Consider the following 54,554-nt stretch of genomic DNA (forward strand, 5'->3'; position numbering starts at 1 on the left):
AAAAAGCGACCTTAGGGTCGCTTTTTTCGTTTTGGCGTTTTCACCGCACGTTCAGTGGCGGCCACGCTCTTCATCGCGCAAGGTCAGCACTTCATAGCCTTCTTCGGTTACCGCCACGGTATGCTCCCACTGGGCCGAGAGGCTGTGGTCACGGGTGATCACCGTCCAGCCATCTTTCAACGTACGGGTACCGCGCCCACCCTGGTTGATCATCGGTTCGATGGTAAACACCATGCCAGGTTTCAGCTTGATGCCCATGCCGCGTTGGCCCACGTGTAGCACTTCGGGCGCCTCGTGCATCTGCTGGCCGATGCCATGGCCGCAGTACTCCCGAACCACACTGTAGCCTGCGCCCTCGGCGTGAGCCTGGATAGCGTGGCCGATATCACCCAGCGTGGCCCCCGGGCGGACCTGTGCGATGCCTTTCCACAGCGCATCGTAGGTGGTCGCTACCAGATGGCGGGCCTCTTCGCTTACCGGCCCCAGGCTGTACATCTTCGAGGAGTCCGCAATGTACCCACCCTGTTCCAGGGTGATATCGACATTGATGATGGACCCCGCCTGAAGCACCTCATCGGCCTTGGGCATACCGTGGCACACCACGTGATCCACCGAGGTGTTGAGCGCATAGGGGAAGCCATACTGCCCCTTGCTGGCGGGGCGTGCCCTGAGTGTGTCGAGGATGAACGCCTCGGCCCGGTCGTTGATCTGCAGGGTGGTGACACCCGGGCGGATAAAGCTGTCGAGATCGGCGAATACTTGCGCCAGAAGCTGGCCGGCGCGGCGCATCAGGTCGAGTTGGGCGGGGGTCTTGATGATGACCTTGGACATGGGGGAGGGCAGTTGCTCATGCGGAAATTTGCTCAAGCATAGCGCTTGCCGCACCCAGGTTGCCAATGCGGCGGGGCCACAGGGGGCACGGCCTTGCCGACAATGCGGTAAGCTGGCGTCATGAACCTCGACACCCGTATCAAGTACCGCCACCTACTGTGCTTTCTGGAGATTGCCCGACAGGGCAGCCTGGCCAGGGCGGCAGACGTGCTCGCCATCAGCCAGCCGGCGATCTCCAAGACCCTCAGGGAACTCGAAGACCTTCTGCAGGCCAGGCTGTTCGTGAGGGGCCGCCAGGGCGTTGAACTGACCCCCGCTGGCACACGCTTCATGCGTTATGCAGGGCCCAGTGTGCAGGCCCTGCGCGATGGCGTCAGCTGCCTGCGCGGCGAGGCGCAGGTGCCGTCCCAGGTGCGCATCGGTGTGTTGTCCACGGTCGAAAGCCTGTTGATGCCCGAGGTACTGTGCCGCCTGCATCAGCGCCACCAGGCCTTGGTCATCAACGTGGTGACCGGCGTGAGTGCGCAATTGCTTGGCCAGTTGCGCGTGGGTGAACTGGAGCTGGTGGTGGGGCGGATGACCGACAGCCCGCAGATACAGGGCCTTTCGTTCGAGCACCTGTACAGCGAGTCCATGACCCTGGTGGTGCGCGCCGGTCACCCGCTGCTGGCTGTTGCACCGCTCGAACGGGCGCGTGTAGGGCAGTACCCACTGGTAGTGCCGCCGGCCGGTACGACGATCCGTCAGCATGCCGACAGCCTGTTCGTGCAATGCGGCATCCAGATGCCCGCACAGCGCCTGGAAACCTTGTCGCTGGTCCTGAGCCGGCGTTACGTGCAGGGCAGCGACGCGGTTTGGGTAGCCCCGCGCGACGCTGTGCTGCTGGACCTGCGCCGTGGCGACCTGGTCGAACTCGACCTGGGCGTGCGCGAACCTGGCGGTTCGGTGGGCATCTGCCGCAATGCTGCACTGGCACAGAGCCTGCCGGGGCAGTGGGTGTGCGACGTGTTGCGTGAGGTGGCCGCGCAGTATCGGGAGCGGGTATACCCTTGAGCCTCGCTGCGAGGGAGCGCTTGAGGCTGGCCAGCGCCCCAATCAGCGATTGTTGGTTGATCAAGTGGGCCGCATGGATATGGCGATTACGCCTGGAACGTTGAAGCCAGGCGTTACCTCCATATTGCCGCTGATCAACAGGCGCTTATGCGCGGCGTCGTATACAGGCGGCGCACCAGATGAGTAAAAACCGTCGTCGCCTCGGGCACCGTATTGCCCATAGCCTCGGGGTGGAACAAAGGTGTCATCAAACGTGCCAGCCGCAGTCAGGCGAAAAGCGAGTGTGTAGGTATAGAACTGTCCATAGCCCACAAGCCCGTTTCCATCTTCCATGCCTGAGGTCCAGGCACCTGGGCGCTCGAACACAAGCATGTTGCCGTTGTTGAACTCTTTTGCCGGCTTACCGGCGTAGTCTATGCGGTAAATGGCCGGGAATTCCGGGCCATCCTCGTCGGGCATTATGCTGCCGTAGAAGGAAATGCGCTTGGCCTTGACGTCGACGGACAGGCCGTAAAGGATCACATTGTCATCGGACCAATACAGGCCGTCATCACCAAACGAGGTGTCGAATTTACCTTCGGTGGTCAGTGCCATTGCAACGCTGTAGATCACGTCATCGCGCAGAAGGTAGAGTGTGACGAGCAGGCGCTCGGTGCCTGCTTGCGGAGCGAAAGCGACAATGCCATCGATGATGTGCTGGCTGGTGTCAGGAATGAGTTGAGTGCCATCCAGTATCCCGTCAGTGCCGAAGTCTCTGCGCAGTCTGCCGTCGTTATCGAAGGCTACAATCACCGGCTCGAATTTTTCAGGCCCTCGGCGCAGGCCGGCGACGAAGATGCCTTGCCCAACCAGTGCCAGGCGCTCAAGCACCAGCGCCTCGTCGATCAGGCCGCGGGTATCCACATAGCCTTTCCCCTGACCGAAACTCAGGTCGGGCTCACCGCTCGCTGTCAGCCTCCATATGTGGCTGGCTGACTCGCCATCCAGGCTCAAGATGACCAGCAGGTTGCCCTGCCTGTCTTCGATGATGCTGTTGAGTGCTGCGTAACGGGTGTCGCCGATTGTGTTGAAATCAAAAATCCCGTCCGCATGGAAGCTTTTGTCCAGCTGGCCGTACTCCGTGAGGCAGGCTACGAATACCGTGGTGTGCGACGTTTCCAGGTTGGTGCTGCGGCCAATGCCATAGGTCCGCCCCGGCTGGGTATGGCTTTTGATAAATCCTGTGCTGGTACTGCGGCTGCCCCTTTCCTGGGGTAAGAAATAGCCCAGCCCTTCCACGCCATAGCGTGTATCGATGGGTGCGGCGGCCACTTCTCTGTCAGCGTTGTTTACGGACGGTGGCACGCGGGTCGAGCGGTTGGGCTTGCGTGAGATGTTCATAACCTATCCTTCGTAGTGGCAAACTCAGGTCAGGCTTTCTTGCGAATGCCTTGTCAGCCATTGGAAGGCAGGCGCTTGTGGTGCGCTACTGTCAGAATTATCAGTTTTGTCGCGGGCTTGGCCGGCTTTTTCGTGCGCGCCCACACCTTTTTGCTCGGTGCTTCAACGAAGAGAATGACCAATACTGGCGTCCGGCTTGGCAACAGGCGACGCCGCCCGTGGCCTGCTGAACTTATTGCGTGAAACCCGCTCCTATGCCGGTAGCCATTGGTGACGACCGCCTGCTAAGCTCGCGGCCTACACCCTGATTGCCCTTATGGCGCATGAACAAGGAAATAGCATGAAACAGCATCGTTTGGCGGCTGCGGTTGCCCTGGTAGGCCTGGTACTGGCTGGTTGCGACCAGCAGGCCAGCAGCCCCGAACTGAAGACCCCCGCGCAGAAAGCCTCCTACGGTATCGGCCTGAACATGGGCAAGAGCCTGGCTCAGGAAGGCATGGATGACCTTGATTCGAAAGCAGTCGCGCTGGGTATCGAAGACGCCGTTGGCAAGAAAGAGCAGCGCCTGAAGGACGAAGAGCTGGTAGAGGCCTTCACCGCGCTGCAGAAACGCGCCGAAGAACGCCTGGCCAAGGCCAGCGAAGAAGCGGCCTCTGCCGGCAAGAAGTTCCTGGAAGAAAACGCCAAGAAGCCGGGCGTGGTTACCACGGCGTCGGGCCTGCAGTATGAAGTGGTGAAGAAGGCCGACGGCCCGCAGCCCAAGCCTACCGATGTGGTGACCGTTCACTACGAAGGCAAGCTGATCGATGGCAAGGTATTCGACAGCTCGGTCGAGCGCGGCAGCCCGATCGATCTGCCGGTGAGCGGCGTGATCCCAGGTTGGGTCGAAGGCCTGCAACTGATGCACGTGGGCGAGAAGTACAAGCTGTTCATCCCGGCTGAGCTGGCCTACGGCGCACAGAGCCCAAGCCCGCTGATCCCGGCAAACTCGGTATTGGTGTTCGACCTTGAGCTGATCGCCATCAAGGACCCGGCTCAGCTGCAAGGCGCCGAACCTGAAGCAGACGCCCCAGCCGAAGCCCCGGCTGAAGCACCTGCCAAGTAAAAGCCGTTTGCTGCAACCTGAACGCCCCGTCCCGACGGGGCGTTCGTGTTTGTGCAGAGTGCTTGGTCGAACCGGCAAGTGCTGATAGTGTCCGAGGACATGCAGCGTGTAGAAGCAGGAAGCGTCTAACCTGAGCCGTTTGGCCCGTACGCGTATGCGGGGCTGTAACGGCTGTGTAAAAAACGCCCGATCTGACCTTGGCCCTTGTCTGATAGGCACCTGACGTCAGAAACACCGCCCTGTTCACAAGGTTATCCACAATAAATGTGGATAACCTCTTCCGTCCTGGAGGCTCCATGAATGCACCCTGGAATTTCGCTCGCTTTCTGCCGCTGGCCGAGCGCCTGCTCAGCCGCGGTCGGTTGCCTGCACTGCTGTTTGCTGTGGCTCGCAAAGGCCCGCGGCTGGGCAAGTTGCGTGAAGACGTGAAGCTGATGCAGTCACTGTGCCTGGCATGGTGGCGCGGCGAGTACCGTGCCATAAGCCCCAAAGCGCTGGTCACGATCGTGGCAGGTCTGCTGTATTTCGTAAGCCCCATCGATGCCATCCCCGATTGGTTGCTGGGGGTGGGCTTCCTGGATGACATTGCCGTGCTGGGCTGGGTAATGAAGACCGTGGCCGATGAGCTGGCGCGGTTCAAGGCGTGGCGCGACTGCCAGGCCCCCGAGCGCCTGCGCGTGGTGGAGCGGTTGCCAGCTACCCCCGAAGCCCTGCGCCTGGAGCGTCCTGCGCCCTGATACCGGCCCCTCAGCCTGGCCGCGAAGGTGCCTGGCTGCACAGATCGCGGACTTGGTCATATAATTGGCATAAGGATTATGCCAACGGATTACATGCGGTAATCCTCTTGAGGGGTTCGTAATGGGTATTCAGGTCATCAGCCGGGACGGTCAGCCAGAGTACGCCGTCGTTCCGTGGGAGCACTATCAGGCGTTGCTGAAGGCTGCAGGGCAGGCCCCGGCAACGCCACCTGTCACCGGCGACGAAAGCGGCGAGCAGCTGCCACCTGCACCGGCGCCCGCCTTCAGTGAGGTGGGGGATATCCGCAGAGCCAAAGGGATTGCTGCCGAACAGTTGGCCCGAAATGTAGGGGTAAGCCCCGCTTACCTGGCCATGATTGAAGCCGGCGAGCGCCAGCCTGATGCTGCCATCCGCCGCGCATTGGCGTGGCACCTGGGCGTGGCTGGCTGGAGCGAGGTGTCATGAGCCACGTCAGGATCAGCCGCCAGCATTGGGATAACCTGCTGGGCGAGCTTGATCTGGCCAGGCGTCAACGCCACCTGCTGACCTACCGTGCGCTGATCGAGCGCTTGCAATTGCCCAGCCCGGCCATGCAGACACTGACCGCAGCGCTGGAGTACCTGGCGGTGCTGGATGCCCGGGCCGAGCAGCCACTGCGAAGTTCACTGGTGATCAGCCAGGGTGCCAGCCGGCTGCCCCGTACCGGGTTTTTCGAATGCGTCGAAAAGCTGGGTCGCTTTTCGGGCCCGGTCGATGGCATGGAGGCAGCGTCCTGGCATGCTTCCGAAGTGGTTCGGGTATTTGAGTACAGCTACCCCGAGGCGCCTTAGCTGCAGTGGTATCGGGTGATCAGAAGCGGTCCAGGCGGTATGCCCGCGTTTCAGGGCCTCCAAGCGCCTCGGCCAGCCGACCCACCCATTGCGCTGTGACCGCTGCCTGGGTCAAGCCCAGGTGCTGATGCCCGAAAGCCAGCAGCACCCGACCTTCACACACCCGGTCGATCACCGGCAATGAGTCTGGCAACGACGGGCGCATCCCCATCCAGGGGCTCGCACCCTCGGTGCTCAAGTCTTCCCTGAACAACCCCTTGCTCAACCGATGCAGTTGCCACGCCCGCTGCATGCTCGGGGGAGCTTGCAGGCCGGCGAACTCGACCGTGCCGGCCAGGCGTAACCCCCCGGTCATGGGCGTCATGATGAACTTGCGCTCAAGGGATGTGACGGCGAACGGCAGGCGTTGGTGTTCGGCCGGCAGCATCAGGTGGTACCCCCGTTCGGTGTCCAGTGGCACCTGCTTGCCCGTGAGCGCAGCAGTGAGGTGCGCCGAATGCGCGCCACAGCTCAGCAACACCTGGCGGGCATGCAGCGCACCGCAGTTGCTGGCAAGGGTTACCCCGGCGCTGTGCAGCCGCCCACTGTCGACCTGAGCCTGCATGAAGCGCACGCCCTCGGCCTGGGCCGCCTCGAACAGCTCGCACAGCACCCGATAGGGGTCGATGAAGTGGCCAGTGGACGGGAAGAACAAACCGCCCAGCAGGCTTGGGTTCAGCTGGGGCGCAGCGGCCTGTACCTGCCGCGCAGACCACAGCTCCACCGGTACGGCCTGTTGCTGCATGCGGCTGCGCAACGCCGCCAGCGCCTCACTGGATTCTGGCCGCTCGAACACCAGCAGCGAGCCGTCCTGATGAAACAGGTCGCTGCGCCCGATCGACCCCAGCAGCTGCTGCCAGGCCGCCAGGCTGGCTTCGTTGAGCGCGCGAATACCCGCGACGCTGCGCTGGAACGGTGCCGGGCGCAGGTTGAGCAGCAGGCGGGTGAACCAGGGCATCGCCTTGGGCAGGTACTTCCAGTCCAGGCGCAGTGGCCCCATCGGGTCCAGCAGCATGCGCGGCAGGCGCTTGAGAATCGACAGGTCGGCGATGGGGAACACCTGCTCGGTAGCCAGGTGCCCCGCATTGCCCCAGGATGCCCCCTGGCCGGGGAGCTGGCGGTCAACCAGCAGTACCTGCCGGCCCTGGCGTGCCAGCTGCAGGGCGCAGGCCACACCGATGATGCCGGCACCCACTACCACGATATCGTTTGCGGGGGTGTGCTCCATGCTCAGCCTTCCCGCTTGCCGTCGAGCAGGCGCCGCAGTTGCAACGGGTTGGTGTGCTGCAACGCCTCAGGCAACAGCGCGTCAGGAAAGTCCTGGTAGCACACTGGTCGCAGGAAACGCTGGATGGCCGCGGTGCCCACCGACGTGCTGCGGGCATCGGACGTGGCCGGGAATGGCCCACCATGCACCATGGCGTCACACACCTCTACACCGGTCGGCCAGCCGTTGACCAGGATCCGCCCAGCCTTGCGTTCCAGGGTGGGCAGCAGGGCGCGGGCGCTGTCGATGTCAGCGTCGTCCAATTGCAGGGTAGCTGTGAGCTGGCCCTCGAGGTGATCGGCCACTTCACGCATCTGCTGGTCGCTGGCGCAGGCTACCACCAGCGATGTGGCACCAAATACTTCGGTCTGCAGTGTCGGGTCGGCGAGAAACGCCTCGGCCTCGGCCACGAACAGGTGCGCCTGGCCTTGGTTGACGCCCTCGGCCGCAAGGCCGCTGGCCACCTGCGAGGCACCTCCGTTTTCAGCCAGGGCACTGATGCCTGCCTGATAGGCGGCAAAAATCCCGGGGGTGAGCATGGTCCGCGCTGCGGCCTGGCTTACATGCTGGCTGGCAGCCTGGATGAAGCGTTGCAAATCAGGCCCCTGCTTGGCGATCACCAACCCTGGGTTGGTACAGAACTGCCCTGCACCTTGAGTGAGTGAGCCAATGAACCCTTGGGCCATGGCTTCAGCGCGTGCCTGCAAGGCCGCATCGAACAGGAACACCGGGTTGATCGAGCTCATCTCCGCATACACCGGAACAGGTTCGGGCCGAGCCTGGGCGGCTTGGCACAAGGCCAGGCCGCCGCTGCGTGAACCGGTAAAGCCCACGGCCTTGATGCGGGGGTCGCTGACCAGCGCGATGCCCACTTCACGGCCCGAACCGTACAGCAGCGAGAACACCCCTTCAGGCAGCCCGCACTGCTGGACGGCGTTTGCCACGGCCTGGCCTACCAGTTCGCTGGTGCCAGGGTGAGCGCCGTGCGCCTTGACCACTACCGGGCAGCCGGCCGCCAGCGCCGAGGCGGTGTCGCCACCGGCTACCGAGAACGCCAGTGGGAAGTTGCTGGCGCCGAATACCGCGACCGGCCCCAGGGCGATGTGCCGCTGGCGCAGGTCGGGGCGGGGCAGGGGTTGGCGCTCCGGCAGGCCCGGGTCGACCCTTACGTCCAGCCACTCACCGGCCCGCACCACGCGGGCGAAAGTGCGCAACTGGGTGCAGGTGCGGCCGCGCTCGCCCTGGATACGCGCCGTGGGCAGGCCCGTTTCGGCGACGGCGCGCTCGATCAGTGCATCGCCGAGGGCTTCGATGTGTACGGCGATTGCTTCCAGAAAGCTGGCACGCTGTTCCAGTGTGGTTTCGCGATAGACGTCGAACGCCGCCCAGGCCAGGGCGCAGGCCTGGGCCACGTGTTCGCCCGTGCCGCCCGGGTACGCCGGCTCCAGTGCCTGGCCGCTGGCCGGGTTGATGGCGCGCAGGGCTTGGCGTGTGCCGGCTACCGGGGTTTGGCCGATCAGCAGTTTACCTGTGAGGGGCATGGTGACTCCTTGTGAATGCAATGCAGGTGCAGGAGAGGGCGGCTGCGGTCAGGCCACGTTCTGCTCGGTCGACCAGTGCGCATACCAGCTACGGAACAGCGCGTACTGCTGCTCGGCGTAGTTGCGCTGGGCATCGGTCAGGGCATCGGTTTCGTTGAAGTGCAGGGTGTACTCCGTGTCGCCGTTGAGCACCATCAGGTGCTTGTAATACAGCACCAGGTCGCAACCTTCATCGAACGACGACAGCACCCCCAGTGCCGCTTCCAGCTCACGGGCCAGGCGGCGGGCTCGGGCGTCGCCCTTGGCAGCCTGCTTGCTCAGGCTCACCAGTTGCAGCACCTCCCGTGGCAAGGCGTTACCGATGCCGGTGATGGCGCCGGTGGCGTTGCAGTTGACGAAGCCATGCACCACCTGGGTATCCACGCCCACCATCAGCGTCACACCGTCATCCTGGGAGGTGATGTGCTCGGCCGCATAGCGCAGGTCCGCGCCGCCGCCGAACTCCTTGAAGCCGATCAGGTTGGGGAATTGCTGGCGCAGTTCGAAGAACAGGTCGGCGCGGGTGGCGAAGCCGTAGTACGGGCTGTTGTAGATCACTGCCGGCAGCGCAGGCGCGGCGGCCAGAATCGCCGCGAAGTGGTGCTTCTGGGCAATCAGCGATGCCCCCCGGCTGAGCACCCGTGGAATGACCATCAGGCCCGCGGCGCCCACCTTGGCCGCGTGGGCAGCGTGGGCGACGGCTTCGCGGGTGTTCACCGCGCCGGTACCGACGATTGTCGGGATGCCCGCTGCTACCAGCCGCGCCACACCCTCCTGGCGTTCGGCCTCGCTGAGCAGTGGCCAGTCACCCATCGAGCCGCAGTACACCACTGCGCTCATGCCAGCCTCGATCAGCTCACGGCCCTTGCGCACCAGTGCGTCGTAGTCAGGTTTGCGGTCGGCGGTGCAGGGGGTCATCAGGGCGGGCATGGTGCCGGTGAAGATGTTGTCAGTCATTGTTAGTGCTCCTGGCGGTGTCGGGTGGTAAAGGAAAACAGGGGTCAGATGCCCCAGGCGAAGGGGTCCTGTTCGTCGATCAGCAGCGTGCTGTCGGCGGTCATGTAGGCGCGGCCGGTAATGAACGGGCGAATCCGCTCACCGTCACGCTCGTAGCGGCCAGTGAACTGGCTGCCGGTGATGCTGGCCTGTACCCAGGCCTGGCCCTCGGCCAGCTTGCCGTCTGCCGCCAGGCAGGCCAGCTTGGCGCTGGTGCCGGTGCCGCAAGGCGAACGGTCGTAGGCTTTGCCCGGGCACATGACGAAGTTGCGGCTGTCGGCTGCGGCGTCTTCGGCAAACAGCTCGACATGGTCGATGGGGGCACCGTGCTTACCGGTAATGCCTTGGGCTTCGAGGGCCTTGAGCATGGCCCAGGTGTAGTCGGTGAGGGCTTCGCGGTTGCTCAGTTCAAGGCGCTGGTCATGCTCGCTGACCAGGAAGAACCAGTTGCCACCCCAGGCGATATCGCCGTGCACTACGCCATGGCCGGGCACATCCACCGCCACCTGCTGGCGGTAGCGGTAGGCGGGCACGTTGCCGACGGTGATGGCGCCGTCCTCATGCAGGGTGGCGCTGACCTGGCCGACCGGGGTGTCGATCTTGTGCACCCCGGGTGCGATCAGGCCCAGGTGTTGCAGCGAGGCGACCAGGCCGATGGTGCCGTGGCCACACATGTTCAGGTAACCGGCGTTGTTGAAGAAGATCACCCCGCAGGTGGCGTCAGCCGACACCGGCGGGCAGTACAGCGCCCCCACCAGCACGTCGTTGCCCCGCGGCTCCAGCAGGCAGGCCCGGCGCCACGCGTCGTGCCGCTCACGCAGTTCGTCGCGCTGCTCGGCCATGCTGCGACCGTGCAGGTGCGGGAAGCCTTTCATCACCAGGCGCGTGGGTTCGCCGCCGGTATGCGAGTCGATGATGTGGATCTGTTTCATGGTCGTGTCCGTAGTGTGGTTGGCCAAGTTTTGCACTGTGGGTGCGGGCCGTCAGGGCGCCGCTACCGCCGGGCGTTGGGCGACCAACGGCGCTTGGCTGGCTTCGCTTTCATCCTCGCCTTCCAGGCGCACCAGATGTGCCGGCACCCCGGTGCACGCGCCCCAGTAGTAAATGCCAAGCGCACATGCGGCGACGATCACGGTGTCGAGCGGGTGGCCGATCACCCCGGTGCCGCCAAAACTGCCCAGCCAGGACAGCAGGATGGTCACGGCGTAGAAGCCGATCAGCCACGCCGACGAGCGCACCTGCTGGGCCAGCGACACGTGCTCGGTGGGCACGAAGCGCGCGCACACCAGGTACAGCACGAACATCAGGATTTGCAGCGCCAGCAGCCAGGACACCGTGCCCCAGCCCGACCAATACACGATCAGTGCGGCGATGATGAACGACAGCGGGCCCAGTACCCCCATGCCCTTGACCCGGAACGGGCGCGGCATGTCGGGCGCGTTTCGGCGCAGGGCGGCAACGGTCACCGGGGCGACGGCGTAACTCAGCACCAGTGCAGCGGACACCACGTTGATCAGCGCTTCCCACGAGGGGAACGGCAGGGTCCAGAACACCGACAGGCCGAACGTCAGCCACAGGGCCGGGCGCGGAATACCAGACTGCTCATCGACGCGGGTGAAGTACCGGAAGAACGTGCCGGTCTTCGCCCAGCCATACACCACGCGGGGGGTGGCGTTCATGTAGATGTTGCCGCAGCCGCTTGGGGAGATCACCGCATCCGCCACCACCAGGTAGGCCAGCCAGCCCACACCCAAGGCCAGGGCGATATCGCGGTAGGGCAGGGCCAGTTCCTGGGTTACCGCCGACCAGCCATTGGCCAGCATGTCAGTGGGCACGCTGCCGAGAAATGCCAGTTGCAGCAGGGCGTAGATCGCGGTGGACAGCAGCACCGACAGTATCAGCGCAATAGGAATGGTGCGTTGCGGGTTCTTGACCTCGCTGGCCACCGAGATGATCGGTGTGAGGCCCAGGTAGGCGAAAATGATGCCGCCGGCCGATACCGCCATTTCCACCCCGGACAGGCCAAACGGCGCTAAACCCTGCACCTGGAAATTCTCGGGTTTGAAGAAGGTGAACAGCACGCCGATCACCAGCAGCGGCACGATGAACTTGAACACGCTGACCAGGTTGTTGGCTTTGGCGAAGGTTTTCACGCTGCGGTAGTTCAGGATGAAGAACAGCCCCAACAGCGCGAACTGCACCAGCCAGCCCAGCACGGTCGGGTCGCTGGAGCCGGCCTTGGTCAGCCCGGGGAACCAGGCCGCGGCGTACTGGCGCGAGGCGACCACTTCGATGGCGATCAGGCTGGAAAAGGCGATCAGGGTGATGAACCCCATCAGGTAGCCCAGCAGTGGCCCGTGGGAATACACCGGGTAGCGCACCACGCCGCCGGCACGCGGCAGGGCCGCGCCCAGCTCGCAATACACGATGCCCAGCAGCAGCACGGCAAAGCCGCCCAGAAACCACGACAGAATGCCCGCAGGGCCGGCAATGGCGGATACGTGGCTGGCAGCGAACAGCCAGCCGGAGCCGAAGATGGCCCCTAGGCCGATGAAGGTGAGGTCCAGCAATGACAGCTGTTTCTTGAACTTGCCTGACATGGGTTCGCCTTTTTGTTGGTTATTGGATAGGCAGGTCTGATGTCACGAGGTGCGGCGTTTCGGCCGCGCTTTTGTGGAACATGGGCGGCTTGCATGGGGCATAGAGTGAACCGATCGGCGGGGCGGTTCTTGATGGTTTTCTGCAGGGGGCATGACGAAATCGGCACAGTCACGAAAAACCGTTGGCGTGCCGCAAGGCCGTGGAGATAGGCTCGAAGCCTCACTGAACATGGGCTTTAGAAATGATGCCTACCCCCTTGGCTACCCTGTGCCCGGCGCTGGAGCGGTACCGGCCAGCCAACCTTGAGGCGCTGCTGGGCGGCGTATCGCTGCTGCTGCCCATCCTTGACGCCATCCCCAACGCGGCGATCTTCATCAAGGATGAAGCTGCCCGTTATGTGCTGGCCAACACTACCCTGGTGCAGCGTTGTGGGCTCAAAGGGCTGGCGCCGTTGCTGGGCAAGACCAGCGCCGAGGTGTTTCCGGCGCAGCTGGGCCCTGGCTACACCGAGCAGGACCGCCGCGTGCTGAAAGAGGGCCTGGTGCTCGAAGACCAGCTGGAGCTGCACCTGTATGGCAGCCGCGAAGCCGGCTGGTGCCTGACCCACAAGCGCCCTTTGCACAACGTGGAAGGGGCCATCATTGGCCTGATCGGCATTTCGGTGGACCTGCAGTCAGCGGCAGACACGCACCCCGCCTATCAGCGCCTTGCCGCTGTGGACGAGCACATTCGTCGCCACTTCCAGCAGCCGATCAGCATGCGGGAGCTGACGCGCATAGCGGGCATATCCGTCGCTCAGCTGGAGCGTTACTGCAAGCGGGTGTTTCACCTCACCCCCCGGCAGATGATTCACAAGGCGCGCCTGGAACAGGCCCACCGGCTGCTGCATTCCGAGCTGCCAATTACCGAGGTCGCCCTACGCTGCGGCTACACCGACCACAGCGCCTTCAGCCGCCAGTTCAAGCAACTGACCGGGTTCACCCCGCGCCAGTACCGCCAGGCGACCAGTGTTCAGGGCGCTTGAAACAGTGCTTTCGCCTCGGTAAAGCACTGCTCGGCAATGGCCGAACGCGGTTCGCTGCGGCGCAGCAGCAGGCCCACGGGGCTGTGGATGGCGGCATCCACCACCGGCAGGATGCGCAAGTGCTCGCTGAAGGCTTCCAGGCCGCAGCCCAGCGGCATGATTGCGCAGCACAGGCCGCTGCTGATGGCCTGGATCAGCTGGAAGCTGGAGTCGCTTTCCAGCACCGCATTGGGTTCCAGGCCCCGGCTGCGCAGGCTCAGGTCCAGTGATTGGCGGTAGTGCATGCCCTTGCTCAGTAGGCCCAGGGGCGTGTCGCCCAGCTGGTCCCAGCGCAAGGCATCGCCCGTAAACTGGAAGTGCCGCGTGTCATGCAACAGGCCCATGGTGGTGATGCCCAGTTCGATGACCTCGAAGAACCGGGTATTGACCTGGTCCAGGTAGCAGATGCCCAGGTCGAGCTGGTTGCGGCTAAGGCCATCGACCACCTGCTCCGAACTCAGCGAACTGAGTTGAAAGTGCAGCCCGGGGTATTTTGCCCGCAGCGGCAACAACAATTGCATGGGGTTGAAGCTGGCCAACGGTACCGTCCCCAGGCGCAGGCTGCCTACCACCTGGCCCCGGCAATTGGCCGCTTCGGCCTGCAGGCCATCGTGGGCGGCGAGCAGGGTGCGGGCCCAGGCCAGGATGCGTTCGCCGGCCTCGGTAAAGCCTTCGAATCGCTGGCCCCGTTTGACCAGCACCAGGTCCAGTTCATCTTCAAGGTTGCGCAAGCGCATGGACAGGGTCGGCTGGGTGATGTGGCACAACGCCGCAGCCTGCCCGAAGTGGCGGGTCTGGTCGAGGGCGAGGAGAAACTTCAGCTGCTTGATGTCCATGCGCTTGCCTGGTAACGGGGTGTACAGACCTTAACCCACGTCTGCGATAGATGCTATTGATCGGCCAGTACGTGATATCGATTGGACGCCTGCAGCGCCGGCCTCTAGCGTGGCGATACTGACTTCGAGGGGGCTTTACCGTGCGTGTTCAACCTGATGCGGCCTTTGTACCGCTCAACATCGCTGTGCTGACCGTCAGCGATACCCGTACTTTCGACACCGATACCTCGGGTGAGCTGCTGGCCTGCCGCTCAGTGGAGTTTGGCCATCGCCTGGTGGCGAGGGCACTGCTGAAGGATGACCTCTACAAGATCCGTGCGCAGGTCGCCAGCTGGATTGCCGACGAGCAGGTGCAGGTGGTGCTGATCACGGGCGGCACCGGTTTTACCGGGCGTGACAGTACCCCGGAAGCGGTGGAGTGTTTGCTGGACAAGCGCATCGACGGGTTTGGCGAGTTGTTCCGTGCGCTGTCGATTCTGGATATCGGTACTTCCACGGTTCAGAGCCGTGCCCTGGCAGGGCTTTCCAACCGTACCCTGGTGTGCTGCGTGCCTGGCTCCACCGGGGCTTGCCGCACGGCCTGGGAGGGCATCCTGGCCGAACAGCTGGACGCACGCCACCGGCCATGCAATTTCGTCAAGCATCTGAAACCGATCGCGCCCTGCGAGACCCGCGGCTGAGTTTTAATCACCCGATACCCACCCGTGCGCCAATGCACCGTCAACTCAACACATACCCCACCGGCAACAACGCCGGTGGCAACGGCGTTTCCCCCAGCCCAGCCAGCACATCGCGTTCCACGGTGCGCACCATGGCGTCGGTGGGCAGGTCGTTCTCATCGCGCCCGAACGGGTCTTCCAGCTCGTTGCCGATGGCATCCAGCCCGAAGAAGGTGTACCCCACGATGGTGGTGAACAACGGCGCCAGCCAGCCCAGCGGTTCGGCCAGGGCAAAGGGCAGCAACAGGCAGAAGATGTAGATGGTGCGGTGCAGCAACAGTGTGTAGGGGAACGGCAACGGCGTGCCCTTGATACGCTCGCAGGTGGCCTGTACCTCGCTCAAGCCCACCAGCCGCTGTTCCAGCAGGCTGTAGCGCCAGTCGCTGATCTGTTGTTGCTCGGCCAGGTGCGAGCACTGCGCACCGACCTCACGCAGAATCCCGTCGCACACGTTGTGCGTGCTGATCCCTTCGGGCTGCGCCAGCCAACGGCGCGCGGCCTCCATATCATCTTCCCCGCGCAACCGCGCATTCAGGGCATGGGCAAAACCGCACAGGTTGCGCAGCAGCTCGGCCCGCAACCGGGCATCGGTGATCACCACACTTTCACGCACGAACGAGCGGGTTTCGATGATCAGCTTGCCCCAGGCCTTGCGCCCCTCCCACCAACGGTCGTAGCAGGCGTTGTTGCGAAAACTCATGAAGATCGACAGCGACAGCCCCAGCAGGGTGAAGGGCGTGGCGCTGACCGGGTAGAAGAATGCCGGGTAATGGCGCTCGGCCAATACAATCAGCGCCGCCAACAGCGTGACCATCAGGCAGCGCAGCGCGATGCGCTTGAGGATCGACCCTTTGAGGGTGAACAGCACCCGCAGCACACCATGGGTGGGATGAACGATCATGGAAATCCAGAGACGGCTGCTCAGCCGCCGGTCATGTTCATGAAACGCAGGATCTGTACGTCGCCACCCACTTCAAAATGGTGGCGATAGGGTTTCAGGTGCAACGAATCGCGAATGGCTGTTTCCAGCCGCTGCGGGTTGCCCGGGTGAGCGCGCAGCACGTGTTTGAGGTCAACGGAGTGCTCGTTGCCCAGGCACAGTAAAAGGCGGCCTTCCACGGTGAGCCGCACCCGGTTGCAGGTGGCGCAGAAGTTGTGGCTATGGGGCGAGATGAAGCCCACCCGGGTGCCCGGCGCTTCGGCCAGCCGCCAGTAGCGGGCAGGGCCTTGGGACGATTCGGTAGATTCGATTAGGCTGAAGTGCTCGGCCAGGCGCTCGCGCACTTCGTCGCTGGAGCAAAACGACTCACCGCGCTCATGCTCGTTGATCACGCCCAGGGGCATTTCTTCGATGAAGGTAATGTCCAGCTCGCGGTCTATGGCAAAACGCACCAGGTCTACCAGCTCATGGTCGTTGCGGCCCTTGAGCACCACGCAGTTGAGCTTGGTGCGGCGAAAGCCCGCCAGACGCGCCGCGTCTATGCCCGCAATCACTTGATGCAGGTCGCCGGTACGTGTCAGTTGCTTGAAGCGCGCAGCATTCAGGCTGTCGAGGCTGATGTTCAGGCGTGTGACGCCCGCGTCGAACAGCGGCTGCGCCAGGCGCCCCAACTGCGAGCCGTTGCTGGTCAGGCACAGCTCGCGCAGGCCGGGCAGGGCGGCGATGCGCTCGCACAAGCCGACGATGCCTTGGCGCACCAGTGGCTCCCCGCCGGTCAGGCGGATCTTGCGGGTGCCCAGTGCCACGAAACGCTCGGCCACCTGGAACAGTTCCTCGAGGCTCAGGATCTGCTGGCGCGGCAGAAACTGCATGTCTTCGGCCATGCAATACACGCAGCGGAAATCGCAGCGGTCTGTCACGGACATCCGCAGGTAGTCGATTTTCCGGTTGAAGCCGTCGATCAGGGCCCGGCTGTTCTGTTCCACGTGCACACTCGAATGGGTGGGGTACGCCTCCAAGCTATAACCTGGGGGCAGGGCAGTCAAATTGCTTTGCCCGACCGTATGATAAACAGGCTCTATCGCGGCTTGGGGCGCATCATCGAAACCGCTTATCACTCCGTAAGATCTTTCGATTGGACGCCCCAGCACCACGCTCCGTAGGCTGAATGAAAGCACCGTAGCGTGAGGATTCACCGCATGAGCCAAGACGACCACATCAGGGACTACAAAGGCGCCGCCGCCGGCTGGGGGGCGCTCAAGAGCGTCACCAAAAGCTGGCTGGGCAGCGACAACGCCTTCAAGAACCTGCGGGCCATGCTCAAGACCAACCAGAACGGTGGCTTCGACTGCCCCGGCTGCGCCTGGGGCGAGTCGCCGGAAAGCGATATGGTCAAGTTTTGCGAGAACGGGGCCAAAGCCGTCAACTGGGAGGCCACCGGCCGTTCGGTGGACCCTGCCTTCTTTGCCAAGTACAGCGTCAGCGCCCTGGCCGAACAGACCGACTACTGGCTGGAGTACCAGGGCCGGCTCACCCACCCCATGCGCTACGACGCTGCCACTGACCATTACGTGGAAACCAGCTGGGAAGAGGCGTTCGCCCTGATCGCCCGGCACCTGCGCGCACTCGGTTCGGCCGATGAGGCCGAGTTCTACACCTCAGGCCGCGCCAGCAATGAAGCCGCCTTCCTCTACCAGCTGTTCGTGCGCGCCTATGGCACCAACAACTTCCCCGACTGTTCCAACATGTGCCACGAGGCCAGCGGCGTGGGGATGTCCGAAACCCTCGGCGTGGGCAAGGGCACGGTGGTGTTTCACGACCTGGAACTGGCCGACGCCATCTTCGTGATCGGCCAGAACCCCGGGACCAACCACCCACGCATGCTTGAACCGTTGCGCGAGGCCGTGAAGCGCGGCGCGCAGGTGGTGTGTTTCAACCCCCTCAAGGAGCGCGGGCTGGAGCGCTTTCAGCACCCCCAGCACCCGTTCGAAATGCTCAGCAACGGCTCCGAGCCCACCAACACGGCGTATTTCCGCCCGAACCTGGGCGGCGACATGGCAGTGATGCGCGGCATCGCCAAATACCTGTTGCAATGGGAACGCGAGGCCCAGGCCAGCGGTGCGCCGGCGGTGTTCGACCACGCGTTCATCGCCGAGCACACCAGCGGCGTGGACGCCTACCTGCAAGCCGTGGATACCACGCCCTGGGCGCATATCGTTGAGCAGTCCGGGCTTACCCAGGCCGAGATCGAGCTGGCTGCGCGCATGTACCGCAAGGCCGAACGGGTGATCATGTGCTGGGCCATGGGCGTCACCCAGCACCGGCATTCGGTGCCTACCGTGCAGGAAATCGTCAACCTGCAGTTGTTGCGGGGCAACGTTGGTAAACCGGGGGCTGGGCTTTCCCCGGTGCGCGGTCACAGCAACGTGCAGGGTGACCGCACCATGGGTATCGACGAAAAGCCCAAGCCGGCGTTGCTCGATGCTCTGGAGAAGCGCTTCGAGTTCCGCGTGCCCCGTGCCCACGGCCACAACGCTGTGCTGGCGATCAAGGCCATGGAAGAGGGGCGCTCGAAGGTTTTCATCGCCTTGGGCGGGAACTTCTCCCAAGCCACGCCAGACACCCCGCGCACCCACGCGGCGCTGCGCAAATGCGCGTTGACCGTACAGATTTCCACCAAACTCAACCGTTCGCACCTGGTCACTGGGGGCGATGCGCTGATCCTGCCGTGCCTGGGCCGGACCGAAATCGACGTGCAGGCCAACGGCCCGCAAGGGGTAACGGTGGAGGACACCTTCAGCATGGTGCACATCTCCCATGGGCAACTGCGGCCGCGCTCGCCGCACCTGCGCTCGGAGCCGTGGATTGTCGCCGGCATGGCACAGGCCACCCTGGGCAAGCAGCCAATCGACTGGGAATACGCCGTGGCAGACTACGGCCGTATCCGCAGCATGATTGCCGACGTGATCCCAGGCTTTGCCGCGTTCAATGAGCGCCTGCAAGCACCTGGCGGCTTCCACCTGGGCAATGCCGCCGCTCAACGCACCTGGCGCACGGCTACCGGCAAGGCCCGCTTCAGCCCGCATGCACTGCCTGAGCAACTGGTCAACGCCAAGGTGCTGGCCCGGGGTGACACGCCTGACCTCATTCTGCAGACGCTGCGCTCCCACGATCAGTACAACACGACCTTGTACGGCCTGGACGACCGCTATCGCGGTGTATTCGGGCTACGTGAAGTGGTCTTCGTCAACGAAGCCGACATCCGCCGCCTGGGTTTCGAGCCCGGTGAGCAGGTAGACCTGGTGTCGCTGTGGGAGGATGGCGTGGAGCGTCGCGTATCGGGCTTCCGCCTGGTGGCCTATGACGTGCCTGAGGGGCAGGCCGCAGCCTACTACCCTGAAACCAACCCGCTGGTGCCGCTGGACAGTTACGGCGACGGCACCTACACGCCGACCTCCAAGTTCGTGGCAATCAAGGTCGAGAAGGCCAAGGCGGGCAACCGGATCGAGGCGGTGCTGGCGGCTGATTGACGGCGGCAGGCCCAGTACAGTCACTCAGCATCAGGAACGATGCACCGGATACGCCGTGGTGTACTTCATCTGCTCCATGGCAAAACTGGACGTGATGTTCGATAGCCCATCGGTACTGTTGATCAGCTTCTTGTAGAACCGGTCATACGCGGCGATGTCCCCCACCACCACCCGCAGCATGTAGTCCCAATCACCGGACATGCGATAGAACTCCATTACCTCCTCGAACGCGGTCACGGTTGCCGCAAACTGCTCCAGCCAGACGCTGTCGTGCCGCTGGGTTTTCAGTTGCACGAACACCGTCAGCCCCAGCCCTAGCCGTTCAGGGTCCAGCAGGGCGACGCGGCCCACGATGTAACCCTCGTCTTCCAGGCGCTTGACGCGCTTCCAGCAGGGGGTGGTGGACAGGTTTACCGCCTCGGCCAGGTCCTTGAGGGACACCGAGGCATCGCGCTGCAGCAGGGTGAGAATGTGTTGGTCGAAGCTGTCCATATCAGGCGCAGGCCTTGGCGAAGAAGTTTTCACAGGTTACCCCAAGGCCAGCACTTTGGGGTTGTGCGATAGTGGCAGCTTCACCTCTGCCAATGGGCCTGACCATGTCCGACAAGCCGCGCCATTTCGCCACCCGAACCATCCATGCCGGCGAGCAATTCAGCGTCGCCGACAATGCCATCTTCCCGGCTATCGTCACTGCCAGCTCGTTCATCAAGCGCGGCCTGGACGACAAGCCCGAGTATTCCTACAGCCGCGTGGGCAACCCCACCCGGCACGCTTATGAAACCTGCGTGGCGGCCCTGGAAGAGGGCGCCGGCGCGGTCGCCTGCGCGTCCGGGGTAAACGCCACGGCCACCGTGCTGGAACTGCTGCCCAAGGACGCCCACGTGGTGGTGATGAACGGCGTGTACGGCGGCACCTTCCGCATCATGGAAGATTACCGCAGCCACACCTCAGGCCTGACCACTACCTATGTCGACCTCAACGACCTGCAGGCTGTGGCTGCGGCCATCAAGCCGGAAACCCGGCTGATCTGGATCGAGTCGCCCACCAACCCCCTGCTGCACCTGGTCGATATCAAGGCGGTGTGCGACCTTGCCCGCGCGCGGGGCATCCTCACCTGCATCGACAACACGTTCTGCTCCCCCTGGAACCAGCGCCCGATCACCTTGGGTGTAGACCTGGTGATGCATTCGGCCAGCAAGTACATCGGTGGCCACTCCGACCTGACTGGCGGCGTGGTGGTGGCCGCCAGCGACGAACTGCTGCACCGCCTGCGCCGTATCAGCATGGCGATCGGTGCGGTGCAGGGCCCGTTCGACTGCTACCTGGCGCTGCGTGGCCTGAAGACGCTGGACGTGCGTATGGAGCGCCAATGCGCCAATGCGTTGCGCGTGGCGCGCATGCTCGAACGCCACCCCCAGGTGCAGCAGGTGTACTACCCGGGCCTTGAAAGCCACCCGCAGCATGAACTGTGCAAGCGCCAGATGCGCAGTGGCGGGGCAGTGGTGGCCATGAAGGTAAAAGGCGACCGAGCTGCCATGAACCGCCTGGTGGAGGCGTTGCAGATTTTTGTGCTGGCCGATTCGCTGGGCGGGGTGGAAAGCATGATCAACCATTCGTGGACCATGTCCCACTGCTCCCTCAGCCCCGAGCAGAAGGGTGTGATGGGGATCAGCGAAAACCTGCTACGGCTGTCGGTGGGGATTGAGGCTCATGACGATTTGATCGAAGACCTGAACGGTGCTCTGAACGCTTTGGCTGCAGGATAAAGACAGGGCCTCCTGGCGAGTGCAATGTTCACCGCAGGAACAATTGACTCGCAAAGAGGCCCTGGACTCACTCAATCTTGCTCAAGCCCCCGGTGCGTGAATGACGCGCTCGATCTTGTCCTTGATCAACAGCCGCTCCTTGCGCAGCCGGTTGACCACATCGTCATTGGTGCCATTGCTTTCTGCAGCGAGCACCTCCTTGTCCTTGGCGTTGTATTCCTTGTGCAGTGCGTGCAGCGTCTGGTCCTTGTCAATGAGCGCCTGGAAGGCATCGGCGGTTACGTGCAAGTCAGCGAGCAGGTCATGCGGAACTGGCATTTCTTCACCTCGGTCAGGTTGGTCGGTAAGGTCCTGACCACTGAGGATAGCTGCCTTTGGCCGGCTCTGGCGGCCGGGGTTGGCTGAACGCCAGCTGAACAAGTTGCATTGCGCACATGAAAACAGGCGACTCACGGAATTGTAACGTTATTTTTCACATAAAATTGATGGCACGCTTTCTAGAGTTCGCGCAGTTTGCTCCCGGTGCCATCCGGCCCGGGAGGTCTCATGCCTGGTTGTGAACGCCCATGCCCAACATCAAACCCCTGCGGACCGAATGGGTCACGCTGCTGGCCAGCCTGTACCTGCTGATCGGCTTCAATTTCTTTCTCTGGCAGCACCTCGAACAAGTGGTGCCGCCTGGCTTGCCGGGCTTGTGGCTGAGCCTTGCGTTCGCCGTGCTGATGCTGTTCGCCTTCAACCTGATACTGACCCTGTGCGCCTTCCGCTACGTGCTCAAGCCGTTGCTGATCGTGTTGTTCATGAGCGGCGCGGGTGTGGCGTACTTCATGAACCGTTACGGTGTGCTGATCGACGCCGGCATGTTCGCCAACATGGCCGAAACCAACGTGGCCGAAGTCCGCGACCTGATGTCGCTGAAGTTCGCTTTGTACATACTCGGGCTGGGTGTGGTGCCTTCGCTGCTGCTGTGGAAGGCCCCTGTTGTGTACCGCACCTGGCAGCGTGAGCTGCTGGGCAAGCTGGTGGTCAGCGCGGCGTGCGTGGTGGGTTTGGGCTCGGTGGGCCTGGCCAACTACCAGGGCCTGTCGTCGCTGCTGCGCAACCACCATGAATTGCGCCTGATGCTGACGCCCAGCAATATCGTCGGCGCATCCATGACCTATGTGAGCGAGCGCGTGTCCACAGCCTCGCGGCCGTTCCAGCCATATGGTGAAGATGCCAGCCGCGACGCTGCCTGGCACAGCCACCAGCGCAAGTCGCTGACCGTGCTGGTGGTCGGGGAGAGCGCCCGTGCAGACCACTTTGGGGTGTTGGGCTACGACCGCGACACTACGCCGAACCTGGCGAAGGAACAGGGCCTGCTGGCGTTTTCCGATGTGCACTCGTGTGGCACCGAAACGGCAGTGTCGGTGCCGTGCATGTTCTCTGGCATGGCGCGCAAGGACTACGACGCCCGCGTGGCAAAAAACCGTGAAGGGCTGCTGGACATCCTCAAACGTGCCGGCCTGGACGTGCAGTGGCGCGACAACCAGTCCGGCTGCAAGGGCACCTGCGACCGTGTGCAGTACGTCAACCTCACCAACCTGAAAGACCCGCAATTGTGCGCAGGCGGCGAGTGCCACGACCAGGTGCTGCTGCAAGGGCTGGGCGAGCTGATCGACAACCTCGACAGAGACACCGTGCTGGTGCTGCACCAGATGGGCAGCCACGGCCCCGACTACTTCAAACGCTACCCGCAAGCCGACCAGCGCTTCACCCCGGTGTGCCAGAGCAACGCCCTGGACCAGTGCAGCCAGCAGGAGATCATCAACGGCTACGACAACACCCTGGCCTATACCGACCGTGTGCTGGCGTCGCTCATCGATACCCTGCGCAGCAAGCAGGACAAGGTGGACACGGCCATGATCTACCTGTCGGACCATGGCGAGTCGCTGGGCGAGTACAACCTGTTCCTGCATGGCACCCCTTACGCCATCGCCCCCGAACAGCAAAAGCACGTACCGTTGCTGGCCTGGTTCTCCGACAGCTACCAGCAGGACTTCGGTGTGGACACCGGTTGCCTGGCAAAACTGGGCGATGCGCCGTTGTCCCAGGACAACCTGTTCCACTCGATGCTCGGCCTGTTGCAGGTGCATACCGGGGTGTATCAGCGGTCCCTGGACCTGTTTGCCGGCTGCCGCCCCTGGCTTGCCGCTGCCAACGGCCAATAGCACCCTTGGTCGGTAATGACGATGGCCTGGGTTTCACCCGCAGTGCCCGCGCCGTATATACTGCGCGCCAATGTTAGTGGGAGAGCCTCGTGGCCATCGAAATACACTGGATCCGTGACGACCAGAGCCTGGCCGCACATTGCAGCGACTGGCGCCAACTGCCTTTCGTCGCCGTCGACACCGAATTCATGCGCGTCGACACCTTCTACCCCAAGGCCGGGTTGATCCAGATTGGCGACGGCAAGCGCGCCTTCCTGATCGATCCGTTGCTCATCGGCAACTGGCAACCCCTTGCCGACCTGCTCGAAGACAACGGTGTGGTCAAGGTACTGCATGCCTGCAGCGAAGACCTCGAGGTGCTGCTGCGCCTGACCGGGCGTTTGCCGCAGCCGTTGTTTGACACCCAGTTGGCGGCGGGTTACCTGAACCTGGGTTTCTCCATGGGCTATTCGCGGCTGGTGCAGGAGGTGCTCGGCATCGACTTGCCGAAAGGCGAGACGCGCTCCGACTGGCTACAGCGCCCGCTGTCCGATACCCAGGTCAGCTACGCCGCCGAAGATGCCGTGCACCTGGCGGAGCTGTTCATTGCCGTGCGCCCGCGCCTGTCCGACGACAAGTACGCGTGGGTGTTGGAGGACGGTGCTGAGCTGGTGGCCCAGCTGCGCCGCGACGTGGAGCCCGAGGGCCTGTACCGCGATGTGAAGCTGGCCTGGAAGTTGGCGCCTCAGCAGTTGGCGGTGTTGCGCGAGCTGTGCGCCTGGCGCGAGCGCGAAGCGCGCCAGCGTGACGTGCCCCGCAACCGCATCCTCAAGGAGCACTCGCTGTGGCCCATGGCCAAGAGCCAGCCCAGCAACCTGGCCGCCTTGGCTCGCATCGACGAGATGCACCCGCGCACCATCCGCCAGGACGGCGAGTTTCTCGTCCAGCTGATCAAGCGTGCGGCCAGCCTGCCCCCGGAGCAGTGGCCGCCGGTACTGCCCGAGCCGTTGCCCATCGAAGCCTCTGGCATTTTGAAACAGCTGCGCGCGGTGGGGCAGGCCGAAGGTGAGCGCCTGGGCATTGCGCCCGAGCTGATGCTGCGCAAGAAAACCCTTGAGGCGTTGCTCAAGAGCGGCTACCCCAATGGCCCTTATCAATTGCCCGATTCGCTGCGCGGCTGGCGTCGCGAGCGCATGGGCCAGGCCCTGCTGAACAGCCTGGCCGGCGCCGGAGAAACCCGATGAAACGTATCTGCTCCATCTACAAGAGCCCGCGCAAGCGCGAAATGTACCTGTACCTGCTCAAGGCCGATGGCCTGGAGCGCGTGCCCGAAGCCCTGCTGCCGTTTTTCGGCACCCCCCAGCATGCCTTTGACCTGGTGTTGACCCCAGAGCGCAAGCTGGCCCGTGAAGACATCGCCAAGGTGCTGGAGAACCTGGAAAACCAGGGCTATCACCTGCAAATGCCGCCACCGGACGACGACTACATCGAGCACCTGCCCGAAGAGTTGCTGCGCCGTAACGACCCGGCCTGATCATGCGTGTACTGATTGCCGAGCATAAGCATGCGCGTTATGCCGAACTGCTGGCCCAGGCCGCACCTGACCTAGAAGTGCTGACCAGCGGTGACTCCGCGCAACTGTCGCGCTTTGCTGCGCAGTGCCCGGTGTGGCTGGGCCAGCCGGACCTGCTGGCCAGCCTGCTGCGCCAGGGCCATGTGCCGCAATGGGTGCAGACCACCTGGGCCGGGATCACGCCGCTGCTGGCGCCGGGCCTGCCACGCAGCTACCGCCTCACCCGGGCAGTGGGCATTTTCGGCCAGGTGATGGCGGAGTACATGCTGACCTACATGCTGGGGCATGAGCGGGAGGTGTTGTCGCGCCTGGTCAGCCAGGTGGAGCGGCGCTGGGATGACCGTCAGGGCTGCTCCCTCGAAGGGCGCAAGGTGCTGGTGGTGGGCACCGGTGATATCGGCCAGCGCGTGGCGGCGTTTCTGCAGCCGTTTGGTGTGGTGCTCTACGGCGTAGCGAGCAGCGCCCGGGAGCAGGCGCCGTTCGTCGAGGTTGCAGCGCTTGAGGACCTGCCACGCCTGGTGGGCGAGGTGGACTATGTATTGAACTTGCTGCCAGATACACCGGCCACCCATGATATCTATGACGCAGCCATGTTCAGGTGCTTCCGGCCCACGGCGTTGTTCATCAACGCCGGGCGCGGTGTGTCGGTGGTCGATGGCGACCTGGTGGAGGCCTTGAAGCAGGGCCACCTGGCCGGTGCGGTGATCGATGTGTGCCGCCAGGAGCCGTTGCCCCGGCAGCACCCATTCTGGACCGCCTGGGGCCTGTTGCTGACCGGCCACAGCTCGGCGCCGACCTCGCCTGCCGCGATGGTGCGGTTGTTCGTCGAAAATGTGCGAGCTTATGGCACCGGCCAGGCGCTGCGCGGTGAAGTCGACTTCGCTCGCGGCTATTGACCGCAGCTGCAAGCTACAAGCTGCAAGCGGCAAGAAAAAGCCGTACGCGTTGCCTTTGCTTGCAGCTTCTAGCTTGCAGCTTGTAGCTGCCCTAATGCAGGAAAACCGTGGGATGAACGCTGAAAACGCGCCGTTCTGGCGTGGTAAAACCCTTGAACAACTCAGCCCGCAAGAGTGGGAATCGCTGTGCGATGGCTGCGGGCTGTGCTGCCTGCAAAAGCTCGAGGATGAAGACGACAACAGCGTCTATTACACGCGCATTGCCTGTAAGTTGCTGGACCTGAACACCTGCCAGTGCAGCGACTACCCCAACCGCTTTGCCCACGTACCTGATTGCATTCAGCTTACCCCGGGCAAGGCCGACCAGTTCCGCTGGCTGCCCAGCACCTGCGGTTACCGGCTGGTCAGCGAAGGCAAGGACCTGCCGGCATGGCATCACCTGGTTTGCGGCGACCGCCAGCAGGTGCACGAACAGCGCATCTCCCAGGCTGGGCGTATGCTCAGTGAGCAGGCCGTGCACGAAGATGACTGGGAAGACCACCTGATTTTCCGCGCCAGTTAACGGTGCGCCTCGCTGCGGCGGGGGACAAGGAGTTGTGTTATGCGTTGCCACCCGTTGTTGCTGTTGGGCCTGCTGGCCGCCTCACCCGCCTGGGCGAAAAAGGTCGACCTGGACTACCAGGTACGCTTGATGCCCGCCAGCGGCCAGGCCGAAGTTCGCGTCACCCTGGCTGACGGCAGTGCTGTGCGCAGCCTGGACTTCGACCTGGGCAAGCTCGGCGCGTACAGCGGTTTCCAGGCCGACGGCCAGTGGCAGCTGCGTGGCCAGCACGGTGTGTGGCAACCGGCCTCCGGCAAGACCAGCCTCAGCTACCGCGTGCAATTGGACCAGAAGCACAGTAAGGGCGCCTATGGCACCAGGATCACCCCGCACTGGGCGCTGTTCCAGGGCGATCAGCTGATTCCACCTGCGCATCTCGACCAGCAGGACGGCACCGAACTGGTCGCGCGGCTCACCTTCGACCTCCCCGAGGGCTGGAAAAGCGTCGAAACCGCCTGGCCGCGTATCGGCAAGGACAAGTTCCGTATCGACGACAGCTCGCGGCTGTTCGACCGCCCGACAGGCTGGATACTGGCCGGCGACCTAGGCAGCCGCCGCGCCCGCCTGGGCGACACCGATGTGACCGTGGCAGCGCCCGTGGGGCAGGGTATGCGGCGCATGGACAGCCTGACCTTGCTTACCTACGTATGGCCACAGCTGCAGGCGACGTTCCCGCGCAACCCACCCAAACTGTTGGTGGTCGGTGCCCGGGACGGCATGTGGCGCGGGGCAATGGCGGCCCATGGCTCGCTGTACCTGCACAGCGGCAGGCCGATGGTCAGCGAGAACGGCAGCAGCCCATTGTTGCGCGAGGTCGTGCAGCTGTTTACCCAGATTCGCGCACGCGACGGCAGTGACTGGCTGGTGGAGAGCCTGACGGATTATTACGCCAGCGAACTGCTGCGCAGGTCTGGTGGGATGAGCGACGACCGTTATCAGGCCTGGCAGGCGCGGCTCAGCAAGCAGGGCGCCAAGGTCACCACACTCAAGGGTGACCAGGCCAGCCCCGCTCAGGTAGCGCGGGGCGTGATGTTGCTGCAGGCCCTGGACAAGGAAATCCGCATCCATACCCAGGCCAAGCGTTCTCTCGATGACGTGGCGCGCGGGTTGATGCGCCTGCCAAGCGTCAGCACGGAGGAGTTCGTGAAGATCAGCGAGAACGTGCTGGGGCGCAGCTCCGACGTGTTACAGAGCAAAGCCTTGCGTTAAAGGCTCCACGCCCGACGCATCAGGTATCAGCCACAGGGTCCTTGCCGGTCACCGTAACGCCTTCAGTAGCCGCTTTGGCGCTGTCTTTCAAGGCCTCCAGCTCGGCACCGCTGCGTTGCAGGTCTGTACGCAGCCGGTTGTACTCCTGGCGGTTGCGCTGCAGCCAGGCCTTTGTGGCGCAGTGGCCGCTCAGACCCCGGGCCAGCGCCAGGCCGCCCACAGCTACCTTCAGCAGCCCAAGCACACCGCCCTGACGCAGCCCCCGGGTGACCATCAGCGCCCCACCCGCCAGCGAGCTGACGCGCTCGATGCCGTGAACGTTCTGGTCCTTTGATGGCGCAGTAGCATGGTTATCAAGCATGGCAAGCCCTCCTTGTGAAGTGTATGCAGCTGACCCGCCTGCCCTTGGCGTCGTTCAGTCGGGTTGCCGGGCAGGCTCGCCAGCGGCACGTGCACCTACTTGAACTTGGGCCCCGAGCGGGTATTGAGCCCTTTGGCCAGGCGGTCATACAGCACTACGTTCACGGTCGCCGCCAGGTTCATGCAGCCTTCGGTAGGGATGTAGATGGTTTCTTCGCACCAGGCACGTACCTCGGCACTGAGGCTGCCGTCTTCGGGGCCGAAGATGTAGAGGGCGCGGTCTGGGTGGGTGTATTCGGGCAGCGGGCGGGCGCCCTCCACCAGTTCGACCGCAACAGGCGTGCAGCCTAGTGGGATGATGCGTTGCAGGTCGTCGATGCCGATCAGCGGGATGTCGTAGTGCACACGCTTGGTGTCGGTGACGAAGTCACGGGCGCGCTCGTAGCGCTTGCCGGTATAGAACACCGAGTTGACCCCGTAGCAGCCTGCTGCGCGCATGACCGAGCCAACGTTTTCGGCCGACTTGGGGTTGAACAGGCCAATGCAACTGTATCGTTTGTTAGCCACGTACCGGGGCCCTTCGCAAAAAAGCGCGATTATACGGGCTGCCCGGCCGTAGCGGGGGCTCGATGGTCAGTCCTTCTTCAGCAGCCCAGCCAGGCCGGCGAACGGGTTATGCGTGGCCTTGGCGATGCTGGGGGTGCTGGTGGAGCCTTCGCTGAAGTATTGCTGGTCGGTGTAGCGCGAATGTTCGTTGTCGTGGCAGTACAGGCACAGCAGTTCCCAGTTGGAGCCGTCCTGCGGGTTGTTGTCGTGGTTGTGGTCGCGGTGGTGCACCGTCAGCTCGCTCAGGCGCTTGCCGGCGAATTCCCGGGCGCAGCGGCCGCACACGTGGGGGTACATCCTCAGGGCCTTGTCGCGGTAGCCCATTTCCTTGTCGCGCTTGGCATCGGCCAGAATACGGTCCAGGCGCGCAGTGGCGGCGGAAGTGGAGGAGGTCATGGTGTTTCCTTCGTTCTTATCAGGCAGGTGACGGTTATGCCATCGAGTCTAGCGCGCTTGCGGGGCTGACGGACAGGCACAAACCGCAATATCAGCGTAGCCTGTAGGAAGTTTCTAGACAGGAGGTTGCTGATGCTCGCTGCGATCCTCGCCATGACGATGCTGGCAGGCGTGCCGTTGGCCGAAGCCGCCAGCACACCGCCCAGGTTGAGCACGCCGGTGCCCGGTGCACCCGGCACGCCAACCCCAACGCCCTACCCGCAGATCACCCCAAGCAGCCCGCCCAAGGCCTACGACCCTGAACCAGGGGCGCCGCTGCTGCCGCCGATGCCCGTGCCCGGGCCGCCGAAGGACCAACCACTGCCAGGTTTGCGCCAGGAGGCAGACAAACCCGTGACGCCCGGCAAGTGATCACAGCGCCGGCAGGTGCCGGCTACATCCCCAGCTCACCCAGCACGAACGCATATTCCAGCGCCACGTCCTTCAGCCCCTGGTAGCGCCCGCTCATACCGCCGTGGCCAGCGCCCATCTCGGTCTTGAGCAGCAGCAGGTGGCTGTCAGTCTTGCAGGTACGCAGGCGCGCCACCCATTTGGCGGCCTCCCAATATTGCACGCGGCTGTCGTTGTAGCCGGCCACCACCAGCATGGCGGGGTAGGCTTGTGCCTTCACGTTCTCGTAGGGGGCATAGGCCTTGATCCGCTCGTACACCTGCGGCTCCTGCGGGTTGCCCCATTCATCGTACTCGGTCACCGTCAGCGGCAGCTCGGGGTCGAGCATGGTGTTGAGCACGTCGACGAACGGCACCTCGGCAATGGCGCAACGCACCAGGTCGGGGCGCAGGTTCAGCACAGCACCGATCAACAGGCCACCCGCACTGCCGCCACTGATGGCCAGCCGGTCGCTGGCCGTCACGCCTTCGCCAATCAGGTGTTCGGCGCAGGCAATGAAGTCACTGAAGGTGTTGTGCTTGTGCGCCTGCTTGCCGGCGCGGTACCAGGCCTCACCCAGTTCACCGCCGCCGCGCACGTGGGCAATGGCAAAGGCCACGCCGCGCTCGAGCAGGCTCAGCCGCGCGTGGGAAAACCACGGGTCCAGGCTCTCGCCGTAGGCGCCATAACCGTACAGGTACAACGGTACCGTGCGGCCCAGGTCTTGACGGCGACGCACCAGGCTGATCGGCACCCGGGTACCGTCCGCTGCGGTGGCCCACAGGCGTTCGCTGACATAGTCGTCAGCATCGAAGCGCCCCAGTACCGGGGTTTGCTTGAGCACCACCTGGGCACCGTCGGCCAGTTCCAGCTGGCGCACCTGGGCCGGGCGGTTGAGTGCTTCGTAGCGCAAGCGCAGGCGCGGGCTGGCGAATTCCAGGCTGTCCTGCACGTACAGGCTATAGGCAGCGTCAGGCAACTGCACCCGGTAGGCAGGCAGGCCCTGAGGGCGTACTTCGATGATGGGCAAGCCGCCCTCGCGCAGGCTCAGGGTGAGCGCCTCGGCATTCAGGCTCAGCCCCTCCAGCATGATGTCGTCACGGTGCGCGACCAGTTGCTGCCAGGCGTCACGGCCAGGCACTGGCGTAGACGGGGCGTGGTACAGGGCGAAGTTGATGCCGTCCTGGTTGGTGCGGATGAACCAGCGCCACTCACCGTCCAGCTGGCCGTGGTCGGGGAAGTATTCGTGGCCTTCCTCGCGTGATGCCAGGCAGGTGAACGGCTGCTGCGGGGTATCGGCATCCAGCACCCAGGCTTCGCTGGTGGTCTTGCTGCCCAGCAGCAGCACCAGCTGGCGTTCGGAACTGGTGCGGTAGCAATGCAGGAAGAACCGCCCGTCTGGCTCTTCGAACACCGTGTGCGCAGCATCGCTACCCAGCGTGTGGCGGCGCAGGCGCCAGGGGCGATGGGTGTCGTCAAGCTCGGCGAAGAACAGCGTCTGGCTGTCGTTGGCCCAGGTCAGGCTGCCGTCGCACTCTTCGAAGGGCAGGGTGGTGAGCGCGCCGGTGGCGAGGTCCTTCACGTAGAGGGTGTAGATTTCGTCGCCGCTGGTATCCAGGCTGTAGGCCAGCAGGCGGTGGTCCGGGCTGACATTGAAGGCGCCCAGCGACAGGAAGCCACCGCCTGCCAGGGCGTTGGGGTCGAGCAGCAGTTGCTCCTGGGCCTGGTCGACGGTGTTGGAGTCGTCGGCAGGGCGCGGGCAGCGGTAGTGGCGTGGGTATTCATCCCCCGCCGTGGTGCGGGTGTAGTACAGGTACGGCCCCCATGGAGTGGGCAGCGACAGGTCGGTTTCCTGGATGCGGCCCTTTATTTCTTCGAACAGCTGCTCGCGCAGGGGCGCCTGGTCTGCCAGGCAGGCTTGCTGGTAGTCGTTTTCGGCGTGCAGGTAGGCGAGCACTTCAGGGGTGTCGCGCTGTTGCAGCCAGGCGTACGGGTCGGCGGCATGGTCGGCGCGGGCGATGGGCGGCTGTGGCTTGCTGGGCATTGGGGATCTCTTGGCCGAAACAGGGAGACGCTGTCTGCGCCCGGAAAAGTGTTTATCATAGGCATCTATTTGCCTGGCTTGCACCCACACCATGATCGAGAACGACTACACCCTTGCCTGGGGCCTGTACGCAGTGGCGGCCTTGGGTTGCCTGCTGGTGGGCTTCAAGCTCACCGCTTGGATGTGGCGCTGGCTGCGCGAGCCGCTGCTGGTAGTACTGGCCGTGTTGCTGTTCACCCCGACCGTGGTCGACCCGGTGAAGGACAACTTCGCCCCGGCCATCGCCATCACCGCCCTGGACGTCGCCTTCAAGGTCGGCAACAACGCCTGGCGGGCGGTGTCGGACTTCGCCATGTACGGGCTCATCGCCTTTATCCTGTATGGCGTCTTCGTGCTGCTGCGCTGGCCGCTGGAAAAACGCGCCCGTGAGCGCCGCCTGCGCGCAGAAGCGGCTGCCCAGCGCGAGGCGGCCGAAGACGAGCAGCTTGCTGCGCAGGCACCGTTGGCTGCGGAGCGCCACGACCGTTACCGCGACCCTGCGCCAGCCGCCCCCCAGGGCGGTGGCCGGGTCGAGCCCCGTTTGTAAGCGGAGACACAGCCATGTGCGAACTGCTGGGCATGAGTGCCAACGTTCCCACCGATATCGTATTCAGCTTCACCGGCCTGATGCAGCGCGGTGGGCGTACCGGCCCGCACCGTGACGGCTGGGGCATTGGCTTCTATGAAGGGCGTGGCCTGCGCCTGTTCCAGGACCCGGCCGCCAGCAGCGAGTCGGAGGTGGCCAACCTGGTGCAGCGCTACCCGATCAAGAGCGAGGTGGTGATCGGCCACATTCGCCAGGCCAATGTTGGCAAGGTATGCCTGGCCAATACCCACCCCTTCGTGCGGGAGATGTGGGGCCGCAACTGGTGCTTTGCGCACAACGGTCAGCTGGGTGATTTCAAGGGCGGCAATGGCTTCTATCGGCCAGTGGGCGACACCGACAGCGAAGCGGCCTTCTGCGACCTGCTCAACCGCGTGCGCAGCGCCTTCCCCGACCCCGTGCCGGTTGAACAGCTGTTGCCGGTGCTGGTCGAAGCCTGTGCCGGTTACCGCAGCCTGGGGGTGTTCAACTGCATGCTCAGCGACGGGGACTGGCTGTTCTGTTTCTGCTCCACCAAGCTGGTGCACATAACCCGCCGGGCCCCCTTTGGTGCGGCGCGGTTGAAGGATGTCGACCTGATCGTCGATTTCCATACCCAAACCACCCCCAATGACGTGGTCACGGTGATCGCCACCGAGGCCTTGACCGAGAACGAGACCTGGAACCGTTACGAGCCAGGTCAATGGGCCCTGTGGCGGCACGGAGAGTGCACCGCGCACGGCCAAAGCTAAGGACGCTGCATGTTCAGAAGTTACCTGCGGTTGCTGCTGTTCACCTTCGGCCTGCTGGTCGGTATCCAGGTCCCGGGGCTGGTCAAGGATTACAGCCAGCGTGTCGAGGCGCACCTGTTCGAGTCCCGCGAGGCGCTGGACGGCTTCCGCCAGACAGCCGAGCGCTTCTTCAATGGCGACCTGCAAGCCCTGCTGCGGCACTACCGCAGCAGCGACGACCCGGTGTTCAACAGCGATGCCAACAGCATCGAAAGCCTGATGATCCGCAACCAGTTGCTGGAAACCGAATGGCAGGCCCTGCAAGGGTCGTGGGCGCAGCGCACCTGGCATGTGCTGGTGCAGGCCGACCCGCAGCTGCGCGAAGAAACCCTCAATGGCTACACCTACCAGATCGTGTTGGTCCCTGAGGCGATCGGCTGGGGCGTGGGGGGCGGGTTCGTGCTCGCATTCCTGGTGGAAAGCGTGTTGCTGGGCATAGGCTGGTTGATAGTGGGTGGGCGCCGCCGGGTGGTGAAGGAGAGTTGGCGCTGACGGTCAGGTATCGGGAGGCTTCACATGCTGCTCAATTGTGACATGGGTGAGAGTTTCGGCAGCTGGCGCATGGGCCTGGATGCCGAGGTGATGCCTTACATCGATTGCGCCAACATCGCCTGCGGCTACCACGCTGGCGACCCTGGCACCATGCGCCGCACCGTGGCACTGGCGCTGGAGCATGGGGTGAGCATCGGCGCCCACCCGGCCTACCCGGACCTGGTCGGCTTTGGCCGCCGCTCCATGGCCTGCAGCCCGGAAGAAATCCGCGACCTGCTGCACTACCAGATCGGCGCGCTGGGCGGCATCTGCAAGGTGCAGGGCGGGCGTGTGGCCTATGTGAAGCCCCACGGCGCGCTGTACAACGACATGATGGCCGACCCGCTTGTTCTGCGTACCGTGCTGGAAGCTGTGGCGGCCTACAGCGGCGACCTGCCGCTGGTGCTGATGGCCACCGCCGACAATCGCCCCGCCCAGGCCTTGGGTGATGAGCTCGGCGTGCCATTGTGGTTCGAGGCATTCGCCGACCGCGGCTATACGGCCAGCGGCCATCTGGTGTCGCGCCGCTTGCCCGGTGCTGTGCACCACGACCCGGTGCGGGTGGTGGAGCAAGCGGTTAGCCTGGCCCGGGGCGACACGCTGGTAGCGAACGATGGCAGCACCCTGTGCCTGGAGGCCACCACGCTCTGCGTGCACGGCGACAACGACAGTTCGGTGGCAGCGGTGCGGCAGATACGTCAGGCCCTCGATGCGCTGGGGGCTCGGTGACGCCGCGCATCGAGGTCGTCGCCATCGACACCCTGATGGTGCGGCTGTTCCAGCGTATCGACGAGGCCAACATGCCGTGGATGCTAGCCGCCAGCCAGCGCCTGAGTACGGCATTTGGCGCGCACCTGTTGGACCTCGTGCCTTCCTACACCACCTTGATGGTGCAGTTCGCCTTGCCACCCAGCGAGGCGAGGGCGTTGATCGCCCAGGCGCTGGAAGGCCTGCAGCCAGGCGCCGGGAGTGGTGGCCGCCGGCATGAAATTCCGGTGTGGTACCACGCCAGTGTCGGCCCAGAACTCCCCGTGCTGGCAGCCCGCAGCGGGTTGAGCGAGGCCGAAGTGGTTCGCGTGCACAGCGAACGTGATTACCCTGTGTTCGCCCTGGGCTTTGCCCCCGGCTTCGGCTTCATGGGCCTGGTGGACGAACGCCTGGCCAGCCCGCGCCTGAGCACCCCGCGCAAGCAGGTGGCGGCGGGTAGCGTGGGTATTGCTGAGCGCCAGACGGCGGCGTACCCGGCGGTGTCGCCAGGTGGCTGGAACCTGATCGGGCGCACCCCGGTGCGGTTGTTCGACCGCGAGCGTGGAGGCTTCAGCTTGCTGCAACCCGGTGACCGCGTGCGTTTCGTGCCGGTTTCGCGCAGCCAGTTCCTGGCGTTGGGCGGCGATGACGAGGCGCAGCCATGAATCATTTGCAGATCCACGCCAGCACGCCACTGTGCCAGTTGCAAGACGCCGGGCGCTTCGGGGTGCGCCACCTGGGCGTGACCCAAGGCGGCGCGCTGGATTGGGTGGCCCTGTACTGGGCCAACTGGCTGCTGGGCAATGCGCTCGGCGCGCCGGTGGTCGAGGTGGCGCTGGGTGGCTTTTGCGTCGAGGCCCGGCAGGATTGCGTACTGGCCTTGGCCGGCGCCCACCTGCATGCCTGCATCGATGATGAGCCTCTGCAGCCTTGGCGCAGCTTCGCGCTGGCCAAGGGACAGCGGCTCAGCTTCAAACACCCCGGGCACGGGGTGCGGGCCTATCTGGCAGCCCCAGGCGGCTTTCACGGCACGCCGGTACTGGGCAGTTGTGCCACCGTGGTGCGTGAGGGGCTTGGGGGGATGGACGGGCAGGGTGCTGCACTGGTGAAAGACCAGTGCCTGACGTTTGCCGGTACTGTCGCCCCGCTGCGCGAGGTGCCGCTGGCGCAGCGCCCACCCGTTGCACAAAACCCTGTGCTGGATATGGTGATAGGCGCGCAAATTGGCGATTTCAGTGGTACCAGCCTGTTCGAGGCATTCAACCGGGAGTGGACGCTGGACAGCCGGGCCGACCGCATGGGTATTCGCCTGTTAGGCCCGCAACTGGTCTATCAGGGCGCGCCGATGATTTCCGAAGGCATACCACTGGGTGCGGTGCAGGTGCCGCCGGATGGCCAGCCGATCGTGTTGCTCAATGACCGGCAGACCATTGGCGGGTATCCGCGGCTGGGCGCGCTGACACCCCTTGCGCTGGCCCAGCTGGCGCAGTGCATGCCAGGGGCGGGCGTGCGGTTCAGGCCGGTGGTGCAGGATGAGGCCTGGCGTGAGCAGCAGCGTTACCTGGGCCGTTGGTTGTAAGGCTTGTGGCCCTATCGCGAGCTTTGCTCGCTCCTACGGTTATTGCAGCGTAATTGGCTCAAAAAATGTAGGAGCGAGCGCAGCTCGCGATGCGCCGCGCGGCTGCGCTCGATCTCATAGGCGTAAACCGTGTTGCAGCGAACACATGCCACAAGCCCCAATGCTCACTTCGACAAATACCGCATCCCATCTTCCAGCCCCTGCAAGGTCAGCGGGTACATCTTGTCTTCGATCAAGTCCCGTACCAGGTGGGTGGACGCGGTGTAGTCCCAGGCCTGCCTGGGGTACGGGTTGATCCAGATGATCTTCCTGAATTTCTCCATGAAGCGCTGCATCCACACATAGCCGGCCTCTTCATTCCAGTGTTCCACGCTACCGCCGGGCTGAGTGATTTCATAAGGCGCCATGGCGGCGTCCCCCACGAACACCACCTTGTAGTCATCGCCGTACTTGTGCAGCAGATCAAAGGTTGAATACCGCTCCGAGGTGCGGCGCAGGTTATTCTTCCACACCGACTCGTAGACGAAATTGTGGAAGTAGTAGTACTCCAGGTGCTTGAACTCGGTCTTGCACGCCGAGAACAGCTCCTCGCACACTTTGACGTGGGCATCCATCGACCCACCGATGTCGAACAGCAACAGCAGCTTCACCGTGTTGCGCCGCTCCGGGCGCATCTGGATGTTCAGCAGGCCGGCATCGCGGGCGGTATGGTCGATGGTGCCGTCGATATCCAGCTCTTCTGCAGCACCTTCCCGGGCGAACTTGCGCAGCCGCCGCAGGGCCAGCTTGATGTTGCGGGTACCCAGTTCCACCTGGTCGTCCAGGTTGCGGTACTCGCGCTGGTCCCACACCTTCACGGCCTTGCCCTGGCGCTTGCCGGCATCGCCCACGCGGATGCCTTCGGGGTTGTAGCCACCCGAGCCGAACGGGCTGGTGCCACCGGTGCCGATCCACTTGTTACCGCCGGCATGGCGCTCCTTTTGCTCTTCTAGGCGCTGCTTGAACGCTTCGATCAGCTTGTCCAGGCCACCCAACGACTGGATTTGCGCGCGTTCCTCGTCGCTCAGCGAACGCTCGAATTCCTTGCGCAACCAATCTTCGGGGATCAGCGCCTCGATGTGCCTGTCGAGGTTCTCGAGGCCGTTGAAGTAGGCGGCGAAGGCCCGGTCGAACTTGTCGAAGTGGCGCTCGTCCTTCACCAGAATGGCGCGGGCCAGGTAGTAGAATTCTTCCATGTCGGCGAACACCACGTGCCGCTGCAGGGCTTGGTGCAGGTCGAGCAGTTCGCGTACCGACACGGGCACCTTGGCCGCGCGCATTTCATTGAACAGGTTGAGCAGCATGGCCCGGCTCCGTCAGCGGTTGCCGCGCCGGCTCATGAAGGCCAGGCGCTCCAGCAGTTGCACGTCCTGCTCGTTCTTGACCAGCGCACCGGCCAGCGGCGGGATGGCCTTGGTGGGGTCACGCTCGCGCAACACGGCTTCGCCGATGTTGTCAGCCATCAGCAGCTTGAGCCAGTCCACCAGTTCGGAGGTGGACGGCTTCTTTTTCAGGCCTGGCACCTTGCGCACGTCGAAGAACACATCCAGCGCTTCGCTGACCAGCGACTGGCTGATGTTGGGGTAGTGCACATCGACGATCTGCTGCAGGGTGCTGCGGTCGGGGAAGGCGATGTAATGGAAGAAGCAGCGACGCAGAAAGGCGTCAGGCAGTTCTTTTTCGTTGTTCGAGGTAATGATGATGATCGGCCGCTGCGTGGCCTTGATCGTCTCATCCGTCTCGTAGACGTAGAACTCCATCTTGTCGAGTTCTTGCAGCAGGTCGTTGGGGAACTCGATGTCGGCCTTGTCGATTTCATCGATCAGCAGAATGACCCGCTCCTGGGCCTCGAACGCCTCCCACAGCTTGCCCTTCTTCAGGTAATTGCGCACATCGTGGACCTTGTCCACGCCCAGTTGCGAGTCGCGCAGGCGGCTGACCGCGTCATACTCGTACAGGCCCTGTTGGGCCTTGGTGGTGGACTTGATGTGCCAGGTAATCAAGCGCGCACCGAATGAGGCCGCCAGTTGCTCGGCGAGCATGGTCTTGCCGGTGCCCGGCTCGCCCTTGACCAGCAGCGGGCGTTCGAGGGTAATCGCCGCGTTCACGGCCAGTTTCAGGTCGTCAGTGGCGACGTAATCGCGGGTGCCTTCGAACTTCATGGGGTTGTCCTCTGCGGGTGGCCGGCCCTGTGTTGGTACCGGCAACACCAATATTTGATTAGCCCTCGACTATAACGCGGGGCTACCCGGCTGCAAATGCACACCCGGTATTCAGCCCTTGAATGCCCAGTCACGGGCGCTCAGTCGGTATCCGGAGCGCCACGTTCGTAGCGCGCGTTGAATGCCTGGACAAAGCCGTTGCGCAGAATCTGCAGAAACGCCTCGAACGCGCTGATGTCTTGTTTGCGCACGCTGCCGCTCAACTCCACGCGGGTGGCGAACTGGTTCTTGGGTTGGTTTTTCAGCACGGTCTGCGTGGCACCGACCAGCGCTTCCCATACCGAGCGCAGCACCCCTTTGTCCTTGTTCTGCACGTCTTGTTGCCAGTCGAATACCTCCACATCGCGCAGCAGCGGCTTGATGTACCCGCTCAGCCGGCCATTGGTGGCCTGGGCCTCGATCACCACGTCACCGCGCCCGGCCTTGAAGTCGAACTTGCCGTAGGCACTGGCGAAGTCGTTGAGCTTGCGCAGCTCGATACCGGTAGCCCGCAGGCGGAATTCGAAATCGTCAAAGTCGCTGAAGGGGTCGAACGTGGCGCGGCTTTCCACCTTGGCATCCCCTGCAATCAGCGCCGTTGCCTGGAAGCTGGCATCTCGCCGGCCTGCTTCGTCGCGAATATTGGTGAGGTTGCGCACGTTGGCCTGCAGACTCGTGGCCTTGAGGGTGACCGGGGGTTTGGAGTTGAAATTGCGGAAGGTCAGCACACCGTCGTTGATGCGTACTTCGTTGAGGGTGATCGGCAGCAGCTTTTCCAGCTGCTGGCGCCAGTCGGTGCCCTGGCCGGTCTGGGAGTTCTGCTTGTTGCCGCCGTCGACGAAGTTCAGTTCGGGGCGCACGAACGCCACTTCCGCCACCACCGCATGGTCGTACCACAGGGCGTGCCAGCTTACCGACAGGTCGATGACCGGGGCATCCAGCAGCGGCACCGGCACCTTGCCGGTGGTCTTGACGATCTGCAGCCCATTGATGGTGTAAGCACCGCGCCACCAGGCCAGGTCCACGTCGGCCACCTGGCCGCGGTAGTCACCCATGTCGGCAAGTTTCTGGTTGAGGTAGTCGCGCACCAGGTAGGGCAGGGCAATGTGCAGGGCCACCAGCAGCACGATGAAGCTGGCAAGGCCGATCAGCGGCCAGCGATAACGGGCTCTCATGGCAGTGTCTCCAGGGCGGGATGTGCGGTTGACCGCAGCCTGCGCAGGGGAGTTCGAACAGGCTTTACGGGCTGCCGGCACCGGCTTACCCTTGAAGCCTTTCTGTGCCTCTTCATGCCAAGGACCCCTGCCATGAGCCGTATCTACGCAGACAACGCCCATTCCATCGGCAACACGCCGCTGGTGCAGATCAACCGCATCGCCCCGCGCGGTGTGACCATCCTGGCCAAGATCGAAGGGCGCAACCCGGGTTACTCGGTCAAGTGCCGCATCGGCGCCAACATGGTCTGGGACGCCGAAAGCAGCGGCAAGCTCAAGCCCGGCATGACCATCGTCGAACCCACCTCTGGCAATACTGGCATTGGCCTTGCCTTCGTCGCCGCCGCCCGTGGCTACAAACTGATGCTGACCATGCCCGCGTCCATGAGCCTGGAGCGGCGCAAGGTGCTCAAGGCGCTGGGCGCCGAACTGGTACTCACAGAACCTGCAAAAGGCATGAAGGGCGCCATCGAGAAAGCCAACGAAATCGTGGCTTCGGACCCGGCGCAGTACTTCTTGCCAGGGCAGTTCGAAAACCCCGCCAACCCGGCCATCCATGAAAAGACCACCGGCCCGGAAATCTGGAACGACACCGACGGCGCCGTGGATGTGATCGTCGCCGGCGTGGGCACGGGCGGCACCATCACCGGTGTGTCGCGCTACATCAAGCACACCCAGGGCAAGGCCATCACCTCTGTAGCCGTCGAGCCCGTGTCGTCACCCCTGATCACCCAGACGCTGGCGGGTGAAACGCTGACCCCAACGCCGCACAAGATCCAGGGTATCGGCGCAGGGTTCGTGCCGAAGAACCTCGACCTGTCCATCGTCGACCAGGTGATGACGGTGTCTGACGAAGAAGCCAAGGCCATGGCCATTCGTCTGATGCAGGAAGAGGGTATTTTGTGTGGTATCTCCTGCGGCGCCGCCATGGCTGCCGCGGTGCGCCTGGCGGAAAAACCCGAAATGCAGGGCAAGACCCTGGTGGTGATCCTGCCTGACTCCGGCGAGCGGTACCTGTCCAGCATGCTGTTCAGCGATATGTTCAGCGAGCAGGAAAACCAGCAGTAAGGCCGCCTGGCGCTGACCCGGCGCAACACTTTCTCGCGCGCTTCATTGCACAATCTTCATGAGTGAGATCCCGCCCAGGTTGTTTTTACCTCGGCGGGATCGGTTTATGATGGCGGGATGATTTTAAGGAGGGCGGCCGCCCGGGCCGGTCCCTTCCCCTAGGAGTGATGCATGACCTTATCCTTTGCAGCCAAGGCGGGTGTCTTGCTGGTGTTCTTCGGCAGCGTGCTGTATGTGCACCTGCGAGGCAAGGCGCGCCTGCCGGTGCTGCGCCAGTTCGTCAACCATTCAGCGCTGTTCGCACCCTACAACAGCCTGATGTATCTGTTTTCCGGTGTGCCATCCAAGCCGTACCTGGACCGCCAGCGCTTCCCGGAACTGGACGTGCTCAAGGATAACTGGCAGGAAATCCGCGAGGAGGCGATGCGCCTGTTCGACGAGGGTTACATCCGCGCCGCCGAAAAGGACAACGACGCCGGCTTCGGCTCGTTCTTCAAGAAGGGCTGGAAGCGCTTCTACCTGAAGTGGTACGACAAGCCGTTGCCTTCGGCCGAAGCCCTGTGCCCACGCACCGTGGAGCTGGTCAGCAGCATCCCCAACGTCAAGGGCGCCATGTTCGCCCTGTTGCCGGGTGGCAGCCACCTCAACCCGCACCGCGACCCGTTTGCCGGCTCGCTGCGCTATCACCTGGGGCTGTCCACGCCCAATTCCGATGCCTGCCGCATCTACGTCGATGGCGAACCTTATGCCTGGCGTGATGGCCAGGACGTCATGTTCGATGAAACCTACGTGCACTGGGTCAAGAACGAAACCGACGTCACCCGGGTGATCCTGTTCTGCGACATCGAACGCCCGCTCAGCAGCCCGCTGATGGTGCGTATCAACCGCAAGGTCAGTGCTTTCCTGGGCCGCGCCACGGCGCCGCAAAACACCGATGAAGAACGTGTGGGCGGGATCAACCAGGCCTACGCCTGGAGCAAGCGCTTCAGCAACCGCATCAGCACCCGTGTGAAACAGTTCAAACGCGCCAACCCCAAGGCCTACCGCATTCTGCGGCCGGTACTGGCAGTGGTGGTGGCCTACCTGCTGTACCGCTGGTTGTTCTAAGCCCTCGCGCAGCCGGCCCTGGCCATACCTGATGGCCAGTGCCGGCGGTTAGCGCAAATCGTCAGGGATGCGATGGCGCAGTACGCCTTCTTCGAAATCGAGCACGCCGGCTTCGCGCTGGGTCACCAGGTAGTACAGCAGGGTATCGGGCACCTGCTCCGGCAACACGTGCACCGCCAGCATCCTCACGGCCTTTTCTGCCTCGCACACGCAACCGAACTCAACCAGTGCGGCCTGCACCTGCTGCAGGGTTTCCGGCGGCCTTACAATTACTCGGAACACTGAGCTACCGCCACTGTGCAGGACGCCCTCGAACCAGGCATCTGCCCCTTCCTCACGGGCGGCGACCAGGTCGCCCGGTGCGACGCCATAGACATGAAAAGGGATGCTGTCGACCCGGTAGCCACCCTGTTCTGGCCGTGCCCACAGCCCTTCCACCGAGGCCGGTGGGTAGCCGCTCTCGTCCTGTGCCAGGCGGAACAGCACCTTGCGGTAGCCGCTGCTCATCGGCGGGCCGGGCGCAGCACCAGCCACAGCGCCGCGCCGATCAGCAGGCCGCCGTACAGGTGCGCCATGGACAGCGGCTCATCCAGTAGCCAAGCCCCCCACAGCACCCCGAACGCCGGGATCAGGAAGGTCACGGTGCTGGCCTTGACCGGGCCGATTTCCGCCAGTAACCGGAAGTACAGGATATAGGCGAAGGCGGTGCACAGTAGCCCCAGGCCCAGCAGCGACAGCCACACCTGCCAGCCGCCCCAACTGGCAGGGGGCTGGCTGAGCGCGCTCCAGGCGAATACAGGGCTGAGCAGCAAGGTGGCGCCGAGCATGCTGCCCAGCGCCGACAGGCGGCTGTCCAGGCCGCCGACCCAGCGCCGGGCCAGAAAACCGGCAAACCCGTAGCAGGTGGTCGCCGCCAGGCAGGCCAGCGCACCTTGCAGCAGGGCCGCGTCCAGTGCCACCGGCCCGGCGCCACTTAAAATGGCGACGCCAAGCAGGCCCAGGAAAATGCCGCACAGCTTGGAGAGGGTCATGGGCTCTTTGAAGAACAGCACGCCGATCAGTACACCCATCAACGGTGTCGTGGCATTGAAAATGGCTGAATAGCCGGCTGGCAGCACTTGAGCTGCGACCGAGTAGAAGGTTGCCGGGATGCCCGAGTTGATCATGCCCAGCACCAGGCAAGCGCCCAGTTTGCCTTGGAAATCCCAGCGCACACCTGCAGCGGACACAATCGCGATCAGCCCCAGGCAGGCGATGGACACGCGGAAAAACGCCGTGGGCACCGTGCCCAGTTCGGGCGCGATGATACGCATGAACAGGAAGCTCGCGCCCCAGACGGCGGCAAGGGTTAGCAGGCGGGCTAGAGCGATGGGGCTCACGGCAGTCTCCGGGGGCGTGGCTGGGGGCGCGAGTGTACGCGAGGCAGCAGGGGGTTTCTTGTGCTTTCTTGCGCTGTAACCTGGCCAGCTACATTTGCAGGCAGGGGCCTCACACGCCAGGGCGAGCGGCTAAGCTGTGTATCTCCACCCGCCACCGAGGTGCCCGGTATGCCCCATCCCTGGCCTGCAGCCGCCATCGCCCGCCTGATGCTCACCGGCTTCGACGGCTATCGCGAGCATTTCCAGCGCATCACCCTAGGCGCTCGTGAGCGCTTCGAACAAGCCCGCTGGCAGGAGATCCAGCACACGGCCGCTGCGCGCATCAACCTCTACGAGGAACAGGTCGCTGTGGCCAACCAGCGGCTGCGCGAGAGCTTTGCCACGCAGGTTCTGCTGGACGTGGCCCAGTGGCCGCAGGTTAAAAGCGCCTATGTCCAGCTGATTGACCCGCGGCTGGACGATGAACTGGCCGAAACCTGGTACAACTCGGTGTTCTGCAGCCTGTTCAGCCATGACCTGATCAGCGACCGTTGCATGTTCATCCACAGCACACGCCCAACCTTGCGCCGGCGCGCCGCACAAACCCGTACCTATCGCCCCGACGGCGGCCTCGCCGGGCTGTTGCAGGCCATCTTCGCCGACTACCGGTTCCACATCCCTTACGCCGACCTCGACGGCGACCTGCTGCGGCTGGAGGCGCAGCTTCGTGAATGCCTGCCCGATTGGGTGTGCCGCGACCCAGCGCTGGCGGTGGAGCTGTTCGTGCCGGTGCTGTACCGCAACAAGGGCGCTTACCTGGTCGGCCGGTTATACAACGGCGACGAACAATGGCCGCTGGTGATTGCCCTGGTGCACCGGGAGGGGCAGGGCATCGAGGCCGATGCCTTGATCACCGATGAGGCTGAAGTCTCGATCATCTTCTCCTTCACCCGCTCCTATTTCATGGCCGATGTGCCAGTGCCGGGTGAATTCGTGGGCTTTCTCAAACGCATTCTGCCGGGCAAGCATGTGGCCGAGCTGTATACCTCCATTGGTTTCTACAAGCAGGGCAAGTCCGAGTTCTACCGCGCCCTGATCAACCACTTGGCCAGCAGTGACGACCGCTTCGTCATGGCACCTGGGGTGCGTGGCATGGTGATGAGCGTGTTTACCCTGCCGGGCTTCAACACCGTGTTCAAAGTCATCAAGGACCGTTTCTCGCCCTCAAAAACCGTCGATCGCGCCACGGTGATCGACAAGTACCGGTTGGTGAAGAGCATCGACCGGGTAGGGCGCCTGGCCGATACCCAGGCCTTTGCCGACTTCCGCTTCCCCGCGGCGAAGTTCGCGCCGCAGTGCCTGGCCGAGTTGCTTGAGGTGGCGCCCTCCACCGTGGTGCTTGAGGGCGATACAGTGCTGATCCGCCACTGCTGGACCGAACGGCGCATGACGCCGTTGAACCTGTACCTGGAACAGGCCAGCGAGGCCCAGGTGCTGGAGGTACTGGAGGATTACGGCCTGGCCATCAAGCAACTGGCGGCGGCGAACATCTTCCCTGGTGACATGCTGCTGAAGAACTTTGGTGTGACGCGTCATGGCCGGGTGGTGTTCTACGACTACGACGAGATCAGCTATCTGACGGAGGTCAACTTCCGCCATATTCCGCCGCCGCGCTACCCGGAAGACGAGCTGTCAGGCGAGCCGTGGTACTCCATTGGGCCCCATGATGTGTTCCCCGAGGAATTCCCGCCCTTTCTGTTTGCCGACCTGGGCCAGCGGCGCCTGTTCACCCGCCTGCATGGCGAGTTGTTCGATGCCAGCTATTGGCAAGGCCTGCAGGCGGCGATACGCGATGGCAAGGTGATCGACGTGTTCCCCTATCGGCGCAAGGCACGTTGAACGTAGCCTGGCCCTTAGTCCTTCAGGCATTTCAGCGTGCTGAAATCGGTGCGCACTTTTGCCAGCCGGGCCTGCAGCACCTGGCGCTGCTGCGGCGTGCTCTGCTGTAGCAGGTCTACCAATAGGCTGCGGGCCTGTTGTTCGGTGTTCTGGAAGGCTTGGCGGTATTCAGGCGTCCATAGGCTCTCCTTGCTCTGCAGCAGCGTGGCCATACGGGCCGGGAAACTGGCATCGTTGCGTTGGTCCACCGCCAACAGCAGCTGCTGCTGCCAGTGGGCGCGGTTGGCAATCCATTCGCGGTTCTGGTCCCCCAGCGCTTGCGACCAGGCGACCACGCGCTGCTTCTGGCCGGGGCTCAGTTCACCCAGCCAGGGCTTCAGGCGTTTCTGCATACGTTCGGCCCGCTCGGCAATTTGCTGGGGCAGGGGAGTGTCTACGTATTCATTGCGGCGCTCGGCGATGTCATCACGAAAAGCCTCGCGCATCTCTGCTACTTGCGCATCGCTCATGCCGCGCAGCAGTTCAGTGGCGGAGGGGGTAATTTCGGCTGCCACCCGGCCAATCGCCTCGCGGGCCTCATGGGTACGCTGCTGCAAGGCCTGGTCGGTGACCTGATTGTTGGCCACCATGTCGCGCAGCCGGTCGAGCCAGTCGAGGTAGCCAGGCAGCTGGGTCTTGCAGTGCCACGCCAGGTGCTCCCTGAGCCGATCGTCGAGCAGGGTCTTCTGGTCACGGTTCATGTCCAGGTAGTCGCCCAGCGACCACGGCACCAGGCGGTCGAGGTTGCGGTAGGCCAGGTCGATCCGGCTGCAGGCGCCCAGGGCCAGAACCACCCCCAGCGTGACAAGCGCGGTCTTGAGCAGGCGAAGCGGCATAAGCTGTTCCTTGCAGTGGCGGCCAATCGGTAGACGCAGCAGGGTGGCGACGGTTCAACCGGGTCATCTGCCTGTAGCATGGGAGGCCGGTAACCGTCCGGAAGCTTTGACACCACCCGCTGTCTATCCGGAAAATAGCCCCCTTGACTTGAGGATGTACCGAAATGGCTCTGCTTGGGCGTTACAACAGTTTGCAAATTGTGAAACACGTGGACTTCGGGTTGTACCTGGACGGCGGCGCCGACGGGGAAATTCTCCTGCCGGGGCGCTACATCCCGAAAGGCGCAGAAACCGAGGTGGACGACTGGCTCAACGTGTTTATCTACCTGGACAGCGAAGACCAGCTGATCGCGACCACCGAAAAGCCCAAGGTGCAGGTGGGCGAGTTCGCCAGCCTCAAGGTCAAGGACATCAACGGTGCAGGTATCTTCCTGGACTGGGGTCTTTCCAAGGACCTGCTGATGCCGTACTCCGAAGAAGCCCGCCCGCTGAAGATCGGCGACTACTGCGTGGTGCACGTCTACCTCGACAAACGCACCCGGCGCATCACCGCCACCTCACGCCTGGACCGCTACCTGGACGTCGCGCCTGCGGACTACAAGCCAGGCCAGCCGGTGGAGTTGCTGGTTGCCGGTGAAACGCCCATGGGGTTCAAGGCAATCATCAACAACCGCCATTGGGGCCTGATCCACAAGAATGAGGTGTTCAAGTTCCTGCGCTCTGGCATGCACGAGAAAGGCTTCATCAAGGAAATACGTGCCGACGGCAAGATCTCCTTGAGCCTGCAGCCAGTGGGTGCGGCGCTGTCCGACGACCTGCAGGCGCAGATCATGGCCCGCCTGGAGGCCGAAGGTGGGGTGCTGGGCGTGTCTGACAAGAGCGACCCGGCGCTGATCAGCAAGCTGTTCAATGTCAGCAAGGGCAACTTCAAGAAAGCCATTGGTGGCCTGTTCAAGCAGGGCCGTATCGTCATCCATGACGACCGCATCGAGAAAGCCTGATCAGCCCTGCACGAAGCTGCGGAAATCCAGCTGCTCGCCGCCTGGGCGGGTGTCGCGCAGCAGTGAATCGCGGTCGGCGCTCAGGGCCAGGCTGATGGTGGAGCGGCGCTTGCCAGGGTTGCGCACCTCCATCTGCTCCTGATGCGCGCGCAGGAAGTTGACGGGCACTTTCAGGTGTTGCAGCTCGTCGCTTTCCGGGGTGTGCAGCAGCAGGTTGACCCAGTCTGGCTGGCCCTTGCGCAGCAGTGCCACCGGCACGTCGAACCACCACAGGTTGCGCTTGTGGTCGAGGATGGCGAACAGGGTGTTGGCGCTGGTCAGCACAGGCCGGGCCAGTGCATCGTTGCGCCGCGCGATGGCGGCGGGTTTGTCGAGTTTCATGCAGGTTCCTGCGGGTTGAAGCCTTGAAAGCCTGCATTGTGAGGGGTGGCACCGGGCGCGGCAAGGCTTGGGGCTGTGGTGTGATGCACGTGCGCTACGCCTACCGCTTGGCATTGTGTGCAAAATTTCTTGAAACTCTTGCGCAAGCGGCCGAGTCCACCTTTTGTCGGCACGATACGCGTGTCACATCACAGGAGTTTTGCCATGAGCGGTACTGGAGATAAAGCGAAAGGCTTGGCCAACGAAGCGATGGGCAACGTCAAGCAGGGCATCGGCAAGGTGACCGACAATGACAAGCTCAAGGCCGAGGGCAAGGCGCAGGAACTCAAGGGTGAAGCGCAGCAGGTCAAAGGCGATGTGAAGGACGCTGTTAAAAAAGCAACCGACAAGTAATGCCCGATGCTTGGCCGCCTTCATGCCAGTGCGCAGGGGGCGGCAACAAGCTGGGTGAGTTTTTTGCATTTTTTGTAACACTGCCGGGAGCAGCGCGCTCAGCGCATGGTCTATTAGACTTAACAGTCACATCGATAGAGCGGCGAAAGGAGACGCTATGATTTTTTCCGCCCTGCAGGGCCTGCCCCTGCACCGCGTGTTGGTGCGCACCGTCAAGGAGTTCCTTGATGACGAAATGTCCACCTACGCCTCCGCGCTGGCTTATCAGGCGCTTTTCTCGTTATTCCCTTTCCTGCTGTTCCTGATCGCCCTCATCGGCTTCTTGCACCTGCCTGACTTTTTCTCGTGGCTGCGCTTGCAGTCCGAGCTGGTGCTGCCACCGCAGGCACTGGAACAGGTCAACCCGGTGATCGACCAGTTGCAGCAGTCCAAGGGTGGCTTGCTGTCGGTGGGTATCGTGATTGCCTTGTGGACCGCGTCGGCCGGTGTGCGGCTGATGATGAGCGCCATGAACGCCGCCTATGATGTGCCCGAGGGGCGGCCGGTATGGAAGCGTATTCCGCTGTCGATCTTCTATACCGTCGGCCTGGCCGGCATGTTGCTGGCCGCAGCAGCACTGATGGTACTGGGGCCCCAGGTGATGGAGTGGATCGCCTCGCAAATCGGTATGCAGGAGTTCATCGTTACGCTGTGGACCATTCTGCGCTGGCCGGTGATCGTCATCCTGCTGATGGTGGCAGTGGCGCTTATCTACTACGTGATGCCGGATGTGAAACAGAAGTTTCGCTTCATTACCCCAGGCTCGGTACTGGCGGTGGTGGTGTGGATCGTGGCCTCGTTGGGCTTTGCCTACTACGTGAAAACGTTCGCCGACTACAACGCCATGTACGGGAGCATTGGGGCGATCATCGTGCTGCTGCTGTACTTCTACATTTCAGCCGCTGTGCTGCTGCTTGGCGCTGAAATGAATGCGGTAATCGAGCACATGTCTGCCGAGGGCAAGGACCCTGGGGAGAAGGACTTCGACGGTGAGAAGTCGCAAGAGAACGTGAAAGTGCTGGGGCATGAGCACCCGGCGCCCACAGAGCCTGCTACTGCCCAGCCTCAACCACGCTGACAGCGTCGCCATACTGGCGGCGTTGCAACGCTACCAGCGCCTTGCTGCGCTGGTAGCGTTGCAGCCGGCTCGCCAGCGCCTCCGGCAGGTGCTCGGCGGGCCCAAAGCCAACATTTGCATAGAACGGCCGCAGTGTCGGGTGGCAGAACAGCCAGGCCGTACCATACGGTTGGCACAATGCTGCTTCGATCAGCGCACGTGCGATCCCCGTACCCCGCCGTTGTGGCGCCACGAACAGGCCAGTCAGCCACCAGCCACCCTCGATACAGGACAGGCTTAGCCCCGCAACGATCTCTGGCGCCCTCGCCACCCACAGTTGACCCTCGCCAGAGGCACGCATGCGTGAGCCCTGCTGGCGGTAGAAATGGTCGAGAAGCCGGCGTTGCGTGTGGCAAAGCTGTGTGCAAGCGAGAGGCTGTGAAATAGCGCGCTCCTGGAAAAGGCGGTGACAGATGGCGCGTACGTTGTCGCAGATTGTTGCAAATACGGCAAGGGTGAATATCCGACTGCGGGGTTCAACTATTACCTGGCAGGCGTAGAATTTCCTCATCCCCCCTGTAGTAAGAAGCGGGATCGGTACTTCGTGCCATCGGTAGCCCGATGGCAACTTCTCCGGGCCGGCGACGGCATCAGAAGTCAATCGATCAGCTTGAAACATGAAGGCATTCAACATGAAACCATTACTGATACTTGCGTTGGTCGGTATGTCCTCATTCGCCCTCGCAGACCCTTCTGCGCCTGCTTCCAATGAGCCGGTGGCGCAGCAGTACGACTATTCCATGAACCTCGACATCAAGCGCGTCATCAACCTGTCGACCATCCCCAACGTGTGCGAAGTGGTGCCTGCCACCATGACCTATGAAGACCACCAGGGCCAGGTGCACACCGTTCAATACCGTGCCATGGGCGGGGGCTGCCAGCAGGGCTGACGGCTCAGGTACCCGCCTCGGCGTAAACGGGTGGGGAGGCAGTGCCCACTCCACCTGTTAGCGCTTCCCAGCTACTGCGCAGTCGTGGCAGGCTCTACGCCGCCCATCTACACCTTCGCAGAGCCCCACATGCCTTTTTCCAATGGTTTTCTCCTTAGCCTGTCCCTGTGCCTGGACATCGGTATAGCCAACATCGCCATGATTACGCTGGCCATGCAGCGTGGCTTTCTGCAAGGGTTCTGGCTTGGCCTTGGCACGTGTGTGGGTGATTTGCTATATGCCATCGCCGCGTTGGCGGGCATGACCGTGTTGCTGCAATTCGAAGCCGTGCGCTGGGTCTTGTGGCTGGGCGGTTCGGCGCTGCTGGTGTGGTTTGCCATCAAGATGGTGCTGGCCGCCTGGCGCGGCGGGCATATGCACGCGAGCACCAACGTGGCCGTGGAGTCCGGTTGGCGCGAGTTTTTACGCGGCATCTTCCTGGCGATGTCCTCACCCAGCGCCATATTGTGGTTCGCGGCAGTAGGGGGCGTGCTGATATCCCGCTCTGGCGGCGGCAGCATGGTGGACGCGGGGTTGTTTCTGGCAGGGTTCTTCGTGGCCGGGCTGGTATGGTGCATGGGCATCTGCGGCATTGCCAGCCACGGCGGGCGCCTGCTGGGTGATCGCCTGCTGACGTGGTCGTATGTGCTGTCTGCGCTGATCTTCTGTTATTTCGCGGTGTACGTGATCGTATCGGGTTACCAGGAATTCATCCTCGGGCGCGCCGCCTAAGCGCGCTTGCAGGGGCTGCGCAGGCAGCCCCGGCCATGCCGCAAGTCAGATTCAGCTGGCAACGAAATTCGGTGGCGATACCAGTTCTACGGTCTGTTGCTTGCGCGGCGCCAGGATCTCGGCCTCGCCCTGAACGACCAGCTCGTCGTTCTGGTTGAACACGTTGGTGGCGATACGCACCTTGAACTTCGGCAGTTTTTCGAGGATCTCCAGGCGCACGGTCAGGGTGTCGCCGATTTTCACCGGTTTCTGGAAGCTCATCTGCTGCCCCAGGTAGATGGTGCCAGGGCCGGGCAGGGTGCAGGCCACTGCCGCGCTGATCAGTGCGCCGCTGAACATGCCGTGGGCGATGCGCTCGCGGAACATACTCTTGGCGGCGAATTCAGCGTCCAGGTGCACCGGGTTGTGGTCGCCGGACATGGCGGCGAACAGCTGGATATCGCGCTCTTCCACAGACTTCTTGTATTCGGCCTTCTGGCCGACTTCTAGGGCTTCGTAAGGCGTGTTGCTGACCTGGGACATCGGGGCTTCCTTAAGCAGTACATGTCGGTGGTGGTCGCGCACGGGGCGTCGGCCAAGACGGGTGAGACGCTTGCCGGTGGCGACCGGATCACATTCGCGCCCAACACAGTGTATGCCCAGCGGGCCAGATTGCAGGAAGGGCACAAATAAGATTCACAATGTTAATGGCGGCATCAGGCGTGTGGGCCGCGCTGCGCTTACCTGCTAACGTCGAATCAACGCCTGGCCGCTACGCGCCCGGGCACCTGGATAAAAGGACGCAGTGCAGGTCCCGGCAGAGGAACAATAATAAATGCAAGCCGACTTCTGGAACGACAAACGCCCGGCGGGCGTGCCCTCCACCATCGATCTTCACGCCTACAGCTCCGTGCTCGAAGTCTTCGAGCGCTCCTGCAAGCGCTTTGCCGATCGCCCCGCCTTCAGCAACCTGGGGGTGACGCTGACCTACGGCGACCTGGAGCGGCTATCGGCGGCATTCGCCACCTGGCTGCAGCAACACACCCGCCTGGAACCTGGCGACCGTATCGCGGTGCAGATGCCCAACGTGTTGCAGTACCCGATCGCCGTGTTCGGCGCCCTGCGCGCCGGGCTGATCGTGGTCAACACCAACCCGCTGTACACCGAACGGGAGATGCGCCACCAGTTCAAGGACAGCGGTGCCCGCGCGCTGGTGTACCTGAACATGTTTGGCCAGCGCGTTCAGGCGGTGTTGCCCGATACCGGTATCGAATACCTGATCGAGGCGAAGATGGGCGACCTGTTGCCTACGGCCAAGGGGTGGCTGGTCAATACGGTGGTGGACAAGGTGAAGAAGATGGTGCCGGCCTACCATCTGCCCCAGGCCCTGTCATTCAAACAGGCGCTGCGCCAAGGGCGCGGTGGTTCACCGAAGGCTGTGCCGCTTGGCCTGGACGACATCGCGGTGCTGCAGTACACAGGCGGTACCACGGGCCTGGCCAAGGGCGCCATGCTCACCCACGGCAACCTGGTTGCCAACATGCTGCAGGTACTGGCGTGTTTCTCACAGCATGGGCCAGACGGCCAGAAGCTGCTCAAGGACGGCGAGGAAGTGATGATCGCCCCTTTGCCGCTGTACCACATCTATGCGTTCACCGCGAATTGCATGTGCATGATGGTAACCGGCAACCACAACGTACTCATCACCAACCCACGGGACATTTCCGGCTTTATCAAGGAGTTGGGCAAGTGGCGGTTTTCCGCATTGCTAGGCCTCAACACCCTGTTCGTTGCCCTGATGGACCACCCTGGGTTCCGCCAACTGGACTTCTCGGCGCTGAAAGTCACCAACTCTGGCGGCACTGCCCTGGTCAAGGCCACGGCCGAGCGCTGGGAGCAACTGACCGGGTGTCGCATCGTCGAAGGCTACGGCCTTACCGAAACCTCCCCTGTAGCCAGTACCAACCCTTATGGTCAACTGGCGCGGCTGGGGACGGTGGGTATCCCGGTGGCAGGTACTGCATTCAAGGTCATCGACGACGAGGGCAACGAACTTCCGCTGGGTGAGCGGGGCGAGTTGTGCATCAAGGGGCCGCAGGTAATGAAGGGCTACTGGCAGCAGCCCGAAGCCACGGCCCAGGCGCTGGATGCCGATGGCTGGTTCAAGACAGGCGACATTGCCGTGATCGACCCGGACGGCTTTACCCGCATCGTCGACCGCAAGAAGGACATGATCATCGTCTCGGGCTTCAACGTGTACCCCAACGAGGTGGAGGATGTGGTCATGGCCCACCCGCAGGTTGCCAGCTGCGCGGCCATCGGTGTGCCCGACGAGCGCTCCGGGGAGGCGGTCAAGCTGTTCGTAGTGCCCCGTGAGGGTGGCGTGAGCGTGGATGAGCTGAAGGCCTACTGCAAGGCCAACCTCACCGGTTACAAGGTGCCCAAGCACATTGTGCTGCGCGACGCGCTGCCGATGACGCCGGTTGGCAAGATCTTGCGCCGGGAACTGCGCGACGCCGGCTGAACCGCAGGCATGCGGCAGGTTAGGGCGGCTTGGATGCTCTAGGCTGCCGCATACAGGTTTCAGAAGGCTGTCTAAAGTCACTCGCTCTGGATGTGACCATAATTACCAAAATAGTCATTTTTGTGACCTTTCGGCCTGTCGGAGCCTCTGGTCGACCCCAGGCAAAGCTGCTAATCTCGCCCCGTTTTCAGATGATCCGGTTTGCAACGCGCCGTCATCTCATATCAATAATAAGCGCCTCGATGCGCGAATCGAACTTCGCTGTTGCTGAAGGAGTGGGCTTGAATGATCGACCATTTTTGGCAGGATAAGTACCCAGCCGGGATAACGGCGGATATCGATCCGGACGAATTCCCCAGTATCCAGGCGGTACTCAAGCAATCCTGCCAGCGCTTCGCCGACAAACCGGCCTTCAGCAACCTGGGCAAGACGATCACCTATGGCGAAATGTATGCGCTGTCAGGTGCGTTCGCGGCCTGGCTGCAACAGCATACCGACCTCAAGCCCGGTGACCGTATCGCCGTGCAGTTGCCCAACGTGCTCCAGTACCCTGTGGCCGTGTTCGGTGCCATGCGTGCAGGGCTGATCGTGGTCAACACCAACCCGCTGTACACCGCGCGGGAAATGGAACACCAGTTCAACGATTCCGGTGCCAAGGCGCTGGTATGCCTGGCCAACATGGCCCACCTGGCCGAGAAGGTGGTGCCCAAGACCCAGGTCAGGCACGTGATCGTCACCGAGGTGGCCGACTTGCTGCCACCGATCAAGCGGCTGCTGATCAACAGCGTCATCAAGTATGTGAAGAAGATGGTGCCGGCCTACCACCTGCCTCAGGCCGTGCGCTTCAACGACGCCATCGCCCTGGGCAAGGGCCAGCCGGTGGTTGAAGCCAACCCGCAGGCCCATGACGTGGCGGTGCTGCAGTACACCGGCGGTACCACGGGCGTGGCCAAGGGTGCGATGCTCACCCACCGCAACCTGGTGGCCAACATGCTGCAGTGCAGGGCCCTGATGGGGGCCAACCTGCATGAAGGCTGCGAAATCCTCATTACCCCGCTGCCGCTGTACCACATCTACGCCTTTACCTTCCATTGCATGGCCATGATGCTCATCGGCAACCACAACGTGCTCATCAGCAATCCGCGGGACCTGCCGGCGATGGTCAAGGAGCTGGGCAAATGGAAGTTCACCGGTTTTGTCGGCCTCAATACCCTGTTCGTGGCCCTGTGCAACAGTGATGCCTTCCGCAGCCTGGACTTCTCCGCCCTGAAAATTACCCTGTCTGGCGGCATGGCCTTGCAACTGAGCGTGGCCGAGCGCTGGAAGGCCGTTACGGGGTGCGCCATTTGCGAGGGGTACGGCATGACCGAAACCAGCCCTGTGGCGGCGGTGAACCCGGCCCAGGCCAACCAGGTGGGCACCATTGGCATTCCGGTACCGTCCACCCTGTGCAAGATCATCGACGACGCGGGCAATGAGTTGCCGCTGGGCGAGGTGGGGGAGTTGTGTGTGAAGGGCCCGCAGGTAATGAAGGGCTACTGGCAGCGCGAAGACGCCACTGCCGAAATACTGGACAGCGAAGGCTGGCTGAAAACCGGCGACATCGCCTTGATCCAGCCAGACGGCTACATGCGTATCGTTGACCGCAAGAAAGACATGATTCTGGTGTCGGGTTTCAACGTCTACCCCAACGAGCTGGAGGACGTGCTGGTGGCGTTGCCGGGCGTGTCCCAGTGCGCGGCCATCGGTATACCGGACGAGAAGTCCGGCGAAGTGATCAAGATGTTCATCGTGGTCAAGCCGGGCATGACCCTGACCAAGGAGCAGGTGATGGAGCACATGCGCGCCAAT

At 63.3% G+C, this 54,554-nt stretch carries 57 protein-coding genes (1 of these 57 running past the window's edge); 32 read left to right on the forward strand and 25 right to left on the reverse strand.

The window, feature by feature from the left end; translation table 11 throughout:
- Positions 1-51: 51 nt before the first annotated feature.
- Complete coding sequence (map, locus tag PPA02S_RS16370; protein WP_028635389.1) at positions 52-831, reverse strand: type I methionyl aminopeptidase; 780 nt, start codon at positions 829-831, stop codon at positions 52-54.
- A 120-nt stretch (positions 832-951) separates the two neighbouring features.
- Here map and pcaQ point away from each other — a divergent pair, with 120 nt between their 5' ends.
- Positions 952-1,884: a pca operon transcription factor PcaQ gene (gene pcaQ, locus PPA02S_RS16375; protein ID WP_028635390.1), complete on the forward strand. Its 933-nt coding sequence runs from the start codon at positions 952-954 to the stop codon at positions 1,882-1,884.
- Between the two features lie 60 nt (positions 1,885-1,944).
- Here the strand turns inward: pcaQ and PPA02S_RS16380 are convergent, their stop codons facing one another.
- The gene (locus tag PPA02S_RS16380) at positions 1,945-3,264 is read right to left on the reverse strand and encodes a hypothetical protein (protein ID WP_245614727.1); all 1,320 of its coding nucleotides are present in this window, start codon (positions 3,262-3,264) and stop codon (positions 1,945-1,947) included.
- 340 nt (positions 3,265-3,604) lie between these two features.
- Between PPA02S_RS16380 and bamJ the strand changes: the two genes are divergently transcribed.
- From bamJ to PPA02S_RS16400, 4 genes are all read left to right on the forward strand, one after another.
- Entirely contained in the window at positions 3,605-4,369 is a 765-nt protein-coding gene (gene bamJ, locus PPA02S_RS16385) for a BamJ family beta-barrel-assembly machinery protein (RefSeq protein ID WP_028635392.1), read from the forward strand.
- 296 nt (positions 4,370-4,665) lie between these two features.
- A complete protein-coding gene (locus PPA02S_RS16390; protein ID WP_028635393.1) occupies positions 4,666-5,106 on the forward strand; it encodes a YkvA family protein in 441 nt (146 codons plus the stop codon).
- Between the two features lie 121 nt (positions 5,107-5,227).
- On the forward strand, positions 5,228-5,572 hold the full coding sequence (locus tag PPA02S_RS16395; protein ID WP_028635394.1) for a helix-turn-helix domain-containing protein: 345 nt from the start codon (positions 5,228-5,230) through the stop codon (positions 5,570-5,572).
- Entirely contained in the window at positions 5,569-5,937 is a 369-nt protein-coding gene (locus PPA02S_RS16400) for a hypothetical protein (protein WP_028635395.1), read from the forward strand. The genes PPA02S_RS16395 and PPA02S_RS16400 overlap by 4 nt, the downstream gene beginning before the upstream one ends.
- Before the next feature lie 19 nt (positions 5,938-5,956).
- Here PPA02S_RS16400 and PPA02S_RS16405 read toward each other — a convergent pair whose 3' ends face one another.
- The 5 genes from PPA02S_RS16405 to PPA02S_RS16425 are packed head-to-tail and all read right to left on the reverse strand — an operon-like array spanning position 5,957 to position 12,419.
- On the reverse strand, positions 5,957-7,204 hold the full coding sequence (locus PPA02S_RS16405) for an NAD(P)/FAD-dependent oxidoreductase (RefSeq protein WP_028635396.1): 1,248 nt from the start codon (positions 7,202-7,204) through the stop codon (positions 5,957-5,959).
- 2 nt (positions 7,205-7,206) lie between these two features.
- On the reverse strand, positions 7,207-8,784 hold the full coding sequence (locus PPA02S_RS16410) for an aldehyde dehydrogenase (NADP(+)) (protein WP_028635397.1): 1,578 nt from the start codon (positions 8,782-8,784) through the stop codon (positions 7,207-7,209).
- A 48-nt stretch (positions 8,785-8,832) separates the two neighbouring features.
- Positions 8,833-9,780 carry a dihydrodipicolinate synthase family protein gene (locus PPA02S_RS16415; protein WP_028635398.1) on the reverse strand — a complete coding sequence of 316 codons (948 nt, stop codon included), beginning with the start codon at positions 9,778-9,780 and terminating at the stop codon, positions 8,833-8,835.
- A gap of 44 nt (positions 9,781-9,824) precedes the next feature.
- Positions 9,825-10,751, reverse strand: a complete 927-nt coding sequence (locus PPA02S_RS16420) for a 4-hydroxyproline epimerase (protein ID WP_028635399.1) — start codon at positions 10,749-10,751, stop codon at positions 9,825-9,827.
- 51 nt (positions 10,752-10,802) lie between these two features.
- The gene (locus PPA02S_RS16425; protein ID WP_028635400.1) at positions 10,803-12,419 is read right to left on the reverse strand and encodes an APC family permease; all 1,617 of its coding nucleotides are present in this window, start codon (positions 12,417-12,419) and stop codon (positions 10,803-10,805) included.
- A 242-nt stretch (positions 12,420-12,661) separates the two neighbouring features.
- Here PPA02S_RS16425 and PPA02S_RS16430 point away from each other — a divergent pair, with 242 nt between their 5' ends.
- A complete protein-coding gene (locus PPA02S_RS16430) occupies positions 12,662-13,444 on the forward strand; it encodes an AraC family transcriptional regulator (RefSeq protein ID WP_028635401.1) in 783 nt (260 codons plus the stop codon).
- On the opposite strand, the gene PPA02S_RS16435 is transcribed toward PPA02S_RS16430, so the two are convergent.
- Positions 13,432-14,319, reverse strand: a complete 888-nt coding sequence (locus tag PPA02S_RS16435; protein ID WP_028635402.1) for a LysR family transcriptional regulator — start codon at positions 14,317-14,319, stop codon at positions 13,432-13,434. The two genes, PPA02S_RS16430 and PPA02S_RS16435, sit on opposite strands and share 13 nt — an antisense overlap.
- A 140-nt stretch (positions 14,320-14,459) precedes the next feature.
- Here PPA02S_RS16435 and moaB point away from each other — a divergent pair, with 140 nt between their 5' ends.
- On the forward strand, positions 14,460-14,999 hold the full coding sequence (moaB, locus tag PPA02S_RS16440; RefSeq protein WP_028635403.1) for a molybdenum cofactor biosynthesis protein B: 540 nt from the start codon (positions 14,460-14,462) through the stop codon (positions 14,997-14,999).
- Between the two features lie 40 nt (positions 15,000-15,039).
- Here the strand turns inward: moaB and PPA02S_RS16445 are convergent, their stop codons facing one another.
- Entirely contained in the window at positions 15,040-15,939 is a 900-nt protein-coding gene (locus PPA02S_RS16445; protein ID WP_028635404.1) for a bestrophin family protein, read from the reverse strand.
- A 20-nt stretch (positions 15,940-15,959) separates the two neighbouring features.
- Positions 15,960-16,964: a GTP 3',8-cyclase MoaA gene (gene moaA / locus PPA02S_RS16450; RefSeq protein ID WP_028635405.1), complete on the reverse strand. Its 1,005-nt coding sequence runs from the start codon at positions 16,962-16,964 to the stop codon at positions 15,960-15,962.
- A gap of 213 nt (positions 16,965-17,177) precedes the next feature.
- Here moaA and PPA02S_RS16455 point away from each other — a divergent pair, with 213 nt between their 5' ends.
- Complete coding sequence (locus tag PPA02S_RS16455) at positions 17,178-19,508, forward strand: FdhF/YdeP family oxidoreductase (RefSeq protein ID WP_028635406.1); 2,331 nt, start codon at positions 17,178-17,180, stop codon at positions 19,506-19,508.
- Positions 19,509-19,538: 30 nt separating this feature from the next.
- On the opposite strand, the gene PPA02S_RS16460 is transcribed toward PPA02S_RS16455, so the two are convergent.
- A complete protein-coding gene (locus tag PPA02S_RS16460; RefSeq protein ID WP_028635407.1) occupies positions 19,539-20,000 on the reverse strand; it encodes an Lrp/AsnC family transcriptional regulator in 462 nt (153 codons plus the stop codon).
- Positions 20,001-20,092: 92 nt separating this feature from the next.
- Here PPA02S_RS16460 and PPA02S_RS16465 point away from each other — a divergent pair, with 92 nt between their 5' ends.
- A complete protein-coding gene (locus PPA02S_RS16465) occupies positions 20,093-21,274 on the forward strand; it encodes a trans-sulfuration enzyme family protein (RefSeq protein ID WP_028635408.1) in 1,182 nt (393 codons plus the stop codon).
- Between the two features lie 81 nt (positions 21,275-21,355).
- Here PPA02S_RS16465 and PPA02S_RS16470 read toward each other — a convergent pair whose 3' ends face one another.
- Positions 21,356-21,592, reverse strand: a complete 237-nt coding sequence (locus tag PPA02S_RS16470) for an HP1242/YdcH family protein (protein ID WP_028635409.1) — start codon at positions 21,590-21,592, stop codon at positions 21,356-21,358.
- Between the two features lie 248 nt (positions 21,593-21,840).
- Here PPA02S_RS16470 and PPA02S_RS16475 point away from each other — a divergent pair, with 248 nt between their 5' ends.
- The 6 genes from PPA02S_RS16475 (at position 21,841) to PPA02S_RS16500 (ending at position 27,742) form a co-directional block, all read left to right on the forward strand.
- On the forward strand, positions 21,841-23,484 hold the full coding sequence (locus tag PPA02S_RS16475; RefSeq protein ID WP_028635410.1) for a phosphoethanolamine transferase: 1,644 nt from the start codon (positions 21,841-21,843) through the stop codon (positions 23,482-23,484).
- Between the two features lie 89 nt (positions 23,485-23,573).
- Positions 23,574-24,707 carry a ribonuclease D gene (gene rnd, locus PPA02S_RS16480; RefSeq protein ID WP_028635411.1) on the forward strand — a complete coding sequence of 378 codons (1,134 nt, stop codon included), beginning with the start codon at positions 23,574-23,576 and terminating at the stop codon, positions 24,705-24,707.
- Positions 24,704-24,997, forward strand: coding sequence for a YcgL domain-containing protein (locus PPA02S_RS16485; protein ID WP_028635412.1), 294 nt, complete (start codon positions 24,704-24,706; stop codon positions 24,995-24,997). Before rnd ends, PPA02S_RS16485 begins: the two co-directional genes overlap by 4 nt.
- Positions 24,998-24,999: 2 nt before the next feature.
- Entirely contained in the window at positions 25,000-25,932 is a 933-nt protein-coding gene (locus PPA02S_RS16490; protein ID WP_028635413.1) for a D-2-hydroxyacid dehydrogenase, read from the forward strand.
- A gap of 112 nt (positions 25,933-26,044) precedes the next feature.
- A complete protein-coding gene (locus tag PPA02S_RS16495; protein WP_028635414.1) occupies positions 26,045-26,494 on the forward strand; it encodes a YcgN family cysteine cluster protein in 450 nt (149 codons plus the stop codon).
- 39 nt (positions 26,495-26,533) lie between these two features.
- Positions 26,534-27,742: a hypothetical protein gene (locus PPA02S_RS16500; RefSeq protein WP_028635415.1), complete on the forward strand. Its 1,209-nt coding sequence runs from the start codon at positions 26,534-26,536 to the stop codon at positions 27,740-27,742.
- 19 nt (positions 27,743-27,761) lie between these two features.
- Here the strand turns inward: PPA02S_RS16500 and PPA02S_RS16505 are convergent, their stop codons facing one another.
- The 3 genes from PPA02S_RS16505 to PPA02S_RS16515 all read right to left on the reverse strand — a co-directional run bounded on the left by PPA02S_RS16505 (position 27,762) and on the right by PPA02S_RS16515 (position 29,104).
- Complete coding sequence (locus tag PPA02S_RS16505) at positions 27,762-28,103, reverse strand: YgaP family membrane protein (RefSeq protein WP_028635416.1); 342 nt, start codon at positions 28,101-28,103, stop codon at positions 27,762-27,764.
- A gap of 95 nt (positions 28,104-28,198) precedes the next feature.
- Positions 28,199-28,669: an RNA methyltransferase gene (locus tag PPA02S_RS16510; protein WP_028635417.1), complete on the reverse strand. Its 471-nt coding sequence runs from the start codon at positions 28,667-28,669 to the stop codon at positions 28,199-28,201.
- Positions 28,670-28,735: 66 nt separating this feature from the next.
- On the reverse strand, positions 28,736-29,104 hold the full coding sequence (locus PPA02S_RS16515) for a YajD family HNH nuclease (protein ID WP_028635418.1): 369 nt from the start codon (positions 29,102-29,104) through the stop codon (positions 28,736-28,738).
- Positions 29,105-29,236: 132 nt separating this feature from the next.
- Between PPA02S_RS16515 and PPA02S_RS16520 the strand changes: the two genes are divergently transcribed.
- Positions 29,237-29,515: a hypothetical protein gene (locus PPA02S_RS16520; protein ID WP_028635419.1), complete on the forward strand. Its 279-nt coding sequence runs from the start codon at positions 29,237-29,239 to the stop codon at positions 29,513-29,515.
- Positions 29,516-29,537: 22 nt separating this feature from the next.
- Here PPA02S_RS16520 and PPA02S_RS16525 read toward each other — a convergent pair whose 3' ends face one another.
- Positions 29,538-31,577 carry a S9 family peptidase gene (locus PPA02S_RS16525; protein ID WP_028635420.1) on the reverse strand — a complete coding sequence of 680 codons (2,040 nt, stop codon included), beginning with the start codon at positions 31,575-31,577 and terminating at the stop codon, positions 29,538-29,540.
- Between the two features lie 91 nt (positions 31,578-31,668).
- On the opposite strand from PPA02S_RS16525, the gene PPA02S_RS16530 reads away from it, so the two are divergent.
- The 6 genes from PPA02S_RS16530 to PPA02S_RS16555 are packed head-to-tail and all read left to right on the forward strand — an operon-like array spanning position 31,669 to position 35,847.
- A complete protein-coding gene (locus tag PPA02S_RS16530) occupies positions 31,669-32,163 on the forward strand; it encodes a hypothetical protein (RefSeq protein ID WP_028635421.1) in 495 nt (164 codons plus the stop codon).
- Positions 32,164-32,177: 14 nt separating this feature from the next.
- On the forward strand, positions 32,178-32,951 hold the full coding sequence (locus PPA02S_RS16535) for a class II glutamine amidotransferase (protein WP_028635422.1): 774 nt from the start codon (positions 32,178-32,180) through the stop codon (positions 32,949-32,951).
- A gap of 9 nt (positions 32,952-32,960) precedes the next feature.
- On the forward strand, positions 32,961-33,482 hold the full coding sequence (locus PPA02S_RS16540; RefSeq protein WP_028635423.1) for a DUF2937 family protein: 522 nt from the start codon (positions 32,961-32,963) through the stop codon (positions 33,480-33,482).
- A 24-nt stretch (positions 33,483-33,506) separates the two neighbouring features.
- Positions 33,507-34,250 (forward strand): 5-oxoprolinase subunit PxpA, encoded by a 744-nt coding sequence (locus PPA02S_RS16545; protein ID WP_042141831.1) that lies wholly within the window; start codon positions 33,507-33,509, stop codon positions 34,248-34,250.
- Positions 34,247-34,933, forward strand: a complete 687-nt coding sequence (gene pxpB / locus PPA02S_RS16550) for a 5-oxoprolinase subunit PxpB (RefSeq protein ID WP_028635425.1) — start codon at positions 34,247-34,249, stop codon at positions 34,931-34,933. Before PPA02S_RS16545 ends, pxpB begins: the two co-directional genes overlap by 4 nt.
- A complete protein-coding gene (locus tag PPA02S_RS16555; protein WP_028635426.1) occupies positions 34,930-35,847 on the forward strand; it encodes a 5-oxoprolinase subunit C family protein in 918 nt (305 codons plus the stop codon). The genes pxpB and PPA02S_RS16555 overlap by 4 nt, the downstream gene beginning before the upstream one ends.
- Before the next feature lie 164 nt (positions 35,848-36,011).
- Here the strand turns inward: PPA02S_RS16555 and PPA02S_RS16560 are convergent, their stop codons facing one another.
- The 3 genes from PPA02S_RS16560 to PPA02S_RS16570 all read right to left on the reverse strand — a co-directional run bounded on the left by PPA02S_RS16560 (position 36,012) and on the right by PPA02S_RS16570 (position 39,262).
- A complete protein-coding gene (locus tag PPA02S_RS16560; protein ID WP_028635427.1) occupies positions 36,012-37,190 on the reverse strand; it encodes a vWA domain-containing protein in 1,179 nt (392 codons plus the stop codon).
- A gap of 12 nt (positions 37,191-37,202) precedes the next feature.
- Positions 37,203-38,048 (reverse strand): AAA family ATPase, encoded by an 846-nt coding sequence (locus tag PPA02S_RS16565; RefSeq protein WP_028635428.1) that lies wholly within the window; start codon positions 38,046-38,048, stop codon positions 37,203-37,205.
- A 140-nt stretch (positions 38,049-38,188) separates the two neighbouring features.
- Positions 38,189-39,262 carry a DUF748 domain-containing protein gene (locus tag PPA02S_RS16570; protein ID WP_028635429.1) on the reverse strand — a complete coding sequence of 358 codons (1,074 nt, stop codon included), beginning with the start codon at positions 39,260-39,262 and terminating at the stop codon, positions 38,189-38,191.
- Between the two features lie 132 nt (positions 39,263-39,394).
- Here PPA02S_RS16570 and cysK point away from each other — a divergent pair, with 132 nt between their 5' ends.
- On the forward strand, positions 39,395-40,369 hold the full coding sequence (gene cysK / locus PPA02S_RS16575) for a cysteine synthase A (RefSeq protein WP_028635430.1): 975 nt from the start codon (positions 39,395-39,397) through the stop codon (positions 40,367-40,369).
- A 171-nt stretch (positions 40,370-40,540) separates the two neighbouring features.
- Entirely contained in the window at positions 40,541-41,476 is a 936-nt protein-coding gene (locus tag PPA02S_RS16580) for an aspartyl/asparaginyl beta-hydroxylase domain-containing protein (protein ID WP_028635431.1), read from the forward strand.
- 48 nt (positions 41,477-41,524) lie between these two features.
- On the opposite strand, the gene PPA02S_RS16585 is transcribed toward PPA02S_RS16580, so the two are convergent.
- Positions 41,525-41,983, reverse strand: a complete 459-nt coding sequence (locus tag PPA02S_RS16585) for a DUF4265 domain-containing protein (protein ID WP_028635432.1) — start codon at positions 41,981-41,983, stop codon at positions 41,525-41,527.
- Positions 41,980-42,855 (reverse strand): DMT family transporter, encoded by an 876-nt coding sequence (locus PPA02S_RS16590; RefSeq protein ID WP_028635433.1) that lies wholly within the window; start codon positions 42,853-42,855, stop codon positions 41,980-41,982. The genes PPA02S_RS16585 and PPA02S_RS16590 overlap by 4 nt, the downstream gene beginning before the upstream one ends.
- A gap of 168 nt (positions 42,856-43,023) precedes the next feature.
- Between PPA02S_RS16590 and aceK the strand changes: the two genes are divergently transcribed.
- Positions 43,024-44,733: a bifunctional isocitrate dehydrogenase kinase/phosphatase gene (gene aceK / locus PPA02S_RS16595; protein ID WP_028635434.1), complete on the forward strand. Its 1,710-nt coding sequence runs from the start codon at positions 43,024-43,026 to the stop codon at positions 44,731-44,733.
- A gap of 14 nt (positions 44,734-44,747) precedes the next feature.
- Here aceK and PPA02S_RS16600 read toward each other — a convergent pair whose 3' ends face one another.
- Positions 44,748-45,608, reverse strand: coding sequence for a DUF6279 family lipoprotein (locus PPA02S_RS16600; RefSeq protein ID WP_028635435.1), 861 nt, complete (start codon positions 45,606-45,608; stop codon positions 44,748-44,750).
- 164 nt (positions 45,609-45,772) lie between these two features.
- Between PPA02S_RS16600 and PPA02S_RS16605 the strand changes: the two genes are divergently transcribed.
- Positions 45,773-46,609, forward strand: coding sequence for a CvfB family protein (locus PPA02S_RS16605; protein WP_028635436.1), 837 nt, complete (start codon positions 45,773-45,775; stop codon positions 46,607-46,609).
- On the opposite strand, the gene PPA02S_RS16610 is transcribed toward PPA02S_RS16605, so the two are convergent.
- On the reverse strand, positions 46,610-46,990 hold the full coding sequence (locus PPA02S_RS16610) for a hypothetical protein (RefSeq protein ID WP_028635437.1): 381 nt from the start codon (positions 46,988-46,990) through the stop codon (positions 46,610-46,612).
- A 204-nt stretch (positions 46,991-47,194) separates the two neighbouring features.
- Between PPA02S_RS16610 and PPA02S_RS16615 the strand changes: the two genes are divergently transcribed.
- Both PPA02S_RS16615 and PPA02S_RS16620 read left to right on the forward strand, forming a co-directional pair.
- Positions 47,195-47,383, forward strand: coding sequence for a CsbD family protein (locus tag PPA02S_RS16615; RefSeq protein WP_028635438.1), 189 nt, complete (start codon positions 47,195-47,197; stop codon positions 47,381-47,383).
- Positions 47,384-47,540: 157 nt separating this feature from the next.
- On the forward strand, positions 47,541-48,500 hold the full coding sequence (locus PPA02S_RS16620) for a YihY/virulence factor BrkB family protein (RefSeq protein WP_028635439.1): 960 nt from the start codon (positions 47,541-47,543) through the stop codon (positions 48,498-48,500).
- Here the strand turns inward: PPA02S_RS16620 and PPA02S_RS16625 are convergent.
- Positions 48,475-48,840: a GNAT family N-acetyltransferase gene (locus PPA02S_RS16625; protein ID WP_042141832.1), complete on the reverse strand. Its 366-nt coding sequence runs from the start codon at positions 48,838-48,840 to the stop codon at positions 48,475-48,477. The genes PPA02S_RS16620 and PPA02S_RS16625 overlap by 26 nt on opposite strands.
- 331 nt (positions 48,841-49,171) lie before the next feature.
- Here PPA02S_RS16625 and PPA02S_RS16630 point away from each other — a divergent pair, with 331 nt between their 5' ends.
- Both PPA02S_RS16630 and PPA02S_RS16635 read left to right on the forward strand, forming a co-directional pair.
- Entirely contained in the window at positions 49,172-49,429 is a 258-nt protein-coding gene (locus PPA02S_RS16630; protein WP_028635440.1) for a DUF2790 domain-containing protein, read from the forward strand.
- A gap of 129 nt (positions 49,430-49,558) precedes the next feature.
- The gene (locus PPA02S_RS16635; RefSeq protein ID WP_028635441.1) at positions 49,559-50,200 is read left to right on the forward strand and encodes a LysE family translocator; all 642 of its coding nucleotides are present in this window, start codon (positions 49,559-49,561) and stop codon (positions 50,198-50,200) included.
- Positions 50,201-50,251: 51 nt separating this feature from the next.
- Here the strand turns inward: PPA02S_RS16635 and PPA02S_RS16640 are convergent, their stop codons facing one another.
- Positions 50,252-50,722: a MaoC family dehydratase gene (locus PPA02S_RS16640; RefSeq protein ID WP_028635442.1), complete on the reverse strand. Its 471-nt coding sequence runs from the start codon at positions 50,720-50,722 to the stop codon at positions 50,252-50,254.
- Between the two features lie 292 nt (positions 50,723-51,014).
- On the opposite strand from PPA02S_RS16640, the gene fadD2 reads away from it, so the two are divergent.
- The gene (fadD2, locus tag PPA02S_RS16645; RefSeq protein ID WP_028635443.1) at positions 51,015-52,703 is read left to right on the forward strand and encodes a long-chain-fatty-acid--CoA ligase FadD2; all 1,689 of its coding nucleotides are present in this window, start codon (positions 51,015-51,017) and stop codon (positions 52,701-52,703) included.
- A 285-nt stretch (positions 52,704-52,988) separates the two neighbouring features.
- Positions 52,989-54,554: the 5' portion of a long-chain-fatty-acid--CoA ligase FadD1 gene (gene fadD1, locus PPA02S_RS16650; protein WP_028635444.1), read on the forward strand. Its footprint extends 132 nt past the window's final position; the window shows 1,566 of its 1,698 coding nt (coding positions 1-1,566); it begins with the start codon at positions 52,989-52,991; the stop codon falls past the right edge of the window.

Origin of the sequence: Pseudomonas parafulva NBRC 16636 = DSM 17004 (assembly GCF_000730645.1) — a bacterium.
In the GTDB taxonomy this organism is placed as follows: domain Bacteria; phylum Pseudomonadota; class Gammaproteobacteria; order Pseudomonadales; family Pseudomonadaceae; genus Aquipseudomonas; species Aquipseudomonas parafulva.

Excerpts from the sequence above, each read along its gene's own strand:
- PPA02S_RS16530 (WP_028635421.1), top strand. The coding sequence starts at position 31,669 with ATGATCGAGAACGACTACACCCTTGCCTGGGGCCTGTACGCAGTGGCG.
- bamJ (WP_028635392.1), top strand. The coding sequence starts at position 3,605 with ATGAAACAGCATCGTTTGGCGGCTGCGGTTGCCCTGGTAGGCCTGGTA.
- cysK (WP_028635430.1), top strand. The coding sequence starts at position 39,395 with ATGAGCCGTATCTACGCAGACAACGCCCATTCCATCGGCAACACGCCG.
- map (WP_028635389.1), bottom strand. The coding sequence starts at position 831 with ATGTCCAAGGTCATCATCAAGACCCCCGCCCAACTCGACCTGATGCGC.
- PPA02S_RS16435 (WP_028635402.1), bottom strand. The coding sequence starts at position 14,319 with ATGGACATCAAGCAGCTGAAGTTTCTCCTCGCCCTCGACCAGACCCGC.
- PPA02S_RS16570 (WP_028635429.1), bottom strand. The coding sequence starts at position 39,262 with ATGAGAGCCCGTTATCGCTGGCCGCTGATCGGCCTTGCCAGCTTCATC.
- PPA02S_RS16540 (WP_028635423.1), top strand. The coding sequence starts at position 32,961 with ATGTTCAGAAGTTACCTGCGGTTGCTGCTGTTCACCTTCGGCCTGCTG.
- PPA02S_RS16465 (WP_028635408.1), top strand. The coding sequence starts at position 20,093 with ATGGGCCTGACCATGTCCGACAAGCCGCGCCATTTCGCCACCCGAACC.
- PPA02S_RS16420 (WP_028635399.1), bottom strand. The coding sequence starts at position 10,751 with ATGAAACAGATCCACATCATCGACTCGCATACCGGCGGCGAACCCACG.
- PPA02S_RS16485 (WP_028635412.1), top strand. The coding sequence starts at position 24,704 with ATGAAACGTATCTGCTCCATCTACAAGAGCCCGCGCAAGCGCGAAATG.
- PPA02S_RS16515 (WP_028635418.1), bottom strand. The coding sequence starts at position 29,104 with ATGACCTCCTCCACTTCCGCCGCCACTGCGCGCCTGGACCGTATTCTG.
- aceK (WP_028635434.1), top strand. The coding sequence starts at position 43,024 with ATGCCCCATCCCTGGCCTGCAGCCGCCATCGCCCGCCTGATGCTCACC.
- PPA02S_RS16535 (WP_028635422.1), top strand. The coding sequence starts at position 32,178 with ATGTGCGAACTGCTGGGCATGAGTGCCAACGTTCCCACCGATATCGTA.
- PPA02S_RS16500 (WP_028635415.1), top strand. The coding sequence starts at position 26,534 with ATGCGTTGCCACCCGTTGTTGCTGTTGGGCCTGCTGGCCGCCTCACCC.
- pcaQ (WP_028635390.1), top strand. The coding sequence starts at position 952 with ATGAACCTCGACACCCGTATCAAGTACCGCCACCTACTGTGCTTTCTG.
- PPA02S_RS16400 (WP_028635395.1), top strand. The coding sequence starts at position 5,569 with ATGAGCCACGTCAGGATCAGCCGCCAGCATTGGGATAACCTGCTGGGC.
- PPA02S_RS16625 (WP_042141832.1), bottom strand. The coding sequence starts at position 48,840 with ATGCGTGCCTCTGGCGAGGGTCAACTGTGGGTGGCGAGGGCGCCAGAG.
- PPA02S_RS16620 (WP_028635439.1), top strand. The coding sequence starts at position 47,541 with ATGATTTTTTCCGCCCTGCAGGGCCTGCCCCTGCACCGCGTGTTGGTG.
- PPA02S_RS16455 (WP_028635406.1), top strand. The coding sequence starts at position 17,178 with ATGAGCCAAGACGACCACATCAGGGACTACAAAGGCGCCGCCGCCGGC.
- PPA02S_RS16605 (WP_028635436.1), top strand. The coding sequence starts at position 45,773 with ATGGCTCTGCTTGGGCGTTACAACAGTTTGCAAATTGTGAAACACGTG.
- PPA02S_RS16405 (WP_028635396.1), bottom strand. The coding sequence starts at position 7,204 with ATGGAGCACACCCCCGCAAACGATATCGTGGTAGTGGGTGCCGGCATC.
- PPA02S_RS16585 (WP_028635432.1), bottom strand. The coding sequence starts at position 41,983 with ATGAGCAGCGGCTACCGCAAGGTGCTGTTCCGCCTGGCACAGGACGAG.
- PPA02S_RS16475 (WP_028635410.1), top strand. The coding sequence starts at position 21,841 with ATGCCCAACATCAAACCCCTGCGGACCGAATGGGTCACGCTGCTGGCC.
- PPA02S_RS16565 (WP_028635428.1), bottom strand. The coding sequence starts at position 38,048 with ATGAAGTTCGAAGGCACCCGCGATTACGTCGCCACTGACGACCTGAAA.
- PPA02S_RS16410 (WP_028635397.1), bottom strand. The coding sequence starts at position 8,784 with ATGCCCCTCACAGGTAAACTGCTGATCGGCCAAACCCCGGTAGCCGGC.
- fadD2 (WP_028635443.1), top strand. The coding sequence starts at position 51,015 with ATGCAAGCCGACTTCTGGAACGACAAACGCCCGGCGGGCGTGCCCTCC.
- PPA02S_RS16380 (WP_245614727.1), bottom strand. The coding sequence starts at position 3,264 with ATGAACATCTCACGCAAGCCCAACCGCTCGACCCGCGTGCCACCGTCC.
- PPA02S_RS16630 (WP_028635440.1), top strand. The coding sequence starts at position 49,172 with ATGAAACCATTACTGATACTTGCGTTGGTCGGTATGTCCTCATTCGCC.
- PPA02S_RS16430 (WP_028635401.1), top strand. The coding sequence starts at position 12,662 with ATGATGCCTACCCCCTTGGCTACCCTGTGCCCGGCGCTGGAGCGGTAC.
- PPA02S_RS16415 (WP_028635398.1), bottom strand. The coding sequence starts at position 9,780 with ATGACTGACAACATCTTCACCGGCACCATGCCCGCCCTGATGACCCCC.
- PPA02S_RS16495 (WP_028635414.1), top strand. The coding sequence starts at position 26,045 with ATGAACGCTGAAAACGCGCCGTTCTGGCGTGGTAAAACCCTTGAACAA.
- PPA02S_RS16600 (WP_028635435.1), bottom strand. The coding sequence starts at position 45,608 with ATGCCGCTTCGCCTGCTCAAGACCGCGCTTGTCACGCTGGGGGTGGTT.
- PPA02S_RS16555 (WP_028635426.1), top strand. The coding sequence starts at position 34,930 with ATGAATCATTTGCAGATCCACGCCAGCACGCCACTGTGCCAGTTGCAA.
- PPA02S_RS16425 (WP_028635400.1), bottom strand. The coding sequence starts at position 12,419 with ATGTCAGGCAAGTTCAAGAAACAGCTGTCATTGCTGGACCTCACCTTC.
- PPA02S_RS16640 (WP_028635442.1), bottom strand. The coding sequence starts at position 50,722 with ATGTCCCAGGTCAGCAACACGCCTTACGAAGCCCTAGAAGTCGGCCAG.
- PPA02S_RS16390 (WP_028635393.1), top strand. The coding sequence starts at position 4,666 with ATGAATGCACCCTGGAATTTCGCTCGCTTTCTGCCGCTGGCCGAGCGC.
- PPA02S_RS16610 (WP_028635437.1), bottom strand. The coding sequence starts at position 46,990 with ATGAAACTCGACAAACCCGCCGCCATCGCGCGGCGCAACGATGCACTG.
- PPA02S_RS16525 (WP_028635420.1), bottom strand. The coding sequence starts at position 31,577 with ATGCCCAGCAAGCCACAGCCGCCCATCGCCCGCGCCGACCATGCCGCC.
- PPA02S_RS16580 (WP_028635431.1), top strand. The coding sequence starts at position 40,541 with ATGACCTTATCCTTTGCAGCCAAGGCGGGTGTCTTGCTGGTGTTCTTC.
- PPA02S_RS16560 (WP_028635427.1), bottom strand. The coding sequence starts at position 37,190 with ATGCTGCTCAACCTGTTCAATGAAATGCGCGCGGCCAAGGTGCCCGTG.
- PPA02S_RS16505 (WP_028635416.1), bottom strand. The coding sequence starts at position 28,103 with ATGCTTGATAACCATGCTACTGCGCCATCAAAGGACCAGAACGTTCAC.
- PPA02S_RS16445 (WP_028635404.1), bottom strand. The coding sequence starts at position 15,939 with ATGATCGTTCATCCCACCCATGGTGTGCTGCGGGTGCTGTTCACCCTC.
- PPA02S_RS16470 (WP_028635409.1), bottom strand. The coding sequence starts at position 21,592 with ATGCCAGTTCCGCATGACCTGCTCGCTGACTTGCACGTAACCGCCGAT.
- PPA02S_RS16635 (WP_028635441.1), top strand. The coding sequence starts at position 49,559 with ATGCCTTTTTCCAATGGTTTTCTCCTTAGCCTGTCCCTGTGCCTGGAC.
- PPA02S_RS16615 (WP_028635438.1), top strand. The coding sequence starts at position 47,195 with ATGAGCGGTACTGGAGATAAAGCGAAAGGCTTGGCCAACGAAGCGATG.
- PPA02S_RS16460 (WP_028635407.1), bottom strand. The coding sequence starts at position 20,000 with ATGGACAGCTTCGACCAACACATTCTCACCCTGCTGCAGCGCGATGCC.
- PPA02S_RS16395 (WP_028635394.1), top strand. The coding sequence starts at position 5,228 with ATGGGTATTCAGGTCATCAGCCGGGACGGTCAGCCAGAGTACGCCGTC.
- PPA02S_RS16490 (WP_028635413.1), top strand. The coding sequence starts at position 25,000 with ATGCGTGTACTGATTGCCGAGCATAAGCATGCGCGTTATGCCGAACTG.
- PPA02S_RS16545 (WP_042141831.1), top strand. The coding sequence starts at position 33,507 with ATGCTGCTCAATTGTGACATGGGTGAGAGTTTCGGCAGCTGGCGCATG.
- PPA02S_RS16520 (WP_028635419.1), top strand. The coding sequence starts at position 29,237 with ATGCTCGCTGCGATCCTCGCCATGACGATGCTGGCAGGCGTGCCGTTG.